The 54128-nt window shown below is 61.3% G+C and carries 61 protein-coding genes (1 of these 61 running past the window's edge); 41 read left to right on the top strand and 20 right to left on the bottom strand.

Annotated features, from left to right (window positions below; genetic code table 11):
* Positions 1 to 783, top strand: the 3' portion of a protein-coding gene (locus MUY21_RS13975) for an NAD(P)-dependent oxidoreductase (protein WP_248411050.1). It extends 168 nt beyond the left edge of the window; only the last 783 of its 951 coding nucleotides appear in the window; its start codon lies beyond the left edge, outside the window; it ends in the stop codon at positions 781 to 783.
* Here the strand turns inward: MUY21_RS13975 and MUY21_RS13970 are convergent.
* On the bottom strand, positions 780 to 1823 hold the full coding sequence (locus MUY21_RS13970; protein WP_248410960.1) for an MBL fold metallo-hydrolase: 1044 nt from the start codon (positions 1821 to 1823) through the stop codon (positions 780 to 782). The two genes, MUY21_RS13975 and MUY21_RS13970, sit on opposite strands and share 4 nt — an antisense overlap.
* Complete coding sequence (locus MUY21_RS13965) at positions 1820 to 3541, bottom strand: acyl-CoA dehydrogenase (protein WP_248410959.1); 1722 nt, start codon at positions 3539 to 3541, stop codon at positions 1820 to 1822. Before MUY21_RS13965 ends, MUY21_RS13970 begins: the two co-directional genes overlap by 4 nt.
* Before the next feature lie 107 nt (positions 3542 to 3648).
* On the opposite strand from MUY21_RS13965, the gene MUY21_RS13960 reads away from it, so the two are divergent.
* A complete protein-coding gene (locus tag MUY21_RS13960; protein WP_248410958.1) occupies positions 3649 to 4605 on the top strand; it encodes an L-threonylcarbamoyladenylate synthase in 957 nt (318 codons plus the stop codon).
* A gap of 120 nt (positions 4606 to 4725) precedes the next feature.
* Here the strand turns inward: MUY21_RS13960 and MUY21_RS13955 are convergent, their stop codons facing one another.
* A complete protein-coding gene (locus tag MUY21_RS13955) occupies positions 4726 to 5316 on the bottom strand; it encodes a YqgE/AlgH family protein (RefSeq protein ID WP_248410957.1) in 591 nt (196 codons plus the stop codon).
* A 116-nt stretch (positions 5317 to 5432) separates the two neighbouring features.
* Between MUY21_RS13955 and MUY21_RS13950 the strand changes: the two genes are divergently transcribed.
* The 10 genes from MUY21_RS13950 to MUY21_RS13905 all read left to right on the top strand — a co-directional run bounded on the left by MUY21_RS13950 (position 5433) and on the right by MUY21_RS13905 (position 15064).
* A complete protein-coding gene (locus MUY21_RS13950) occupies positions 5433 to 6260 on the top strand; it encodes a protein-disulfide reductase DsbD domain-containing protein (protein WP_248410956.1) in 828 nt (275 codons plus the stop codon).
* Between the two features lie 233 nt (positions 6261 to 6493).
* Positions 6494 to 6727 carry a DUF6732 family protein gene (locus MUY21_RS13945; RefSeq protein ID WP_248410955.1) on the top strand — a complete coding sequence of 78 codons (234 nt, stop codon included), beginning with the start codon at positions 6494 to 6496 and terminating at the stop codon, positions 6725 to 6727.
* Between the two features lie 3 nt (positions 6728 to 6730).
* Complete coding sequence (locus tag MUY21_RS13940) at positions 6731 to 7942, top strand: sirohydrochlorin chelatase (RefSeq protein WP_248410954.1); 1212 nt, start codon at positions 6731 to 6733, stop codon at positions 7940 to 7942.
* The gene (locus MUY21_RS13935) at positions 7939 to 8631 is read left to right on the top strand and encodes a precorrin-8X methylmutase (protein WP_248410953.1); all 693 of its coding nucleotides are present in this window, start codon (positions 7939 to 7941) and stop codon (positions 8629 to 8631) included. Before MUY21_RS13940 ends, MUY21_RS13935 begins: the two co-directional genes overlap by 4 nt.
* Positions 8628 to 9827, top strand: coding sequence for a precorrin-6y C5,15-methyltransferase (decarboxylating) subunit CbiE (gene cbiE / locus MUY21_RS13930; RefSeq protein WP_248410952.1), 1200 nt, complete (start codon positions 8628 to 8630; stop codon positions 9825 to 9827). Before MUY21_RS13935 ends, cbiE begins: the two co-directional genes overlap by 4 nt.
* Positions 9824 to 10525 (top strand): precorrin-2 C(20)-methyltransferase, encoded by a 702-nt coding sequence (gene cobI, locus MUY21_RS13925; RefSeq protein ID WP_248410951.1) that lies wholly within the window; start codon positions 9824 to 9826, stop codon positions 10523 to 10525. The genes cbiE and cobI overlap by 4 nt, the downstream gene beginning before the upstream one ends.
* Complete coding sequence (gene cobJ / locus MUY21_RS13920) at positions 10516 to 12315, top strand: precorrin-3B C(17)-methyltransferase (RefSeq protein ID WP_248410950.1); 1800 nt, start codon at positions 10516 to 10518, stop codon at positions 12313 to 12315. The genes cobI and cobJ overlap by 10 nt, the downstream gene beginning before the upstream one ends.
* Positions 12312 to 13103, top strand: coding sequence for a precorrin-4 C(11)-methyltransferase (gene cobM, locus MUY21_RS13915; protein ID WP_248410949.1), 792 nt, complete (start codon positions 12312 to 12314; stop codon positions 13101 to 13103). Before cobJ ends, cobM begins: the two co-directional genes overlap by 4 nt.
* Before the next feature lie 58 nt (positions 13104 to 13161).
* On the top strand, positions 13162 to 14616 hold the full coding sequence (locus MUY21_RS13910) for a deoxyribodipyrimidine photo-lyase (RefSeq protein ID WP_248410948.1): 1455 nt from the start codon (positions 13162 to 13164) through the stop codon (positions 14614 to 14616).
* Positions 14617 to 14701: 85 nt separating this feature from the next.
* A complete protein-coding gene (locus tag MUY21_RS13905) occupies positions 14702 to 15064 on the top strand; it encodes a hypothetical protein (RefSeq protein WP_248410947.1) in 363 nt (120 codons plus the stop codon).
* A gap of 9 nt (positions 15065 to 15073) precedes the next feature.
* Here the strand turns inward: MUY21_RS13905 and MUY21_RS13900 are convergent, their stop codons facing one another.
* Together MUY21_RS13900 and MUY21_RS13895 are read right to left on the bottom strand one after the other, a co-directional pair.
* Positions 15074 to 15616 (bottom strand): L,D-transpeptidase family protein, encoded by a 543-nt coding sequence (locus MUY21_RS13900; protein ID WP_248410946.1) that lies wholly within the window; start codon positions 15614 to 15616, stop codon positions 15074 to 15076.
* 87 nt (positions 15617 to 15703) lie between these two features.
* A complete protein-coding gene (locus tag MUY21_RS13895; protein ID WP_248410945.1) occupies positions 15704 to 16876 on the bottom strand; it encodes a PatB family C-S lyase in 1173 nt (390 codons plus the stop codon).
* A gap of 137 nt (positions 16877 to 17013) precedes the next feature.
* Here MUY21_RS13895 and def (MUY21_RS13890) point away from each other — a divergent pair, with 137 nt between their 5' ends.
* The 5 genes from def (MUY21_RS13890) to MUY21_RS13870 all read left to right on the top strand — a co-directional run bounded on the left by def (MUY21_RS13890) (position 17014) and on the right by MUY21_RS13870 (position 19955).
* Positions 17014 to 17535: a peptide deformylase gene (gene def, locus MUY21_RS13890; RefSeq protein ID WP_248410944.1), complete on the top strand. Its 522-nt coding sequence runs from the start codon at positions 17014 to 17016 to the stop codon at positions 17533 to 17535.
* A complete protein-coding gene (gene def / locus MUY21_RS13885; protein ID WP_248410943.1) occupies positions 17532 to 18029 on the top strand; it encodes a peptide deformylase in 498 nt (165 codons plus the stop codon). Before def (MUY21_RS13890) ends, def (MUY21_RS13885) begins: the two co-directional genes overlap by 4 nt.
* Positions 18026 to 18925 carry a methionyl-tRNA formyltransferase gene (gene fmt, locus MUY21_RS13880; protein WP_248410942.1) on the top strand — a complete coding sequence of 300 codons (900 nt, stop codon included), beginning with the start codon at positions 18026 to 18028 and terminating at the stop codon, positions 18923 to 18925. The genes def (MUY21_RS13885) and fmt overlap by 4 nt, the downstream gene beginning before the upstream one ends.
* Positions 18926 to 18963: 38 nt before the next feature.
* Complete coding sequence (locus MUY21_RS13875) at positions 18964 to 19206, top strand: GlsB/YeaQ/YmgE family stress response membrane protein (protein WP_248410941.1); 243 nt, start codon at positions 18964 to 18966, stop codon at positions 19204 to 19206.
* A gap of 86 nt (positions 19207 to 19292) precedes the next feature.
* Positions 19293 to 19955 (top strand): hypothetical protein, encoded by a 663-nt coding sequence (locus MUY21_RS13870; RefSeq protein WP_248410940.1) that lies wholly within the window; start codon positions 19293 to 19295, stop codon positions 19953 to 19955.
* A gap of 5 nt (positions 19956 to 19960) precedes the next feature.
* Here MUY21_RS13870 and rnhA read toward each other — a convergent pair whose 3' ends face one another.
* From rnhA to MUY21_RS13850, 4 genes are all read right to left on the bottom strand, one after another.
* Positions 19961 to 20413 (bottom strand): ribonuclease HI, encoded by a 453-nt coding sequence (rnhA, locus tag MUY21_RS13865; protein ID WP_248410939.1) that lies wholly within the window; start codon positions 20411 to 20413, stop codon positions 19961 to 19963.
* Positions 20406 to 20993 (bottom strand): class I SAM-dependent methyltransferase, encoded by a 588-nt coding sequence (locus MUY21_RS13860; RefSeq protein ID WP_248410938.1) that lies wholly within the window; start codon positions 20991 to 20993, stop codon positions 20406 to 20408. Before MUY21_RS13860 ends, rnhA begins: the two co-directional genes overlap by 8 nt.
* Positions 20990 to 21940 (bottom strand): 4-hydroxy-3-methylbut-2-enyl diphosphate reductase, encoded by a 951-nt coding sequence (gene ispH / locus MUY21_RS13855; RefSeq protein ID WP_248410937.1) that lies wholly within the window; start codon positions 21938 to 21940, stop codon positions 20990 to 20992. The genes MUY21_RS13860 and ispH overlap by 4 nt, the downstream gene beginning before the upstream one ends.
* A 128-nt stretch (positions 21941 to 22068) precedes the next feature.
* Positions 22069 to 22629, bottom strand: a complete 561-nt coding sequence (locus MUY21_RS13850; RefSeq protein WP_248410936.1) for an NYN domain-containing protein — start codon at positions 22627 to 22629, stop codon at positions 22069 to 22071.
* 101 nt (positions 22630 to 22730) lie between these two features.
* On the opposite strand from MUY21_RS13850, the gene folK reads away from it, so the two are divergent.
* From folK to recO, 11 genes are all read left to right on the top strand, one after another.
* Positions 22731 to 23327 (top strand): 2-amino-4-hydroxy-6-hydroxymethyldihydropteridine diphosphokinase, encoded by a 597-nt coding sequence (folK, locus tag MUY21_RS13845; RefSeq protein ID WP_348984598.1) that lies wholly within the window; start codon positions 22731 to 22733, stop codon positions 23325 to 23327.
* An 84-nt stretch (positions 23328 to 23411) separates the two neighbouring features.
* Positions 23412 to 23768, top strand: coding sequence for a DNA-directed RNA polymerase subunit omega (gene rpoZ / locus MUY21_RS13840; protein ID WP_091428052.1), 357 nt, complete (start codon positions 23412 to 23414; stop codon positions 23766 to 23768).
* Positions 23769 to 23800: 32 nt separating this feature from the next.
* The gene (locus MUY21_RS13835; protein WP_248410935.1) at positions 23801 to 25939 is read left to right on the top strand and encodes a bifunctional (p)ppGpp synthetase/guanosine-3',5'-bis(diphosphate) 3'-pyrophosphohydrolase; all 2139 of its coding nucleotides are present in this window, start codon (positions 23801 to 23803) and stop codon (positions 25937 to 25939) included.
* 30 nt (positions 25940 to 25969) lie between these two features.
* Positions 25970 to 26617, top strand: a complete 648-nt coding sequence (locus tag MUY21_RS13830; protein WP_248410934.1) for a DUF2062 domain-containing protein — start codon at positions 25970 to 25972, stop codon at positions 26615 to 26617.
* 42 nt (positions 26618 to 26659) lie between these two features.
* A complete protein-coding gene (locus MUY21_RS13825) occupies positions 26660 to 27412 on the top strand; it encodes a pyridoxine 5'-phosphate synthase (RefSeq protein ID WP_248410933.1) in 753 nt (250 codons plus the stop codon).
* A gap of 28 nt (positions 27413 to 27440) precedes the next feature.
* The gene (gene acpS, locus MUY21_RS13820) at positions 27441 to 27860 is read left to right on the top strand and encodes a holo-ACP synthase (RefSeq protein WP_191287101.1); all 420 of its coding nucleotides are present in this window, start codon (positions 27441 to 27443) and stop codon (positions 27858 to 27860) included.
* Between the two features lie 97 nt (positions 27861 to 27957).
* Positions 27958 to 28743, top strand: coding sequence for a signal peptidase I (gene lepB, locus MUY21_RS13815; protein ID WP_248410932.1), 786 nt, complete (start codon positions 27958 to 27960; stop codon positions 28741 to 28743).
* Entirely contained in the window at positions 28740 to 29426 is a 687-nt protein-coding gene (gene rnc, locus MUY21_RS13810; protein WP_248410931.1) for a ribonuclease III, read from the top strand. Before lepB ends, rnc begins: the two co-directional genes overlap by 4 nt.
* Complete coding sequence (gene era, locus MUY21_RS13805; protein WP_248410930.1) at positions 29423 to 30340, top strand: GTPase Era; 918 nt, start codon at positions 29423 to 29425, stop codon at positions 30338 to 30340. The genes rnc and era overlap by 4 nt, the downstream gene beginning before the upstream one ends.
* Entirely contained in the window at positions 30337 to 30669 is a 333-nt protein-coding gene (locus MUY21_RS13800) for a DUF1491 family protein (RefSeq protein ID WP_248410929.1), read from the top strand. The genes era and MUY21_RS13800 overlap by 4 nt, the downstream gene beginning before the upstream one ends.
* A 54-nt stretch (positions 30670 to 30723) precedes the next feature.
* A complete protein-coding gene (gene recO, locus MUY21_RS13795; RefSeq protein ID WP_248410928.1) occupies positions 30724 to 31455 on the top strand; it encodes a DNA repair protein RecO in 732 nt (243 codons plus the stop codon).
* A gap of 10 nt (positions 31456 to 31465) precedes the next feature.
* Here the strand turns inward: recO and MUY21_RS13790 are convergent, their stop codons facing one another.
* The 3 genes from MUY21_RS13790 to MUY21_RS13780 all read right to left on the bottom strand — a co-directional run bounded on the left by MUY21_RS13790 (position 31466) and on the right by MUY21_RS13780 (position 34256).
* On the bottom strand, positions 31466 to 31864 hold the full coding sequence (locus MUY21_RS13790; RefSeq protein WP_248410927.1) for an META domain-containing protein: 399 nt from the start codon (positions 31862 to 31864) through the stop codon (positions 31466 to 31468).
* A 40-nt stretch (positions 31865 to 31904) separates the two neighbouring features.
* Positions 31905 to 32465 (bottom strand): TetR/AcrR family transcriptional regulator, encoded by a 561-nt coding sequence (locus tag MUY21_RS13785; protein WP_248410926.1) that lies wholly within the window; start codon positions 32463 to 32465, stop codon positions 31905 to 31907.
* Positions 32466 to 32606: 141 nt separating this feature from the next.
* Positions 32607 to 34256: an acyl-CoA dehydrogenase family protein gene (locus MUY21_RS13780; RefSeq protein ID WP_248410925.1), complete on the bottom strand. Its 1650-nt coding sequence runs from the start codon at positions 34254 to 34256 to the stop codon at positions 32607 to 32609.
* Positions 34257 to 34449: 193 nt separating this feature from the next.
* On the opposite strand from MUY21_RS13780, the gene MUY21_RS13775 reads away from it, so the two are divergent.
* Entirely contained in the window at positions 34450 to 35217 is a 768-nt protein-coding gene (locus MUY21_RS13775; protein WP_248410924.1) for a sulfite exporter TauE/SafE family protein, read from the top strand.
* Positions 35218 to 35277: 60 nt separating this feature from the next.
* Here MUY21_RS13775 and MUY21_RS13770 read toward each other — a convergent pair whose 3' ends face one another.
* The gene (locus tag MUY21_RS13770; protein WP_248410923.1) at positions 35278 to 36876 is read right to left on the bottom strand and encodes a phosphoenolpyruvate carboxykinase; all 1599 of its coding nucleotides are present in this window, start codon (positions 36874 to 36876) and stop codon (positions 35278 to 35280) included.
* 360 nt (positions 36877 to 37236) lie between these two features.
* Here MUY21_RS13770 and MUY21_RS13765 point away from each other — a divergent pair, with 360 nt between their 5' ends.
* Genes MUY21_RS13765 through MUY21_RS13735 form a run of 7 tightly spaced genes read left to right on the top strand, consistent with a single transcriptional unit; the run spans position 37237 to position 42727 of the window.
* Positions 37237 to 37941 carry a response regulator transcription factor gene (locus MUY21_RS13765; protein ID WP_248410922.1) on the top strand — a complete coding sequence of 235 codons (705 nt, stop codon included), beginning with the start codon at positions 37237 to 37239 and terminating at the stop codon, positions 37939 to 37941.
* A 20-nt stretch (positions 37942 to 37961) separates the two neighbouring features.
* Entirely contained in the window at positions 37962 to 39767 is a 1806-nt protein-coding gene (locus MUY21_RS13760) for a sensor histidine kinase (protein ID WP_248410921.1), read from the top strand.
* Positions 39764 to 40213 (top strand): HPr kinase/phosphatase C-terminal domain-containing protein, encoded by a 450-nt coding sequence (locus MUY21_RS13755; RefSeq protein WP_248410920.1) that lies wholly within the window; start codon positions 39764 to 39766, stop codon positions 40211 to 40213. The genes MUY21_RS13760 and MUY21_RS13755 overlap by 4 nt, the downstream gene beginning before the upstream one ends.
* 9 nt (positions 40214 to 40222) lie before the next feature.
* The gene (gene rapZ / locus MUY21_RS13750; RefSeq protein WP_248410919.1) at positions 40223 to 41131 is read left to right on the top strand and encodes an RNase adapter RapZ; all 909 of its coding nucleotides are present in this window, start codon (positions 40223 to 40225) and stop codon (positions 41129 to 41131) included.
* Between the two features lie 4 nt (positions 41132 to 41135).
* Entirely contained in the window at positions 41136 to 41531 is a 396-nt protein-coding gene (locus tag MUY21_RS13745; RefSeq protein WP_248410918.1) for a PTS fructose transporter subunit IIA, read from the top strand.
* A 3-nt stretch (positions 41532 to 41534) separates the two neighbouring features.
* The gene (locus MUY21_RS13740) at positions 41535 to 41807 is read left to right on the top strand and encodes an HPr family phosphocarrier protein (RefSeq protein ID WP_248410917.1); all 273 of its coding nucleotides are present in this window, start codon (positions 41535 to 41537) and stop codon (positions 41805 to 41807) included.
* A gap of 56 nt (positions 41808 to 41863) precedes the next feature.
* Positions 41864 to 42727: a lysophospholipid acyltransferase family protein gene (locus MUY21_RS13735; protein WP_248411048.1), complete on the top strand. Its 864-nt coding sequence runs from the start codon at positions 41864 to 41866 to the stop codon at positions 42725 to 42727.
* 5 nt (positions 42728 to 42732) lie between these two features.
* On the opposite strand, the gene MUY21_RS13730 is transcribed toward MUY21_RS13735, so the two are convergent.
* Positions 42733 to 43608 (bottom strand): 3-hydroxybutyryl-CoA dehydrogenase, encoded by an 876-nt coding sequence (locus tag MUY21_RS13730; protein ID WP_248410916.1) that lies wholly within the window; start codon positions 43606 to 43608, stop codon positions 42733 to 42735.
* Between the two features lie 160 nt (positions 43609 to 43768).
* On the opposite strand from MUY21_RS13730, the gene MUY21_RS13725 reads away from it, so the two are divergent.
* Entirely contained in the window at positions 43769 to 44596 is an 828-nt protein-coding gene (locus MUY21_RS13725; RefSeq protein WP_248410915.1) for a DUF6473 family protein, read from the top strand.
* 60 nt (positions 44597 to 44656) lie between these two features.
* On the opposite strand, the gene MUY21_RS13720 is transcribed toward MUY21_RS13725, so the two are convergent.
* The 6 genes from MUY21_RS13720 to MUY21_RS13695 form a co-directional block, all read right to left on the bottom strand.
* Entirely contained in the window at positions 44657 to 45583 is a 927-nt protein-coding gene (locus MUY21_RS13720) for an FAD-binding protein (protein WP_191287082.1), read from the bottom strand.
* On the bottom strand, positions 45583 to 46341 hold the full coding sequence (locus MUY21_RS13715) for an electron transfer flavoprotein subunit beta/FixA family protein (protein ID WP_248410914.1): 759 nt from the start codon (positions 46339 to 46341) through the stop codon (positions 45583 to 45585). Before MUY21_RS13715 ends, MUY21_RS13720 begins: the two co-directional genes overlap by 1 nt.
* Positions 46342 to 46532: 191 nt before the next feature.
* Entirely contained in the window at positions 46533 to 47105 is a 573-nt protein-coding gene (locus MUY21_RS13710) for a cob(I)yrinic acid a,c-diamide adenosyltransferase (RefSeq protein WP_248410913.1), read from the bottom strand.
* Positions 47105 to 47311, bottom strand: coding sequence for a twin transmembrane helix small protein (locus tag MUY21_RS13705; RefSeq protein ID WP_191287079.1), 207 nt, complete (start codon positions 47309 to 47311; stop codon positions 47105 to 47107). Before MUY21_RS13705 ends, MUY21_RS13710 begins: the two co-directional genes overlap by 1 nt.
* Positions 47312 to 47384: 73 nt before the next feature.
* On the bottom strand, positions 47385 to 48221 hold the full coding sequence (locus tag MUY21_RS13700) for an SDR family NAD(P)-dependent oxidoreductase (protein ID WP_248410912.1): 837 nt from the start codon (positions 48219 to 48221) through the stop codon (positions 47385 to 47387).
* A gap of 124 nt (positions 48222 to 48345) precedes the next feature.
* Complete coding sequence (locus MUY21_RS13695) at positions 48346 to 48939, bottom strand: SH3 domain-containing protein (protein WP_248410911.1); 594 nt, start codon at positions 48937 to 48939, stop codon at positions 48346 to 48348.
* 239 nt (positions 48940 to 49178) lie between these two features.
* Between MUY21_RS13695 and MUY21_RS13690 the strand changes: the two genes are divergently transcribed.
* From MUY21_RS13690 to MUY21_RS13675, 4 genes are all read left to right on the top strand, one after another.
* A complete protein-coding gene (locus tag MUY21_RS13690) occupies positions 49179 to 51512 on the top strand; it encodes a DNA topoisomerase IV subunit A (RefSeq protein WP_248410910.1) in 2334 nt (777 codons plus the stop codon).
* 3 nt (positions 51513 to 51515) lie between these two features.
* On the top strand, positions 51516 to 52691 hold the full coding sequence (locus MUY21_RS13685) for a DUF898 family protein (RefSeq protein ID WP_248410909.1): 1176 nt from the start codon (positions 51516 to 51518) through the stop codon (positions 52689 to 52691).
* Positions 52688 to 53863, top strand: coding sequence for a M48 family metallopeptidase (locus MUY21_RS13680; RefSeq protein WP_248410908.1), 1176 nt, complete (start codon positions 52688 to 52690; stop codon positions 53861 to 53863). The genes MUY21_RS13685 and MUY21_RS13680 overlap by 4 nt, the downstream gene beginning before the upstream one ends.
* A 171-nt stretch (positions 53864 to 54034) precedes the next feature.
* Positions 54035 to 54128 (top strand): GTP-binding protein (locus MUY21_RS13675; RefSeq protein ID WP_002583150.1); only part of this gene is annotated, 94 nt, incomplete at its 3' end.

The following is a 54128-nucleotide window of genomic DNA, read 5'->3' as shown; positions in this document are numbered from 1 at the left end:
TGCGACATCGTTATCACCTGCCTGCCATCGCCAGCGGCGTCCACTGCTGTCGTCGGCCAGATGTTGGAGCACGTGCGGCCCGGCAAAATCTGGCTGGAAATGTCCACCACCGACGAGGCCGAGGTCAAACGCCTGGGCGCCAAGGTGGTCGCGCGCGGCGGCGCGGCGGTCGACTGCCCGGTGTCGGGCGGATGCCATCGGGCGGATACGGGCAACATTTCGATCTTTGCGGGCTGTGACCGGGCGACGTTTGAACGGGTGCTGCCGCTTCTGACCACCATGGGTCGCCGGGTTCTGCACACTGGCCCGCTTGGCTCGGCCTCGGTTCTGAAGGTGATGACGAATTATCTGGCCACCGCCAACCTGCTGACCTGTTGCGAGGCGTTGGTGACGATGAAAGCCGCCGGACTGGACCTTGCGACCACCTATGAGGCGATCAAAATCTCGTCTGGCACGTCATTCGTGCATGAAACAGAAAGTCAGGTGATCCTGAACGGATCGCGCGACATTTCCTTCACCATGGACCTTGTGAAAAAGGACATTGGCTTGTTTCAGGCGATTGCCGACCGGGCGGGCGTGCCGCTGGAAATCTCGCCCTTGATGGTCGAGATTTTCAATGACGGCATCGCGCGCTTTGGCGACCGCGCGCAATCAGATGACATCATTCGCAGGCTGGAAGAGGCGACAGGACTGGACATCACCGCCCCCGGCTTCCCCGCCGAGATGGTGGATGATGAGCCCGAAGAACCGGGGTATGAGGTGGTGCCGCGCGGGCGCAGCTAGGCTTTTTGCCAAAGCCACGCGCCATCTGCGCGGCGGGTGCGCGTGACGCGCCCTTCATGCAATAGGTGGTTCAGGTGGCCCACCGCCTCGACCAGCGCCAGCCCGTATTCGCCGCCCGAGATCTGCCGTTTGAACAGCGGGGGGAAGCAATCACCAGCCACATGGGGCGTTTCCAGAAACGTCTCCAGCCGGTCCAGCGCGCCGTGGTGGTTGGCGATAAGTTGGCGCATCCGCGTCGGCAACCCGGTGAAGGGCAGTTTGTGGCCCGGCAGGACAAGCTGGTCCGGGGTGGCATATTGCGACAGTCGTTCGCAGGCTTCCAGCCAGTCACCGACCGGGTCGGCCTCGGGTTCGGTGGCATAGACGCCAAGATTGGGGCTGATCGTGGCCAGAAGTTGATCGCCGCCAATCACCAGCGCGCCATCGGTGGACCACAGCGTCGCATGTTCCGGTGCGTGGCCGTTGCCGATGCGCACGTCCCAATCGCGCCCGCCAAAGTGAATGCGGCTGCCCTCTTTGATGCGTGTGAAGCCCAGCGGCATGTCGGCGACAATGTCGGCATAGTTGAAGGGGCGTTCCTTGAGCCGTTTCTCATACACCTCGCGCGCCATACCCGCCGCGCGCCAAAAGGCAAGCGTTTCATCCACTGGCACCATTTGTTCATCCAGCAGAAGCATCCGGGCAAACAGCCAAGCGGTGCGGGTCGTGACAAGCTCGGCCCCGTGGTTGCGCTGAAACCACCCCGCCAGCCCCACATGGTCGGGGTGATGGTGGGTCACGATCACCCGCGCGATGGGTTTGCCGCCGAGTGGACCGGCCAGAAGTTTGTCCCAGATGCGGCGTGTCTTGTTGGTGTCAAAGCCGGTGTCCACGATGGTCCATCCGTCGGGATCGTCAAAGGCGAAGACGTTGACGTGATCCAGGGCCATCGGCAGGGGCAGGCGCATCCACAGAACGCCTTGCGCCACCTCGATCGCCTCGCCGTCGCCGGGGGCGTCGGGGAAGGGAAAGCGCAGCGGGCTTGCGACCGGTTTGTTCACGAGGCCAGATCTTCCGGGCTGAGCGCATAAAGCCCCGCCGCACCCGCACGCGCCTGCGCAAACTGCGCGGTGTGTTCCGGCAACAGGCGGTTGATGTGGAACCGGGCCAGCGCAGACCGTGGCCCTTTGCCACCTTCGGCAATCGCAGCGCGCAGGTGGTAATGCGCCCCCAACACACGGGCAAAGCCCATCAGGAACGGCACGGCCCCGGCAAAACGATCCTGCATATCCGATTGGTCGACCATCCATTCGGTGGTTTCACGCAGGTCTTCTGCCGCCGACCAGACGGCTTCGGTCATGTTCGGAAACTCGGCACGGGCGGCTTCGGCCTGGCTTTCGATCTCGTCCAGCAGGCGGAAGGCGGCCTCGCCCCCGTCCATCAGCTTGCGCCCCACAAGGTCCATCGCCTGAATGCCGTTGGTGCCTTCGTAAATGGCGGTCACACGCACGTCGCGCGAATGCTGGGCGGCGCCGGTTTCCTCGATATACCCCATGCCGCCATGGACCTGAACGCCAAGCTGGCTGACAAGGATGCCGGTCTCGGTGCCATAGGCCTTGACGATGGGGGTCAGAAGGGCGGCGCGCGCTGTCCAGTCGTCGTCCCCCGTCGCGCGCGCCATATCAATGGCAAGTGCCAGCGACAGCGCCATCGACCGCGCCGCGAACAGCTCGGCTCGCATCTGGGTCAGCATCCGGCGCACATCGGCAAAGTCGATGATGGTGCCTGTGCCCGCGTCACCCAACGGGGTGCGGCCCTGCTTGCGCTCCAACGCATAGGCCAGCGCCTCTTGATAAGCACGTTCGCCCACGCCATAGCCTTGTACGCCCACACCCATGCGGGCGTTGTTCATCATGGTGAACATGGCAGCCATGCCCTTGTGTGGCTCGCCCACCAACCAGCCCTTCGCGCCCTCAAACGACATGACGGCGGTCGGGCTGCCGTGCAGACCCATCTTGTGTTCAAGGCTGACGACGCGCAGGGTGTTTGGCTCGCCCGGATTGCCGTCGGCGTCCGGGATCAGTTTCGGCACCAGAAACAGGCTGATCCCCTTTGTGCCGGGCGCCCCATCGGGCAGACGTGCCAAAACAAGGTGGCAGACATTGTCCGTGATGTCGCTGTCGCCCCACGAGATAAAGATCTTCTGCCCGGTGATCGCATAGGTGCCATCGCCATTGTCTTCGGCCTTTGTCGAGAGCGCACCCACATCCGACCCGGCCTGCGGTTCGGTCAGGTTCATCGTGCCCGCCCATTCACCGCTGATCAGCTTGGGCAGATACAGGTCTTTCAGCGTGTCCGAGGCGTGATGCTCCAGCGCTTCGATCTGGCCCTGCGTCATCAACGGGCACAGTTGCAGCGACAGGCAGCTTGCCGACATCATGTCATTCACCGCCGTTTGCAGGGTCAGGGGCAGGCCCATGCCGCCATATTCGGGGTCTGCTGCCATGCCGATCCAGCCGCCTTCGGCAATCGCCTTATAGCCATCCGCAAACCCCGGCGACGTCCGCACCACACCGTTTTCCAGTTGGGCAGGCGTCAGGTCGCCGTTGCGGTTCAGGGGCGCCAGAATATCCTCGCACATCTTGCCCGCTTCGGTCAGGACGGCCATGGCCACATCGGGGGTCGCATCCTCGAACAGCTCGGTTTCGGGCAGTTGGTCATAGCCGATGACATGGTCCAGCAGGAACTGGAAATCGTCGGTTGTCGCGCGATAGGTCATGGTCGGTCCTTGGCAAATCTCTTGGCATCTGGGCGTTTGGCCATTAACTGGGCCTCTATTCCCCCATTACCGAAGGTCAGGGGGGTGGCAAAGGAAAACGCAGCGTCATGACCAAGGATGATCTGAACACGGAAACCCTGCCGGGTGACGCGGGCGGTGTCGCGCGGGCAGCCGAACTGCTGCGTGCCGGTGCCCTTGTGTCCTTCCCGACCGAGACGGTTTATGGCCTTGGCGCGGATGCCACCAACGATCATGCGGTCGCCCGTATCTTCGCGGCCAAGGGGCGCCCCCGCTTCAACCCGCTGATCGTGCATGTGCCATCGCCGGACGCGGTGCGCGACATCGCCGTGCTGGAGGGTGCGGCGCAGGATCTGGCGCAGGCGTTCTGGCCCGGCCCGTTGACCTTGGTGCTGCCCCTGAAACCTGGCGGTCCCCTGTCGGCCTTGGTGTCTGCAGGCCTTCCCACGGTGGCGGTGCGGGTGCCGGCACATCCCCTGGGGCATGCGTTGCTTGAGGCTGCCGGCGTTCCTGTCGCCGCGCCCTCGGCCAACCCATCGGGCCGCATCAGCCCCTCGACCGCGCAACATGTGCTGGACGGCCTGTCCGGCCGGATCGAGGCCGTGCTGGACGGTGGCCCTTGCAAGGTCGGGTTGGAAAGCACAATCGTCGGGTTTGACCCCGCCCCGGTCCTGCTGCGCCCCGGTGGGCTGCCCGTCGAAGCGATTGAATCTGCGCTGGGCGGCCCCATCGCCGCGCGGCAGACCAGTGCAGGGATTACCGCGCCGGGGCAGCTATCGTCACATTATGCGCCGGAAGCAGAGTTGCGCCTGAACGCCGAAACCACCCGCCCCGGTGAGCGCCTGTTGGGATTTGGTCACGTGGACGCCGATCTGAACTTGTCACCATCGGGTGATCTGGTCGAGGCGGCGGCAAACCTGTTCAGATATCTGCACCAATTGGACGCAGAAGGGGACAGTCCGATTGCCGTGTCGCCGATTCCCGATCACGGGATTGGTCGCGCGATCAATGATCGCCTGCGCCGGGCTGCGGCGCCACGTGACTAAAGCGTTTCGCCTTAAACTTGAGACATCACTTAAGGCGAAACGCGCGCAACATATGAGCGGTACACTGCGTTTCGCGACAAGCTGTGATTCAGGTTTGTCGCGAAACGCTTTAGCAGGCGATCAGGCGTGACCGCCTTCGGCTGACAGAAGCAGTGGATCAACCCCCAGCTTCGCCAACGCCGCCTTCCATTTCCCGTCGCTGTCATCGGAAAAAACAATGGCTTTCTCGGCGTCGCAGGTCAGCCAGGCGTTTTGCTGAATCTCGGCCTCCAACTGCCCCGGAGACCAGCCCGCATAGCCAAGCGCGGCCAAGGCGTTTTCCGGGCCTTCACCGTTGGCCATGGCTTCCAGAATATCGCGCGTTGCGGTCATCGAAAACGCTTCGTCCACTTTCAGGGTCGAGGCATCGTTGTCATATTCCGCCGTATGCAGCACAAACCCGCGCCCACCTTCGACCGGGCCGCCGAAAAACACATGCGCGGCCTTAGTCGTTGCGCCTGCATTGATGTCCAACTGCGCCAGCACATCCCCCAGCGACACGTCCGGGGCTGGTTTGTTGATGATCAACCCCATCGCGCCTTCGGGCGAATGGGCGCACATGAAAACGACCGAGTGTTCAAACCGCGGATCGCCCATGCCCGGCATGGCGATCAGAAGTTTGCCGCTCAGATCCATCGGCTTCGGTTCAGAGATGCTGTCATCCGTGCTCATATGTTCAGAAAACCGCCGCCCGTGGGGAAAGGCAAGATGCAATGGGTGGAAAATGGTAACGTTCTCTCCCTGAAATGTGATTTCACATTGAAGGCTCTGCGCTTATGTATCGGGGCATGAAGCTGAAATCCGCCATATCTGCTGCTGTTGTCGCGCTTGCGTCCTTTGCCGCGCCCGCGTTTTCCGGCAGCGGAATGCCGCCTGCACCTGAAGACGTGGTCAAGATCGACGTTCTGCCCGGTTGGCGGGATGCAAGCGGGCACCACGTCGCCGCGCTGCGCATCCGGCTGGCGGAGGGTTGGAAAACCTATTGGCGTGCACCGGGCGAGGCGGGGATTCCCCCCAGCCTGAACTGGCAGGGGTCGGGAAACCTGTCTGCCGTGCAGTTTCACTGGCCGGTGCCGGATGTCTTCACCTCGGGCGGGGTACAAACCATCGGTTACGCGCACGAGCTTGTGTTGCCCATGACCCTTGTTCCCAAGATGGCGGATGAACCGATCACGCTGTCCGGCAATGTCAATCTGGGCGTCTGCCTTGATGTCTGTATGCCGATGGACGCGAAGATTGCCGTTGAACTGCCCGCACAAGGGGCGGGGTCGAAGGCACCGATCAAGCAAGCGCTGCGCCAACGACCCGATACCGCGGACGAGGCCGGGTTGCGCCGCGCGGTTTGCGATGTGGAGCCGACGAAAGACGGGCTGCGCGTCACCGTCAGGATGGATTTGCCCAAGCTTGGCCCGAACGAGGTGGTCGTGGTGGAAACCGCCGACCCCTCGGTCTGGGTGTCGCCGCGCATGACGAAGCGGCAGGGAAACGCCCTGATCACCGTGGCCGATCTTGTGCCCAGCAGCGGCAAATCGTTCCTGCTGAACCGCTCTGACCTGCGGATGACCGTTTTGGCGGCCGGGCGCGGCGTTGATATTCGCGGCTGCACCGGCGGCTGACTTTAGGCACTCAGCCCTGGCGATCTTGAGGTCATTGGTCACCCCTGCCCGCAATCCTGCCGCCTTTCCCGTTGCGATCCCCCGTACCCCGCCCTATACGGTTGGGCGACGAAGCCCTTGGGGCCAGAGAGGTTGGCTGTCGAAGATCGACCCGCAACGGGGATCGGACACAGCGTCGTCGATGACAAGGGACAGCCTCTTTGCGCCCAGATTCTGCGTGAAAGGATGTCTGCATGACCCGACTGATACTTCTTGCCCTTGGCCTTCTGGCTGGCCCCGCCATCGCACATCCCGGCCATATCGGAGAGATTGCCGGGCATGGTCACGTCGGCGGCATGATCCTGATCGGGTTGGCGGCCGCTATCGGGCTTTGGGCTGCGCTGAAGGGGGCGAAAGCGTCGCAAGCCGACGATGCAGGTGAAGCCGCCGATGATACTTCCGACGAAGACGAATTGCAGGAGGCATAGACCATGTCGAAGATTGGTGTGATGATCTGCGGCCACGGCTCGCGCAGCCAGGACGCGGTGGACCAGTTCGCCGTGCTGGCCGAAAAGCTGCCTGCTTTGCTGCCCAAGGACTGGATGACCGACTATGGCTATCTGGAGTTTGCCAACCCGGTGATCCGCGACGGGCTGGACCGTCTGCGCGAAGCGGGCTGTGACCGTATTCTGGCCGTGCCGGGAATGCTGTTCGCCGCGATGCATACGAAAAATGACATCCCGACCGTCCTGAACACCTATGCCAAGAAGCACGGGATCGAGGTCAGCTATGGCCGCGAGTTGGGGGTGGACCCCAAGATGATCGCCGCCGCCGGGGATCGCGTGCGCGAGGCTGTCGAACGAGCCAATGCCGAACATGGCGAAGTGCCGCTGGAAGACACCTGTCTTGTGGTGATTGGCCGCGGCGCGTCAGACCCCGATGCCAACGGCAATGTCGCCAAGGTGGCGCGCCTGCTGCAGGAGGGCATGGGGTTCGGCTGGCTTGAGGTCGGGTATTCCGGTGTGACCTTCCCTCTGGTGGAACCGTGCCTGAACCACGTGGTCAAGCTGGGCTACAAACGGGTCGTGGTGTTCCCGTACTTCCTGTTCTCGGGCATCCTGATCGACCGGATTTATGGCTTCACCGACAAGGTTGCCGCTGCTCATCCCGAGATTGAATTCGTGAAGGCCGGGTATCTGAACGATCACCCAAAGGTGTTGGAGACCTTCGCCGAACGGATCACCGAACAGCTTGGCACCGTACCGCCGCCCAACTGCGGCACCTGTGGCTACCGCACGCAGGTTTTGGCACTGGACGGTGATGAGGACCGCACGATTCCGGTCGAAGAACGCGCCAAGCATCCGGCCTATGCCGACGTGCCGCCCCCGACTTGCGTGATGTGCAAATACCGGGTCGAGGTGTTGGGGTTTGAAGCCGAAGTCGGTGCCATTCAGGAAAGCCACCACCACCATGTCGAAGGGCAGGGGGCGTCCGCACCGGGGTCGAACGTGGCCGATTGTTCGTTCTGCGACACCTTCTGCACCGGCGAATGCCGCCTGCATATGGGGCATCACCATCACCACGACCATGATCACGACCATCACGGCCACCATCACCATCACGATCATCACCATGATCACGTGCATGCCGAATACCCCCATGCAAATCACCCGCATGGGCCTGAATCGGCCCGTTCGAAATGAGCGAAGGTGGTCGCTCCTCGGGCCCCAACGGGGCCGCTCCCACGCGCCCCGCGCTCAGGTATGAGCGCGATCCGGCCGCGATCTATGCGCAGTCCTTCGCGACCCTGCGCAAAGAGGCGCGGTTGGACCGCTTTCCCGGCGGCATGGCGGCCCTTGCGACCCGTGTAATCCACGCCTGCGGCATGGTCGAAGTTGCGGATCGACTGGCCTTTTCTGCGAACGCCTATGAAACAGGTCACGCTGCTCTTAAGGCCGGTGCGCCTGTGTTTTGCGATTGCGAGATGGTCGGGGCGGGCATCATTCGCCGCTATCTGCCATCGGAAAACGATGTGATTGTCACGTTGAACGATCCGTCTGTGCCGGAACTGGCGAAGTCCATCGGCAACACACGCTCCGCCGCCGCGGTCGAGCTGTGGTTGGACCGTCTGGAAGGTGCGGTGGTCGCTGTGGGGAACGCGCCAACAGCCCTGTTCCACCTGCTTGAGCTGATCGACGCAGGTGCACCCAAACCTGCCGTGATCCTTGGCTTTCCGGTCGGGTTTGTGGGCGCTGCGGAAAGCAAGGCGGAACTGGCAAACAACCCGCGCGGCTGCGAATTTGTCGCCCTGCGTGGGCGGCGTGGTGGGTCTGCCATTGCCTCTGCTGCCGTCAACGCATTGGCCGCCGGACTGCCGGAGGAGCGCGCATGACAACCCCGTGGCTTCACATCGTCGGGATCGGCGAAGATGGCATTGCCGGGCTGACCCCCGCCACCCGCGCGGTTGTTGACGCCGCCGAGGTGATCGTGGGCGGCACGCGCCACCACGACCTGATCGATGGGAATGCCGAGCGGCTCGCTTGGCCCTCGCCGTTTGACAGCCTCATAGACGAGTTGACGAAGCGCAACGGCAAGCGTGTCGTTGTCTTGGCAACCGGCGACCCGCTTTGGTATTCGGTCGGTGCGAAAATTGGCCGTCATATCGACCCGGCGCAGATCGTTTACCACCCGCAAGTGGGCGCATTCCAATTGGCCGCCGCGCGCATGGGCTGGTCGATGGCGGACTTGGAGACGCTGACCGTGCATGGCCGCCCGGTTGAGCAGATGATCGCTTTCATCCAGCCCGACATCCGGCTTCTTGTTCTGACCACCGGCTCGGAAACGCCGGGCCAGATCGCCCGCTTCCTAACCGAACGTGGCTTCGGAAAATCGCGCATGACCGTGCTGGCCCATATGGGCGGCAAGGACGAAGCGCGCTTTGATGGCATTGCCGAAAGCTGGAACCACGCCGTGCCAGAGTTCAACACGCTGGCCGTTGAATGCGTCGCCGCGCCGGACGCCGCCCTTTTGCCACGCGTGCCGGGGCTGGCGGACGAGCTTTTCCAAAGCGACGGCACCATGACCAAGCAAGAGGTTCGCGCGGTCACGCTGGCCAAACTCATGCCGATGCGTGGGGCGCTTTTGTGGGACATCGGCACCGGCTGCGGCTCGATTGCCATCGAATGGATGCGCGGTGCGCGCTATGCCCGTGCCATCGGGATCGAACCGCGCGCGGACCGCCGGGCAATGGCCGCTGCGAATGCGCTGGCGCTGGGCGTGCCGAAGCTGGATCTGATCGAGGGCACGGTGCCCGATGCGCTGGACGGGTTGGAGGCGCCCGACGCGATCTTCATCGGCGGTGGCCTGTCGGAACCGGTGTTCGATGCGGCCTGGGCGGCGTTGAAACCGTTGGGCCGGTTGGTGGCCAACGCTGTCACAATCGAAAGCGAGATGTGCCTGACCGCCCTGCATCAAAAACATGGGGGTCAATTGGTGAAGCTGTCCGTTGAACGCGCCGAGCCACTCGGGCCCCATTCCGGCTGGAAACCGCTGCGCCCCGTCACACAGTGGAGCCTGATCAAAAGATGAGCGGAACGCTTTACGGTGTGGGCCTTGGGCCGGGCGACCCCGACCTGATGACGCTCAGGGCCGCGCGACTGATTGGATCTGCCAAAGTGGTCGCCTTTCCGACGCTGGAAGGCGGCGACAGTTTTGCCCGCTCGATTGCTGCGCATCTGATCGCCAAGGACGCGGACGAGATCGCAATGGACATCCCGATGACCGTCGAACGTGCGCCTGCACAAAAGGCATATGACGCGGGTGCCGCCAAGATCGCCGCACGGCTGGAAGCCGGGGATGACGTGGTGGTGCTGTGCGAAGGCGACCCGTTTTTCTATGGATCCTTCATGTATTTGTTCGCGCGGCTGGCCGATCGGTTCCGGACCGAGATCGTGCCGGGTGTCACATCCGTTACGGCCTGCGCCGCCCGCGCCCGCAGCCCCTTGGTGGCACGCAACGAACGTCTGACGATCCTGCCCGGCCCGCTGCCCGAAGATGAACTGCGCGCGCGCATCGAAGGGGCAGAAAGCGTGGCGATCATGAAAGTCGGACGCCATCTGCCCAAAATCCGCGGCGTGATCGAAGAATTGGGATTGGTTGACAAAGCCACCTATGTCGAACGCGCCTCGCTGCCGGAAGAGGTCGTGCTGCCCTTGGCCGATGCGCCCGAAAAAGCCCCCTATTTCTCGATGATCCTTCTTGCGAAAGGAAATGATCCATGGCTGTGACGCCTGTTGTAATTTGCCTGAACAAATCAGGTGAAAAACTGGCCCATCGGGTCGCAACCCTCTTGGGGGCTCAGGTGCATGGGCGCGAAGGTCGCGTTAAAAAGGCGGATACGTTCTTCCCCAATGCGCTGGATCACGTGCGGATGCTGTTTGCTGCGGGCACGCCCGTTGTCGGCGTCTGCGCAGCCGGTATCCTGATCCGTGCCGTTGCCCCGCTTCTGGCTGACAAGACGACCGAGCCACCCGTAGTCTCGGTGGCCGATGACGGATCGGTCGTGGTGCCGCTTCTGGGTGGGCATCGCGGCGCGAACCGTTTGGCCAACCGGATCGCGGCCGAGATTGGCGCGACCGCTGCCGTTACCACGGCAGGGGACGTGTCGCTGGGGGTCGCGCTGGACGAGCCGCCCTTGGGCTATCGCCTCGCCAATCCCCAAGACGCGAAAGAGGCGATGGCGGAACTCTTGTCAGGTGCCGGGGTCTCGGTCACGGGTGAGAATATTTTTGATATCGAGGATACGGGCGGCGCGGTCGAACTGGCTGTGACCGAAGCGCCGGTTGATACGGGGCCGACCCGGCTTGCCTATCACCCGCAGCGTTACGCACTGGGCGTGGGTTGTGCGCGCAATGCCGACCCGGAAGAGCTGTGGCAGAACGTGTCCAAGCAGCTCGCCGCCGCAAATATCGCGCCCGAAGCGATTGCCTGCGTGACCTCGCTGGACCTGAAGGCGGACGAGCTTGCAATGACCCATTTGGCCCGCCGCTTGGGCGTGCCCTTCCGCGTGTTCACCGCCGCCGAACTGGAAGCTCAGACCGCCCGGCTGGCCAACCCGTCCGACGTGGTGTTCGCCGAAGTTGGGTGCCACGGTGTGTCCGAAGGGGCCGCACTGGCGGCTGCGGGACCCGACGCCGAACTGGTCGTGCCGAAGGTGAAAACTGCCAACACCACCTGCGCCATTGCTCGCGCGCCCGACCCGATCACCAAGATGCCCGGTCGGTCGCGTGGCAAGCTCTCGATCGTTTCAATCGGGCCGGGCCAGCACACGTGGCGCACGCCGGAGGCGAGTCGTCTGCTGCAAGAGGCTGAAGAACTGGTGGGCTATGGTCTCTATATCGACCTGATCGGGCCGTTGGCGGCAGGCAAGACCCGTTCCGACTTCCCGCTGGGTGGCGAGGAAGACCGCTGCCGTTACGCGCTGGAACAGGCAAGCAAGGGCAAGAACGTGGCGCTGGTCTGCTCGGGGGATGCGGGCATCTATGCGATGGGCGCGCTGGTTTATGAGCTTCTGGATCGGACCGAAGAAGAAAAAGGCGTGACGGATGCCGCGCGTCGAGTCGAAGTTGTCTCGACCCCCGGTGTCTCGGCCCTGCAAGGGGCCGCCGCGCGGGCCGGGGCGCCCTTGGGCCATGATTTCTGCGCCATCTCCCTGTCGGATCTTCTGACCCATCGTGAGGATATCGTGAAGCGCCTTCATGCCGCCGCCGAAGGGGATTTCGTGATCGCCTTTTACAACCCCGTATCGAAGAAACGCCGCACCCTGCTGGCCGAGGCGCGGGACATTCTGCTGAAGCACCGTCCCTCCGATACGCCGGTGATGCTGGCATCCAATCTGGGTCGTCCCACGGAACATATCCGCTATCGCAAGCTATCCGAACTTGAAGTCGACGAGGTCGACATGCTGACCGTCGTGCTGGTCGGCTCGTCAAACTCCCGCCTTGCGCAGTTGGGCGAAGGCCCCCGCATGTTCACCCCACGCGGCTATGCCCGCCGCATTGATGGAGATCTGTCATGACCGTCTATTTCATCGGCGCAGGCCCCGGCGATCCCGAGCTCTTGACCCTGAAAGCGCAGCGTATCATCGGCGAATGTCCGGTGTGCCTTTACGCAGGATCTCTGGTGCCGCCGCAGGTTGTCGCTTGCGCGCCCGACGGGGCCAAGGTCATGGACACCGCAGCCATGACGCTGGATGACACCCACGCGGAAATCAAAGCCGCCCACGCGCGGGGCGAAGACGTTGCGCGGGTGCATTCCGGCGACCCGTCGCTTTATGGTGCAATTGCCGAGCAAATCCGCCGCTTGAAGGCCGACGGCATCGACTATCAGGTCATCCCCGGCGTGCCTGCCTATGCCGCCGCCGCCGCTGCGTTGGGGCAGGAACTGACCATTCCTGAAATTGCGCAATCCATCGTGCTGACGCGGATGTCGATGCAATCGACCTCGATGCCCGAGGGCGAAACTCTGGAAAACTTCGCCAAAACCGGCGCGACACTGGCGATCCACCTTGCGGTGCGCAACATGCGTGAAATCGAACGGGTGCTGACGCCTTACTATGGCGCGGATTGCCCGGCGGTCGTGGCCTATCGCGTCGGCTGGCCGGACGAGATGTTCATTCGCGGCACCATCGCTGACATCCGCAAGAAAGTGCGCGCCGAGAAAATCACCCGTACCGCGCTGATCCTCGTTGGTCCCGCGCTGGATCGTGGGCGCGATTTCAAGGACAGCGCGCTTTATGATCCTGCCAAGCCGCATGTGCTGCGTCCGGTGGTTGGCGTCGATCTGGTGGAAGACCACAATACCTGATCCATCCGGCGCTTTGGGTCGTATATTTTGGTGACGCCAACAAGCACAAGGTGACGGGATGAGCGACAACGACGCGGCACTATTGTTGTTCCGGGACGATCTGCGCCTGTCGGATCACCCCGCTCTGACGGCTGCGGTGCAGGCCGGGCATCGCCTGACCTGCGCGTTCATTCTGGACCCGGACGCGCCCTATCCGCCGGGCGGCGCGCGCAAGTGGTGGCTGCATCATGCCTTGGCGGCATTGTCAGAACAGGTGGCGGATCAAGGCGGGCAACTGGTGCTGCGCCACGGCACCACATTCGACGAGCTGACGAGGCTGCGCGATGAAACTGGCGCCAAACATATCTATTGGAGCCGTCGATACACCCCCGATGAAGTGGCCGCAGACACGACGTTGAAGGCCGACCTGACCGCTCAGGGCTGCACCGTGCACAGCCATCCCGGCCGCTATCTGCTTGAGCCATGGCGCGTGACCACCAAATCCGGCACGCCGTTCAAGGTGTTTTCGCCCTTCTGGCGCGCCTGCCGCGAAGACATCCGCGCGACCGGTTTGGGTGATCCTCTGCCAACTCCCAAGAAGATCAGCTTCGGTGCTCATCTTCCCTCGGTGCCGCTGGGAGAGTTCGACCTTCCGCCGACCGTGCCCAACTGGGCGAAGGGGTTTGAACCCTTGTGGCAGCCCGGCGAGGAAGGCGCATGGGCGCGGCTGGATGCCTTTCTGGAGGAGGGCGCGCAGGGCTATGCCAAGGGGCGCGATTTCCCGGCAGAACCGCATACCTCGCGCCTGTCGCCCTACCTGCAGTCCGGCAATATCAGCCCGCGCCAGATCTGGGCGGCGCTGGACCGGGCCGAGCATCTGGGCCAGATGTCCGGCCGCGATGCCGAGAAATTTCGCGCCGAACTGGGCTGGCGCGACTTTGCAGCCTATCTTCTGTTTCATAACCGCAATTTCGAGGATTGCGAGTTCCAACCCAAGTTCCGCGACTTCCCGTGGCGCTATGACAAGGACGACCTGACCGCGTGGCAGAAAGGGCAAACCGGTTATCCCATCGTTGACGCGGGGATGCGTGAGCTTTGGCAGACCGGCTACATGCACAACCGGGTGCGCATGGTGGTCGCGTCATTCCTGGTGAAACATCTGCGGATCGACTGGCGGGCCGGGCGCGACTGGTTCTGGGATACGCTGGTGGATGGCGATCTGGCCTCGAACGCGGCCAGTTGGCAATGGGTGGCAGGCTGTGGTGCCGATGCGGCCCCCTATTTCCGGGTGTTCAATCCGATGACACAGGCTGAAAAGTTTGACTCCAACGGGGATTATATCCGCAAATACGTGCCCGAGATCGCGGGCCTTCCCGACAAATACCTGGCCGCGCCGTGGACCGCGCCGGACGATGTGCTGGAGGATGCGGGCGTCGTATTGGGCGACACCTATCCCGCCCCGATGGTGGATCATGCCACCGCCCGCAAGGCGGCTTTGGACGCGTTCGAAGGGCTGAGCGTCGGCGCGGAGTGATCCAACCCGCCAGATCGTCGCAAAAAACCTTCACTTGACCGATACACATTCCGTGGCATCATGGGCCGGGTTTTGGAGGTGGAACATGCTGGAATACTTGCCGAAAGAGGTGCGCGAAGGGCTGGACGCAGCCCGCAAGAAGGACCTCAAGAAGAAAAGCAGGCTGCGCATACGCTTCAACGAAGAGGTCTTTCCGATCCTCGATTTCTGGGACGGCGGCTTTGCCCTTGATGCCGAACGCGCCCCCCACCTGCGCGGGCTGGTGGACCTGTATGACGGGTCGCGCCACCTGTACCAGTGTCTGATCATTGCGTCCGAAGAAGATAACGGCCAGATGAAGTACGAGTTTAAATGGCGGGCCGAAGCCCATGACAAAGCCCCGCTGGATTTCGCCCGCGAAGAAAACGCGCCGGTCGCCCTGATTGAAGAGCAGATCCAGACTTCGTGACCGCAGGGGTCAGGGCCTGATCTCGACCGGCGTTCCGATGGGGGTCACGGCCCACAATTCCTCGATTTCGGCGTTGGACACGGCGATGCAACCATTGGTCCAATCCATCAGGATCGGGTCGGGGGATTTGCGCCGGTTCGGTTGTCCGTGGATGAAAATGTCGCCGCCCGGATCAACCCCGTCGGCGCGGGCGCGCGCCTGGTCTTCGGGCAACGGATAGTCAAGCCCCAGCGACAGGTGAAACGCGCTCTGCTCGTTGCGCCGGTCGATCGTGAACCGGCCTTCCGGGGTCTTGCCATCCCCTTCCAGCACCTTGTCGCCCGCGGGCGCGAAGCCCAGTGCGATGTTATAGGTGCGTACAGGTGTGTCGCCCTGAAACACCACCATCCGCCGCTCTGATTTCTCGATCACGATGCGGTCGATCTGACCGATGATCGGCTCCAGCGTTGTGGGCGGTGCTGGCGGCGTATAGCGGTCCCACAGGATGAAGCCCAACAGCCCGACAAGGGCCAGAAGGGTGAGCCTGGAGAAGAAATGCGCCAATCGGGTCATGTCGCGCATCTGTGCCAAGCGCGTGATGGGATCAAGCCAGAACTTCGGCAGGGATTCGCGCTGGGCGGTTCTCTGCCGGTTGAAATACTATTGAAGGTCGCTGAACGCCCGTTTCATGCGGGCGACGGCCTCTTCGACGCGCGCGCCTTGCGTGGCCAGGTTGAACCGCTGGAAGCCGTCGCCGCCGATGCCGAAGGCCGGGCCGGGGCTGACCGCGATTTTCGCATCATCACGAATGCGCGCCGTGACCTCATCATGTGACATGCCGGTGCCCGAAAAATCCACCCAGGCCAGATAGGTGGCTTGCAGGGGCATCGAGGACAAGCCCGGAATGCTGTTGATCCCTTCATCAAACACCGCCTTGTTGCGCGCTAGATGGGCGATCTGCGCATCCACCCATTTCGCGCCGTCAGGTGAATAAGCGGCGGTGATCATCGCAACGGCAATCATGCCAGGCGCATAGTCAAGCTTGTTCAATTGGTTGTACATATCCGCCCGGAGCCTGTCGTCGGGAATGATCATGTTTCCTGTGCGCTGACCCGCGATGTTGAACGTCTTTGACGCCGCCGTCAGCGTCACCATCCGCGACACTGCATCGGGCGCGGCAACTGCCATCGGAACGAAGGTGTTTCCGGGATAGACCAGATCGTGGTGGATTTCATCGGCCACCAGCAACAACCCGTTGCGGTCGGCAAACGCGGCCACGGCCCGCAGCTCGTCTTCGGTCCAGACCCGGCCCGAGGGGTTCTGTGGCGAACACCAGAGCAGAACCTTTTCATTGCCCGTCAGGCGTGACTGCGCGTCGTCCAGATCCAGTTCGTACCGGTCGCCGTTCAGGGCAAGAGGGCATTCCACCACCTGCCGGTTGTTCTTGCGAACTTTTATCGCGAACTCGTGATAAACGGGCGTGAAGATCACGACCCCGTCCCCCGGTTCGCTCCAGACATTTAAGCACAGGGCAATCGCGTTACCCAACCCCTGACTGGTCAGAACCCAATCCGGATCTACCTCCCATCCGTGGCGGGTCAGCATCCACCATGCGACCGCGTTGCGGTATTCCGGGTGCTCCCAGGAATAGCCAAAGACACCATGGTCTGCGGCGCGCCTTACGGCGTCAATGACGCAGGGCGCAGTGGGATAATCGCTGTCGGCGGTCCACATGGCCAGCCCATCGTCTGGCGAGACGCCAAACAGTTTCTCCATCTTGTCCCATTTCGATGAATGGGTGCCGCGGCGGTCGATGATCTTGTCGAAGCTCATGGGGTCTCCTTTCTGGTGGCACGGTAGCGTTTTGGGCGGCAGGCGCAAGTCGCGTTGCCGTCAGCGCGGCGACAGGTTTGGTGGCATCGTGACACGCCCCCATTGCGCAAGGGCCACCCATGGCCTAAATCCACCGCATGAGCATTAAACCGATCCTGATCCATCCCGATCCGCGCCTCAAGAAGGTTGCCGACGCAGTCCCCGACCTGTCGGATGACTTGCGACAACTGGCTGACGACATGCTGGAAACCATGTATGACGCGCCGGGCATCGGTCTGGCCGCGCCACAGGTCGGCGTCTTGACCCGGCTGATCGTGATGGATTGTGTGCGGGACGAAGACGAGCCACCGCAACCCATGATCATGTTCAACCCCGAGGTCATCCTGTCCTCGGACGAGTTGAACACCTATGAGGAAGGCTGCCTGTCGATCCCCGAGCAGTTTGCCGAGGTGACACGCCCGAAAGAGGTCTCGGTCCGTTGGGTCGACCGTGACGGGAACGTGCAAGAGCGAGATTTTGACGGGCTGTGGGCGACCTGTGTGCAGCACGAGATTGATCACCTGAACGGCAAGCTGTTCATCGACTATCTGAAGCCGCTCAAGCGGCAGATGATCACCCGAAAGATGCAAAAGCTGAAACGTGAAATGGCGCGGATGTGACCCACCGCCCGTATCTGAGATATCCGCATAAATGCCTGCGCACGGCGGCTGATCCGGTGGCCGAGGTGACGGACGACACCCGCGCGATCTGGGACGAGATGATCGAGGCAATGGACGCCATGCCCGGCGTTGGTCTTGCCGCGCCGCAGCTTGGTATCATGCAACGCTTGGCGGTGGTGGATGCGTCCGACGAACGCGGCAAGGCGGTCAGGATGGCGAACCCGGAGATCCTGCACCGGTCCATCGAATTTCGCGACCATGAAGAAGCCAGCCCCAACCTGCCCGGTGTCTCGGCCGTGATCAGCCGCCCGCGTGCGGTGACGGTACGGTTTCTTAACGAAGACAGTGCAGAGCAGGAACAGGATTTCGTCGGCATCTGGGCGACCTCGGTTCAGCACCAGATCGACCATCTGAACGGGCGGATGTATTTTGACCACCTGTCCAAGGTGAAACGCGACATGCTGATCAAGAAGGCAAGGAAACTGGCGCGATGAGACTGGTGTTCATGGGCTCGCCCGATTTCTCGGTGCCGGTGCTTGAGGCGCTGGTGGAGGCCGGGCACGAGGTTGCCGCCGTCTATTGCCAGCCGCCCCGTCCCGCCGGTCGCGGCAAGAAAGACCGCCCCGGTCCGGTCCATGCTCGCGCCGAAGCCCTTGGGTTGAAGGTGCGCCACCCAGTATCGCTGAAGGGAGCCGATGAACAAGCGGCGTTCGCTGCGCTAAATGCTGATGTCGCCGTTGTCGTGGCCTATGGGCTGATCCTGCCACAGGCGGTGCTTGATGCGCCCAAGCACGGCTGCCTGAACATCCACGCCTCGCTGTTGCCACGCTGGCGCGGGGCCGCGCCGATCCATCGCGCGATCATGGCGGGCGACGCGGAAACCGGCGTCTGCATCATGCGGATGGAGGCCGGGTTGGACACTGGCCCTGTGCTGCTGCGTGAGGCGACACCCATCGGCGCCGAGGAAACCACTGCCGGGTTGCACGACCGGCTGTCCGCCATGGGTGCACGCCTGATTGTGCAGGCACTGGACCGCTTGCCCGACCTGACCCCCGTGCCGCAACCGGACGAGGGCGTGACCTATGCCCACAAGATCGACAAGGCCGAGGCGCAGATCGACTGGACCCGCCCGGCCATCGAGGTGGATCGCCTGATTCGCGGTCTGTCGCCTTTCCCGGGTGCGAAATGCGATATGGGAGGCGAGCAGGTGAAACTTCTGGCCTCGCGCAGCGCGGATGGCGCGGGCGCACCGGGTCAGGTTCTGGATGGTCTGACCATCGCCTGTGGGGATGGCGCGGTCGAGGTGCTGCGCGCCCAACGCCCCGGCAAACGCGCGATGGAAGCCCAGGACTTCCTGCGCGGTTTCGACATGCCCGCGATGGTGAAATAGCCCTTACAATCCGGCCCTTTCACGCCCATATTCCAACCATGCCGGTTATCATGCTGATCATATTCGGAGCGGCCGCCGGGTTTCTGGCGACGCGGATCATGGATTTGCGCACTGATGTGCCGACCACGATTGCAATCGGCGTCGCAGGGGCGCTGATTGGGGGTTTTGTCTTGCGATCCATTGCGATGCTCGGCGGCATGGCGTTTGGCTTTGTCGGCGCTGTCGTCGGGGCGATATTCCTGATCTGGGTCTGGCAGTGGTACAGTGGACGGCGCAAATAGAAGCAACGCGGTTTCGTGGCGAAACGTCCTTATTTTGCAGGGTTTTCTTAATCTTTGATTAACCAATCGTCGCCAAGCTGGTGATCATGTATCACTGGTTTGTCCTCCTTGCTCTGGCCCTTCTGGTCGTCCTTGGCGATCCGGCCCACGCAGGAGTCTGGCCGCGCGAAAAAGGTGAGGGATTCGTCTCGGGTCATGTGCGGCAAGTCGTTGATGCGCCCGATGATGCGCCCACTGTCAGCATCTATGGCGAATACGGGGTGTCGGATCGGTGGACCATTGGCGGCAAGCTGGATTATGCGGTGGCGGACCGGGACATCGCGCGGATGAGGGCGTTTGCGCGCTGGCATGTGCCCGATGATGGCGGGCCATGGCGGAAGGCCGTTGGTTTCGCTGTCGAAGGCGCCGAAGATGACCCCCAGGCCGTGCCATCGCTTCACCTTGGCCGCGGGTTCGATACCGCGATCGGTCCGGGGTGGCTGGATATGGAACTGGCGGCCAATGCCTCGATCCTTGGGGAACGGGTGGATTACAGCGCATTTGCCCAGATCGGTGTGAAGCCGAACCCGCGCCTGATGACGATGGTGGCGTTGGATGTGACCAGAATGGATGCTGGCGCTCAGGTCGACCTGACCCCCTCTGTGGCGTGGGAGTACGTGCAGGGCAAGCACCTGCAACTTGAGTGGCGCTCTGCGCTGGAAGGCGCGATGAAGCACGAAGTCGCGGCGGGGATCTGGTTGGAATTCTGATCCGGTCAGCGTTTGAACGGGGCCATGCCCGCGCGGGCCAGTTCATCGGCGCGTTCGTTTTCCGGATGCCCGGCGTGGCCCTTGACCCATTTCCATGTCACCTGATGACGGGCCTGAGCTTCGTCCAACCGTTGCCAAAGCTCGACGTTCTTCACGGGCTTCTTCGATGAGGTCCGCCAGCCGTTCCGCTTCCAGCCGTGAATCCAGCCTGTCACGCCGTTCTTCACATAGGCGCTGTCGGTCACGACCGTGATCGCACAGGGTTTGCCAAGGGTTTCCAGCGCCATGATGGCAGCCATCAGCTCCATCTGGTTGTTGGTGGTCTCGGCCGCGCCGCCCTTCAGCTCGCGTTCCTTGATCACGCGACCGTTTTCATGGGCCTGCAGCAAAGCCCCCCAACCGCCGGGGCCGGGATTGCCGGAACACGCGCCATCTGTGTATGCAAAAAACTCAGCCATGGGCCAACACCACCATCCAGTCTGAAATCAAACCTTCCAACCCACGCCCCGAACCATGGGTGCGAGACAGGGGGGTGAACCCGCTTTCTGTCAATGCAGCCTCAAGTTCGTCCGGCTGGTAGTAAGTATAGAAACGCTCCAGCCGGTCGCGGCCCTCGCCTTTACCCAGTTTCATACCAATGTGAAAGAGCCCACCGGCGCGAAGGGTTGTATGCAACCGGGCCAGTGTGGGTTTGAACTCTGAGCGGGGCAGGTGCAGCAAGCTGAAATTGGCCCATATCCCGTCATATTGATTGGTTGTGTCGATCTCGGAAAACAGTGCCTGTCGGGCGGGAACGCCGTTTGCACAGGCGCGTGCCACCATTGCGGCTGATCCATCGACAGCATCAACAATGTGACCGGCGGTCTGCATCGCGACAGCGGACAGGCCGGGCCCGCAGCCCAGATCAAGCACATGAGAATTTGCCGATAAGTGCTTCAGAAACGCGCGGAGGCCGGGGGACGATTTTTCGGCCACACGCTTTTCATAAGCGTCGGCCTCGGCGTCATATACAGAAAGCGTCTTTTTGTCTTCGGTCATGCGGGTTCGCGCAGGACGCGGGGCACCTTGAATTCAACATTCTCTTGTGCGGTTTCCACCCGTTCAACGGTGACGTCGTAACGATCGCGGAAGGCGTCGATCACTTCGTCCACCAGCACCTGCGGCGCGGACGCACCCGCGGTCAGGCCGACAGTCTGAATGCCGTCAATGGCGCGCCAGTCGATCTCGTTCGCCCGTTGGACAAGCATGGCGTAGTCGCAGCCATTTGCGCGAGCCACCTCGACCAACCGGCGGGAGTTCGAGCTGTTGGGCGCACCGATCACTAGAAGCGCGTCGACCTTGGGGGCGACGGCCTTCACGGCCTCTTGCCGGTTGGTGGTCGCGTAACAGATGTCTTCCTTATGCGGGCCGATGATCTGCGGGAAGCGGGCGCGGAGCGCGGCAACGATGCCCGCCGTGTCATCCACCGACAGGGTGGTCTGGGTGATGTAGGCCAGCCGTTCGGGGTCGCGCGGGGTCAGGGTGGCGACATCTTCTGCGGTTTCGACCAACAGAACTTCGCCTTCCGGCAATTGCCCCATCGTGCCGATGGTTTCGGGGTGGCCTGCATGGCCAATCATCACCATTTGCAGGCCGTTCTGATGATGGCGCTCGGCCTCGATATGGACCTTTGACACAAGGGGGCAGGTCGCATCGACATAGACCATCTGGCGGCGGTTGGCCTCAGCCGGCACCGCCTTGGCGACCCCGTGGGCCGAAAAGATCACCGGGCGGTCGTCCGGCACCTCGTCCAGCTCTTCGACAAAGACGGCACCTTTGGCGCGCAATCCATCGACGACGAATTTGTTATGCACGATCTCGTGGCGCACATAGATCGGCGGCCCCCATTTCTCGACCGCCATTTCGACGATCTTGATGGCGCGATCCACGCCCGCGCAAAACCCGTTCGGCGCGGCAAGGTAAAGAGTAAGAGCAGGCTTGGTCATGGCATCCTCCGATGTGGGGAGGGGTACGCATTTTAGGCGGCAAGGTCCAGTCGGAAGCGTGCCCGACACGGAAATGCAAAAGGCCGGGAGCGCGCCCCGGCCCTTCAATCACGAACTCGTTGACGCGATCATTCCTCAGACCGCTCGGGCCGGTCAAAGTCGCGTGGCGGACGCCCGATCACGTCTTTCAGCTCTTCAAGTTCGATGAAATTGTCAGCCTGACGACGCAGTTCGTCCGCGATCATCGGGGGTTGGCTGCGGATCGTGGACACGACCGATACCCGCACACCCTGACGCTGCAACGCTTCGATCAGCGGGCGGAAATCGCCATCGCCCGAAAAGAGAACGGCATGGTCAATATGCGGGGCAAGCTCCAGCGCATCGACGGTCAGTTCGATATCCATGTTGCCCTTGACCTTCCGCCGCCCCATCGAGTCGGTGTATTCCTTGGCCGGCTTCGTCACCATCGAGAAGCCGTTATAGTTCAGCCAATCCACCAGTGGGCGGATGGGCGAATATTCCTCGTTTTCCAGAAGGGCGGTGTAGTAAAATGCACGAAGCAGTTTGCCCCGACGCATGAATTCCTGGCGAAGAAGTTTGTAGTCGATGTCGAAGCCCAGCGATTTGGCGGCCGCGTAAAGGTTCGAACCATCAATGAACAGCGCAAGCCGTTCGTCCCGATAGAACATAATAATTCCTTTCCAATTCGCTTCGCCGAATAATTCCGTGAGTGGTAATGAAGAAATCAATCAACGAAGAAACACATCTTGCAATCTAGGGAAACAATGGCGTGCCGCAAGCAATTAATCTGCATTCAACCTGTCCAAAAGTGCTGGTTTCATTGGGAAGTAACGCAACGTCAAGCCTGCGTGAATCCGCAAAGATCATACACGACGCGGTTGAACAACTGGCGGCACTCGGTCTTAGAATCACCAGAAAGAGCCGCTATTATAGCACGCCTTGCTTTCCTGCGGGTGCCGGTCCCGATTTTGTGAATGCCGTGGTTGGAATCGACAGCGATTTGCCCCCCGCAGACATCCTGGCCGTCTTGCATGAGGTGGAAGAGGCGTTCGGGCGCGAACGCCCGTCCCGTTGGGCGCCGCGCACTCTGGATCTGGACCTGTTGGCCTGCGGCGATCAGATTCTGCCCGATATCTTCATTCTGAAACGCTGGATGACCCTTCCGCTGGCAGAGCAGATGAAACAGGCCCCCGACCAGTTGATCCTGCCGCATCCGCGCCTGCATGAGCGTGCCTTCGTGCTGATTCCCCTTGCCGATGTCGCCCCGCAATGGCGCCATCCGATCACGCAGATGACGGTGAAGCAGATGGTCGATGAACTGCCCGACGCCGATAAAAAGGGCGTTTTGCCCTATACCTATCCCTGATCGGCACCTGTTTTTGCTTGTAACCGGCGGGCAACGGCCCTAGATAGGCGTTTCACATCCCCTTGCAAGGAATGGAGATTGATCATGGCCCGCGTGACGGTTGAAGATTGCGTAGACAAAGTCCCGAACAGGTTCGAGCTTGTGATGCTCGCCTCGCATCGTGCCCGAGAAATCTCGGCCGGGGGCCAGATCACCGTGGATCGCGACAACGACAAGAACCCGGTCGTTGCCCTGCGCGAAATTGCTGACGAGACGCAAACCGCCGACGAATTGCGCGAACGCATGATCGAAAGCCATCAGACCCAGATCGAGGTTGATGAGCCGGAAGAAGACAGCATGGCCTTGTTGATGGGCGCGGAAGCCGCCGACAAACCGGCCGAAGACGACCTGTCCGAAGAAAAGCTGCTGCGCGCCTTGATGGAAGCACAAGGGCAGGGGTAAACGACCCCTGTTTCCGCGGGGTGGCGGATCGGATGAACGACATTCCAGATCTCGATCTTGATCTTGACGGGCTGATCGAACGGATCCGCCGCTACAATCCCAAATCCAATTCCGATCTGATCCGCACGGCGTATGAATACGGCGCGCGGATGCATGATGGGCAGACCCGTCATTCTGGCGAACCGTATTTCACCCATCCCTTTGCTGTTGCCGAAATTCTGGCGGATATGCAGCTGGATGATGCCACGATCATCACCGCGCTTTTGCATGATACGATCGAGGATACCCGGTCGACCTATTCGGACGTGACCAAGATCTTCGGGGTCGAGGTGGCCGAGCTTGTCGATGGTGTGACCAAACTGACCAACCTTCAGCTCAGCTCGTCCGAGACCAAGCAGGCCGAGAACTTCCGCAAGCTGTTCATGGCAATGTCCAAGGATCTGCGGGTGATCCTGGTCAAGCTGGCCGACCGCCTTCACAATATGCGCACGATCCGCGCCATGCGACCCGACAAGCAGGTTCAGAAATCGCGCGAGACCATGGACATCTATGCTCCCCTGGCGGGCCGCATGGGGATGCAGTGGATGCGCGAGGAACTGGAAGATCTGGCGTTTCGCGTGTTGAACCCCGAGGCGCGGAATTCGATCATGCGGCGGTTTCTGCGATTGCAGAAGGAAAGCGGCGATGTGATCGAAAAGATCACCGGGGATATCCGGCTGGAGCTGGACAAGGCGGGGATAATGGCGGACGTGTTCGGGCGCGCCAAGAAGCCGTTTTCGATCTGGCGCAAGATGCAGGAAAAGAACCAGAGCTTTTCGCGCCTGTCGGACACCTATGGCTTTCGGATCATCACGGACAGCGAAGCAGATTGCTATCGTGTTCTGGGTGTGATCCATCAACGCTGGCGGGCCATTCCGGGCCGGTTCAAGGATTACATCAGCCAGCCGAAATCCAATGGTTATCGGTCGATTCACACCACGGTGTCAGGCCGCGACGGCAAACGGGTCGAGGTTCAGATCCGCACGCATGCGATGCATGACGTGGCCGAAGCCGGGGTTGCGGCGCATTGGTCCTATAAAGACGGGGTGCGCGCCGAAAACCCCTTCGCGGTTGATCCGGCCAAGTGGATTTCGGCGCTGACCGAGCGGTTTGAATCCGCCGAAGACCATGACGAGTTCCTGGAACACGTGAAGATGGAGATGTACCAGGACCAGGTGTTCTGTTTCACGCCCAAGGGCGAAGTTGTGAAGCTGCCGCGTGGCGCGACGCCTCTGGACTTTGCCTATGCGATCCATACGCGGATCGGGGACAGTTGCGTGGGCGCCAAGGTCGACGGCATCCGGGTGCCGCTGTGGACCCGGATCAAGAACGGCCAGTCTGTCGAGATCATGACCGCCGAAGGTCAAAGCCCGCAAGCAACCTGGATCGACATCGTTGTGACAGGCCGTGCCAAGGCCGCCATTCGCAAAAGCCTGCGCAGCGTGGATCGCGAACGGTTCATGCGGCTGGGGCGTGAACTGGCACGCGTGGCGTTCGAGCATGTCGGGCGCAAGGCCACCGACAAGGCACTGTCCACCGCCGCCAAGCAACTGCGCCTGAAAAACGCCGAAGAACTGCTGGCCCGTCTAGGTTCGGCTGAATTGCAGGCGCGCGACGTGGTCGCGGCGCTGTATCCCGAAAGTGTCGAAGCCGAAGCCGAGGTGGATGGCGATTCGGTGGTTGTGGGGCTGGAAACGGGGCAGGATTTCGCCCGCGCCCAGTGTTGCCAGCCGGTGCCGGGGGAACGTATCGTCGGGATCACCTATCGTGGCAAGGGCGTGATGGTGCACACGATCGACTGTGACGCGCTGGCCGACGTGGCCGAAGACAGTTCACGCTGGGTCGATCTGCACTGGCATTCCGGCCAGCATCCGGCCATTCATACCGTCAGCATCGACATGACCATTTCGAACGATGCGGGTGTTCTGGGCCGCATATGCTCGTTGATCGGCGAGCAGAAAGCCAATATCTCGGACCTGAAGTTTCTGGACCGGAAACCCGATTTTTACCGCCTCCTTGTTGATGTAGATTTGCGCGATATTGAACATTTGCATGCCATCATGCTGACACTCGAGGCAGATAGTGATGTCGCCGATGTTCACCGGCACAGGGACATTGCCCGCAAACCGTAACCCGCCAATTTCGGCCGAAAGGGACGATCCGTGTTCAAGAGAAATCCGCGCTCATACTTGCGTATCATTGCGGAATTCTTCTATCCACGGGGCGGTTGGTATCGGGCATCGCAATATGTGATACACCGCATTCGACGTCTGCCCGATCCGGCGCACCGGATTTCGCGCGGGATTGCAGCGGGGATCTTCGCCTCGTTCACGCCGTTTTTCGGTCTGCATTTTCTGACCGCCGCGATCCTGTCCTGGATCATCCGGGGCAATGTTCTGGCATCATTGCTGGCAACCTTTGTCGGCAACCCGCTGACATTCCCGCTGATCGCTGAATTGTCGGTGAACCTTGGCAATGCGATTCTGGGGCAGTCCTCGAACATCCATCTTCCCGAAATCGTGTCGCAGTTCGCCGCCGCCACCACGGAGTTCTGGAGCAACATAAAATCGCCCTTCACCGGGCATGTGGTGGATTGGTCCAGCCTGTCCGAGTTTTTTCACCGCGTTTTCCTGCCCTATCTGGTGGGTTGCATCATTCCTGGCATCGCGGCGGGCACCGTCGGCTATGCACTGTCCAACCCGGTCATCCATGCCTATCAGCGGCGGCGGATCAAGAAGTTGAAAGAACGGTACGAAAAACGCCTGAAAGCCGGACGAGACAAGGGTGGCGAAGCGGCGGAAAAACCGTAAGACTTGGCAAGCCGACAGATTGCATCGACGGAGGGACGCGACATGGCCAACCAGACGGGAAAACTGCGCCTGGGTGTGAATATCGACCACGTGGCGACGGTCAGAAACGCGCGGGGGTCCGCTTATCCCGACCCGGTGCGCGCCGCCCTTGTGGCCGAAAAGGCGGGTGCAGACGGGATCACGGCGCATCTGCGCGAAGACCGGCGGCATATTCTGGACGATGATATTGATCGTTTGATGGCCGAACTGTCCGCGCCCCTGAACTTCGAATGCGCAGCAACGCGAGAGATGCTGGACATTGCCCTGCGCCACAAACCTCATGCGGTGTGTCTGGTGCCCGAAAAGCGTGAAGAACTGACCACCGAAGGCGGGTTGGAGGTCACTGCGCAGGCAGAAAAACTTTCCGAATACATCGCCCCGTTGCGGGACGCCGGGTGTCGTGTGTCGCTGTTCATCGCGGCCGATCCCGTGCAGATCGAAGCCTCGGCGCGGGTGGGGGCTGCGGTGGTTGAGCTGCACACCGGTGCTTACTGCGATCTGCACGCCGAAGGCCGGTATGAGGATCGTGATGCCGAGCTTGCGCGTCTGCGCGAAGGGGCGGCATTGGCGCATTCGCTGGGGCTGGAAGTGCACGCGGGTCATGGGCTGACCTATGACACCGTAAAACCCATTGCTGCGATGCCCGAAGTTGTCGAACTGAACATCGGTCATTTCCTGATCGGCGAGGCGATCTTTCGCGGCTTGCCCGATGCCATGGCCGAAATGCGTCGCCTGATGGACGAGGCGCGCGGGTGACATCTGCGCATCCATATCAGTGGCCCCTATGATCCTCGGCATCGGCACGGACCTTGCAAATATCGATCGTATCGCCGGAACGCTGGAACGCTTCGGCGACCGGTTCCGCAACCGTGTGTTCACCGAGACCGAATTGCGCAAAGCCGCCCGTCGCCGGGATGAGGCGGGCACGCTGGCCAAGCGTTGGGCCGCGAAGGAAGCGTGTTCCAAGGCGCTGGGCACGGGGCTTGCCATGGGGATCAGCTGGCGCGACATGGCGGTCAGCAACCTGCGCACCGGGCAGCCCGTCATGGCCGTCACCGGCTGGGCTGCCGACCGGTTGGCCGAGATGACCCCGGCGGGGCACGAGGCGATCATCCACGTCACCCTGACAGACGATCACCCTTGGGCGCAGGCTTTCGTCGTGATCGAAGCGCGGCCCATCGAAAAGACGCCTGCATCTGCGTGACGGGCCCTGCGAAACTTGACACTTCCCGCGCATCCGCTCATATCGCCACTCATCCCTAATGGACCGGCACAGATCGGCCCGATGAAAAGAGGCAGACATGGACATGGCTGAAAAGAAACAAGACGGCATCTGGGAAACGGTCAAGACGATCTTCTGGGCGCTGATCATCGCAGGTGTCTTCCGCACCCTGTTCTTCCAGCCGTTCTGGATTCCCACGGGCTCCATGAAAGACACGCTGCTGATCGGCGATTTTCTGTTCGTGAACAAGATGGCCTATGGCTATTCCCGCCATTCCTGCCCGTTCTCGTCCTGCCCGATTTCGGGCCGCTTGTTCGGGTCCGAGCCGGAGCGAGGCGATGTCGTGGTCTTCCGCCACCCGTCGCTTGGCACCGACTACGTGAAACGTCTGATCGGCCTGCCGGGTGACAAGATCCAGATCAAGAACGGCATCCTGTTCATCAACGGCGAAGAGGCCAAGCAGGTGCCCGACGGCACGTATGAGGAGATCAAACAAGCGCAGGGCCGCTTTGCCACCTTCCCGCAATGTGCCAACAGCCCCGTCGGGCAGGGCGGCACGTGCATCAAGGAAAAGGCGATTGAAACGCTGCCCAATGGTGTCAGCCATTCGGTCCTGAATGTGCGCAACACGCGTCTGGACAACACCAATGTGTTCACCGTGCCGGAAGGCGAGTATTTCTTCATGGGCGACAACCGCGACAACTCGACCGACAGCCGGGTCAGCCCCAATGCGGGAGGCGTCGGTTTCGTGCCTGCGGAATACCTGCTGGGCCGTGCCGACCGCATCATGTTCTCGGCGGCGGGCAAGCGGCTGTTCTATTTCTGGACGTGGCGGACGGATCGGTTCTTTAAGGAGATCGAGTGAAGCTGTCTGGTGATCTTCAGGCCTTCGAAGGTCGTATCGGGCACAGGTTCAAAGACCCCGAGCTGCTGGTCCGTGCGCTGACCCACGGGTCGATTTCCTCTGCCACCCGCCCCGACAACCAACGGCTTGAGTTTCTGGGCGACCGGGTGCTTGGCCTTGTGATGTCCGAAACGCTGCTGCGGGCCGACCCCGGCGCGCCCGAAGGCACACTGGCACCGCGCTACAACGCGCTGGTGCGCAAGGAAACCTGCGCCGATGTGGCCCGGCAGGTTGATGTCGGTGCGGTGCTGAAACTGGGCCGGTCCGAGATGAAGACCGGCGGGCGGCGCAAGCAGGCGCTTCTGGGGGACGCGATGGAGGCGGTGATCGCCGCCGTATATCTTGATGCAGGGTTGAACGCGGCACGCAAAATGATCCTGACGCTATGGGGCGACCGCATCGATACCGTGGAAGAGGACGCGCGCGACCCCAAGACGGCATTGCAGGAATGGGCGCAGGCGCGCAAGATGCCCCCGCCGACCTATGCCGAAACGGGACGCGAAGGGCCGGACCACGCGCCGGTGTTCACCATTCGGGCAGAGCTGTCGAACGGGCATTCCGCCACCGCTACTGCACCGTCCAAACGTGTGGCCGAACAATCGGCTGCCCGCGCCCTGCTGAAGCAGTTGGAGAGCAAGACATGACAGACCAACCGCAACGCGCCGGATTCGTCGCCCTGATTGGAGAACCCAATGCCGGGAAATCGACGCTGACGAACCAGATGGTCGGGGCCAAGGTCTCGATCGTGACGCATAAGGTTCAAACGACCCGCGCGCGCATCCGTGGTGTGGCGATCGAGGGCAACACGCAGATCGTGTTCGTGGACACGCCGGGCCTGTTCCAACCGCGCCGCCGCCTTGATCGTGCGATGGTCGCCGCCGCATGGGGTGGGGCGGCGGATGCCGATATCACCGTGCTGCTGGTCGAAGCGCATCGCGGTGTGACCGAAGGTGTCAAACGTATCCTTGAGGGGCTGGAAGAAATCGGTCAGGGTCGCACCGTTGCCCTTGCCATCAACAAGATCGACAAGGTGAAGGCCGAGGTGCTGCTGGCTTTGGCGAAAGACCTGAATGACCGATATGATTTTGCCGAGACCTTCATGATCTCGGCCGAGAAAGGTCACGGGGTGCAGGCCTTGCGCGCATGGCTGGCCGAACAATTGCCTGAAGGGCCGTGGCTTTACCCCGAAGACCAAATCGCCGATCTGCCCATGCGCATGATCGCGGCTGAAATGACTCGCGAAAAGCTGACCCTGCGCCTGCATCAGGAACTGCCTTACCAGTTGACGGTCGAAACCGAGAACTGGGAGGAACGCAAGGATGGCTCGGCCCGCGTGGATCAGGTGATCTATGTCGCCCGCGACGGCCACAAAGGCATCATTCTGGGCAAGAAGGGCGAGACGATCAAAGCCGTCAGCCAATCCGCCCGCGCCGAGTTGGAAGAGTTCATGGGGCGCAAGATTCATCTGTTCTTGCAGGTGAAAGTGCGCCCGAACTGGCTGGATGAAAAAGAGCGGTATTCGGAAATGGGTCTTGATTTCAAGGACGGGAACGCTTGACCCGACTGACGGCTGAACTTTGGGTTGCAGCCTATTTGACGCGGTTGCGCCTGTCTGACATTCCGGCGTTCATCACGCAGAAGGGCGACGCCACGGCGGGGGCTGTTCTGGTGAAGCTGAACACACTGGACGGGCAGGCGGTGGCCTATCAACGCAGTTTCGACCTGATGACCGGCGCGCGTCGCTGGGTCGCGCTTGCCGAGGGGGTCGAGGCGGATGTGGACGCGGCGCTGGAACGGCAGAAAGGCTTCGACCCGGACCTCTGGGTGATTGAGGTGGAGGATCGACAGGGCCGCCATCTGCTGGACGAGCCGGGATTGTCCGATTGACGCCATTGCCATTCGCATTATCAGGGCTAGTTTGACCCAAGGAGGGTGACGGGCATGGATTGGCGGGATCAGGGCGCGCTTTTGTCCGTGCGCAAGCATGGCGAAACCTCGGTGATCATTGACGTGTTCACCGAAGCCCACGGGCGCCATGCAGGTGTTGTGCGGGGCGGGACGAGCCGCAAGATCGCCCCCATCCTGCAACCCGGTGCGCAACTGGATGTTGCCTGGAGGGCGCGACTGGAAGAACATATCGGCAGCTATACCGTCGAACCCCTGCGTAGCCGCGCAACGGTTTTGTCAGATCGCACCGCGCTGGCCGGGCTGAACGCGGTCACGTCGCTTCTGACCTTCTCACTGCCTGAGCGTGAACCGCATCCCCAGCTTTATCGACGCACGCAGGCGATGCTGGACCTTCTGGGCGTGAACGAGGCGTGGCCGACGGCCTATCTGAAATGGGAATTGGCCTTGCTGGATGACCTCGGTTTCGGGCTGGACCTGTCTGCCTGTGCGGTCACCGGGTCGATGGATGATCTTGCCTATGTGTCGCCCAAAACCGGGCGTGCCGTGTCCGCCGACGCGGCCGGAGCGTGGGCCGACCGCCTGCTGCCCCTGCCGCCCGAGCTTTTGGGGGTTGGCACCGGTGCGCCGATGCAGGTTCTGGCGGGGTTGCAGACGACCGGATATTTCCTGACCAACTGGCTGGCGCATTCTCTGGGCGACAAACCCCTGCCGGAACAACGCGCACGGCTGATCGACCGGCTTAAGCGCGAAGCCCGGGGCGAGTGACGCGCCGCGATCAGCGTTGGGCCAGGAACACCATCTGACGCCCAGCCTCGTTCGACATGATGAGCATGTCGCCCTGGGCCTCGATCTCGCGCATCTGGGTGAGAGCGGTGAAGAACCGGCTTTCCTCGTCCATCGCATCGCAGGCTTTGCGGGTTGCGGCGATCGGGCCGATTTCGAACCAGGGATAGGGGGCTTTCTGCTCGCTGGTATAGCTGTTGCAGGGTGCCTGGCCCACGATCTGACCATGCTTCGGGAAGGCGATCGTCGCATCCGCATCGAAGGGTTTTCGATCAATCTCAAGCAGTTTCCAGACAACCTTGCGGTCAGCATAGCCTGAAATCGTTTCGTCCTTGCACCCGGCCAAGGCGAGTGCGGCGATCGCGGCGGTGATGAGAAGTGTCTGTTTCATGCGCGTAACTTACGCCTGAAGTTGCGTCATGCCAACGCGATTAAGCATCCCGAAGGGCAAGAATTGCCGCCATCAGCGTGGACATCGCGTTCTTGTTGCCGGTCATGTCGGTGGCAGAAAGCGCAGACATCCCGACGATGGCGCTGTGGATGATCCGGGCGAAATCGGGGTTGGTCAGGTCCAGCGCATTCAGGGTTTCCCCAAGCAACTCGATCCGTCTTTGATCGACGCGAAGCACGGCGTCGGATGCCAGATCATATCCATATGCCCAGGCGCGGATTGCCGTCTCAGCCCGATCTTGACCTACACCCTGCTGTGACGCGGCGGCCATGTGGCCAAGGTGATACAGGCGTTTCACGGGATCATCGGCGTCCGACAGGGCGTGCGAGATCGCCGCAATGGCAAGCTCTTCCCAACGCGCAAGCAATCGTTGGTGAAAATCGGGGACATCCTTGAAGTGCCAGTAGAACGACCCTTTCGTGGTGTTCAACCGTCTGGCCAGAACTTCCGCTTTCAGTGCCTGCGGCCCGTCCGAGACCAAGGCGGCAAGCCCTGCCCGGATCCAGTCGTCAGCTTTCAGGCGGGGTTTCTTTTCTGGCATGGGATGCTCCGACAGATTGCATACGGTGACGTATGGGTGCGTGAGTAACACCCGCTACATACGCCGCCGTATGGACGTGTTCAAGCGGTCGGCGCTGCGGCATTCTGCCCCGTCCGGGGCGACGCTGCGACCAGTTCCGTGTCACCCCAGCAGGCGGCGTGCGATCACCTGGGCCTGAATTTCCGCCGCGCCTTCAAAGATGTTCAGGATGCGGGCATCACACAACACGCGGCTGATCTGATATTCCAGCGCAAACCCGTTGCCACCGTGAATTTGCAACGCATTGTCCGCGCAAGCCCATGCGACACGCGCGCCCAAAAGCTTTGCCATGCCCGCTTCCAGATCGCAACGTTGATCGTGGTCTTTTTCCCACGCCGAGAAATAGGTGAGCTGCCGCGCCACCATGATTTCCACCGCCATCATCGCCAGCTTGTTGGCCACGCGCGGGAAGTTGACCAGGGATTTGCCGAACTGTTTGCGGTCTTCGGCATATTGCATGCCGATTTCAAGCGCGTTCTGGGCCACGCCAATGGCACGGGCAGCGGTTTGAATGCGCGCGGCTTCGAAGGTTTTCATCAACTGCTTGAAGCCCTGACCTTCCTCGCCACCCAGCAGGTTTTCACCCTTTACTTTGAACCCGTCAAAGCCCAGTTCGAACTCTTTCATGCCGCGATAACCCAGCACCTCGATCTCGCCGCCGGTCATGCCTTCGGTGGGGAAGGGGTTGTCGTCATCACCGGGCTGCTTTTCGGCAAGAAACATCGACAGGCCCCGATGGTCGGTCGAGTTGGGGTCGGTGCGTGCCAGCAGAGTCATCACATGGGTCCGCGCGGCGTGGGTGATCCAGGTCTTGTTGCCCGTGATTTCATAGTCCCCATCGGCGGTCTTCACGGCGCGGGTGCGCAACGACCCAAGGTCGGACCCCGTGTTGGGCTCGGTAAACACGGCGGTGGGCAGGATCTCGGCCGACGAGATTTTCGGCAGCCAGTGTTCTTTCTGTGCGTCGGTGCCACCCGCCAGGATCAGCTCGGCCGCGATCTCGGACCGCGTGCCCAGCGAGCCGACCCCGATATAGCCGCGGCTGAGTTCTTCGGACACCACCACCATCGACGCTTTCGACAAACCCAGCCCGCCATATTCCTCGGGGATGGTCAGGCCGAACACGCCCATCTCGGCCAGTTCTTCAAGGATCTCCATCGGGATGTACTCATCCTTCAGGTGCCAGTCATGGGCATTCGGCGCCACGCGCTCGTCGGCATATCGACGGAACTGTTCGCGGATCATCTCAAGCTCTTCGTCCAGCCCGGTGGCCCCGAAGGTGGCGTGACCGGCATTGTCGCGCATCAGTGCAACCAGACGGGTGCGGGCGGCTTGGCTGTTGCCCGCCGCGATCAAGGTGTCAATCGCATCGGTGTCAAGCGCGGCGCCGTCAATGCCCATGTCCGACAGGCGCGCCATTTCATTCTGGCTCATCATGATCCCGCCCTTGATCTGGGCAAGATATTCCCCGAAGGCGATTTGCAGGATCAGTTGCTCCATCTCGCCCAGCTTCCCATCGTCGTTCAGTCTGCTGGCCCAGGCATTCATCTGGCGCAGGCTCTCGGTATAGGTGGCAAGCCATGACAGGGCGTGGGCTGCGGCCTGGTGCTCTTCCAGTTTGGTGCCCGAGATGCGATCACCTTCCGCCACCATATTGCGTACAGATGCCTTGGCAGCATCGAACACGGTTTCCACAGGTGCCAGCGCGTCGGCGGTGAGGGTCAAAAGATTGTCGATCAGAGCGCCTGTCATCGCTGTCTCCTGTCTTGGTCGAAGCCGGGATTCGGCCGGGTCTTTCGCATGTGCAGAGAAGTAATCCTTTTGCAGATGCAGCGCAATAAAAATACGTCAGAAACATCGAAAACGAACAAAAGTGACGCACAAAATTGCCTGATGCGCGGTCCCTCCGGCTTGGGTAGAACAGGGAAAACAGGATCGAACCGGCATGGGAATAGTTTCTGAACTGACGCAATTGACAGTGCTTCTGGCGGCACTTGTCGCGGTCTTTGCCGGGTTCGTAAAGGGCGCGGTCGGCTTCGGCATGCCGCTGATCATGATTTCCGGCTTGGCCACGATGTTGCCAGCCGACCAAGCCCTGGCCGCGCTGATCGTGCCGACCGTGGTCACCAACGGATACCAGGCGTTCCGACAGGGGTTGAGGGCGGCGTGGCAGGCTGTGGACAAGTTTCGCGTCTTTCTGATCGCGCTTCTGATCTGCCTGACCCTCAGCGCGCAGCTCGTGACCGTGTTGTCACAGGCGGCATTGTTCATCCTGATCGGCGTGCCGGTCGTGGCGTTCTGCCTGATGCAGCTGAGCGGTTGGAAACCCACCCTGCACGCCAGGCACCGCAGGCGAGATGAGAGCCTGATCGGCGCCTTTGCGGGTCTGTCGGGTGGTTTGTCCGGTGTCTGGGGCCCGCCCACCATCGCCTATCTGACGGCGATCGACACGCCGAAGGCCGAGCAGATGCGGGTGCAGGGGGTGATCTATGGGGTTGGGGCCGTGGCGCTGTTTGCAGCGCATGTGAAATCCGGCGTGCTGAACGCGCAGACGCTGCCGATGTCGGTCCTGATGCTGATCCCGGCGCTGATCGGGATGGCACTGGGCGGTGTTCTGCATGACCGGATGCCGCAAGCGACGTTCAAGCGGGTGACGCTGATCGTGTTGACGATTGCAGGTCTGAACCTGATCCGCCGGGGGCTGTGGGGCTAAGCCGAACGCAAAACGCGCCTCGGATACCGAGGCGCGCTTGCATGTCGTTGTGGCCTTGGATCAGCCGATGGCCACGGCCTTCACGTCATCGTCAATATCGCTTTCATACTGAACGAAGTTCTTGGCAAACATATCGACCAGTTTCTGCGCCTGAGCGTCATAAGCTGCGGCGTCCTGCCAGGTGCGGCGCGGGTTCAGAAGCAGGTCCGGCACCCCTTCGACGGTCACGGGCACTTCGAACCCGAAATTATCGTCCTTGCGGAACTGCGAATTGGCCAGCGATCCGTCAAGCGCAGCGGTCAAGAGCGCACGGGTGGCACGGATCGGCATCCGCGATCCGGTGCCATAAGCACCACCAGTCCAGCCGGTGTTGACCAGCCAGCAGGTCGCGCCATGCTTGGCGATCTTGTCCCGCAGCAGCGCGCCATATTCGGCAGGGCGGCGCGGCATGAAGGGGGCGCCGAAACAGGTCGAGAACGTAGGCTCGGGCTCGGTCACGCCCTTTTCGGTGCCAGCGACCTTCGAGGTGAAGCCAGACAGGAAGTGATACATCGCCTGCGCCGGGGTCAGCCGCGCGATCGGGGGCAGGACGCCGAACGCATCACAGGTCAGCATGATGATGTTCTTCGGATGGCCGCCGATGGCCGATTTCGACGCGTTGGCGATATAGTGCAGCGGATAGGCGCAGCGCATGTTCGCGGTCAGGCTGTCATCCTCGAAATCCAGTTCCTTGGTCTCTTCGTCATAGACCATGTTTTCGATGACGGTCGCGAACTTGGTCGTGGTCGCATAGATTTCCGGCTCGGCCTCGGCTGACAGGTTGATGGTCTTGGCATAGCAGCCACCTTCGAAATTGAAGGTGCCGGTGTCCGACCAGCCGTGTTCGTCGTCGCCGATCAAAGTGCGCTCGGGGTCGGCGGACAGGGTGGTCTTGCCGGTGCCCGACAGGCCGAAGAAAATCGCCGTGTCGACCGGGTTGGCTTTTGCGTGGTTGGCCGAGCAGTGCATCGGCATCACGCCTTTTTCCGGCAGGATATAGTTCAGCAGGGTGAACACCGATTTCTTATTCTCGCCCGCGTATTCGGTGCCGCCGATCAGAATGATCTTGCGGTCGAAGTTCAGCGCGATGACTGTTTCCGACCGGCAGCCGTGGCGTTCGGCGTCGGCTTTGAAAGTCGGGCAGTTGATGACGGTAAATTCAGGGTCGAAATCGTCCAGTTCTTCACGGTCGGGGCGGCGCAGCATGTGGCGGATGAACAGGCTGTGCCAGGCCATTTCGGTCACAAGGCGCACGTCCAGCCGATAGGCGGGGTCGGCGCCACCGAACAGATCCTGAACATAATAGTCGCCGCCCTTCATATGCTCCAGCATGTCTTCATACAGGACATCGAACTTGGCCGGGTCCATCGGCGGGTTGTTGTCCCACCAGATATGCGGCTCGACATTCGGGGTTTTGACGACAAACTTGTCTTTGGGAGAGCGGCCCGTGTGCTTGCCGGTCGTGACCAGGAAGGCGCCACCCTGACCCAAATGTCCTTCGCCGCGCGCCAGTGCGGCTTCGATCAGGTCCGGCTCCATCAAGTTGTAATAGACATTGCCCAGCCCCTTGATGCCTTGATCTTCCAAGCGGCGTTCTGGGTTCACCCGTCCAGTGGTCATATCTCGCTCCTGTCGCCGGCCTGTCTGGCCCGGCGTATATAGGTTTCACATGCAAGCGCGTGGCATCCGCCACGCGCGCCAACCCTCATGTGAACGAGGGCCGATGTTCGCGCTATAGCATGGTGACTTTCAGATGGAACAGGTCGCTTTGGCGCAGTTAGCGCAACCAAGCGTCTGTTTGCGCAATCATGTTGCGCAGGGGATTGCGGGAATGTGCGGTAAATTCGCCAGCATTTTGATCATTTCACGCGGCGGGCGCGTACCTGCTGCTGCGATTCGCAGTTCGTTATTGATTCGCAACACCGAAAACAGGACAATGGCGAAAAACAAAATAACAACGAGCAGTGTAAGGAGACCCCTATGTCGAGAATCGCGTTGGTGGACGATGACAGGAATATCCTGACCTCCGTCGCCATTACTCTCGAGGCCGAGGGCTTCGAAGTTGAAACCTATAACGATGGACAAAGCGCGCTGGACGCGTTCATGCAGCGCCTGCCCGACATGGCCGTGCTGGACATCAAGATGCCCCGGATGGACGGGATGGACCTGTTGCAGCGCCTGCGGCAAAAAACCAAGACCATGCCGGTGATTTTCCTGACCTCGAAAGATGATGAGATCGACGAGGTTCTGGGCCTGCGCATGGGCGCCGATGATTACGTGACGAAGCCCTTTAGCCAGCGGCTTCTGGTTGAACGTATTCGCGCGCTGCTGCGACGGCAGGAGGTCATCGCCAAGGACGACGCGGGCGAGGTTGAGGAAAGCAAATCGCTGGTGCGCGGTGATCTGACGATGGACCCGCTGCGCCATGCTGTCACCTGGAAGGGCAAGGACGTGTCCCTGACCGTGACCGAGTTCTTGTTGCTTCAGGCCCTTGCCCAACGGCCCGGTTTTGTCAAAAGTCGCGACCAGTTGATGGATGTGGCCTATGACGATCAGGTTTATGTGGATGACCGCACCATCGACAGCCACATCAAGCGGTTGCGCAAGAAGATGCGGACCGCGGATGATGATTTCTCGGCCATCGAAACGCTCTATGGCATCGGTTACCGGTATAACGAGGAATAACGCCGCGTGCGTTCGACAAGATGGTGAAAAAGGTGAAGGACACCAAGGCCACAACCCGAAGCGATCTTGTTCTGGGTGAAGATTGGGTCTCGCCGACCGGCGAGATGGATTTCGAGTTGCGCGACAAGCGGGCGCAGCGCGGGCTGATTTCGATCAATCGTTCGCCACTGGCGCGAAAGATCATCACATTCAACCTGCTTGGTCTGGTGGTTCTGGTGGCTGGGGTTCTGTATCTGAACCCGTTTCGCGACAGTCTTCTGATCCAACGCGAACGTGGATTGGTGGTCGAGGCCGAATTGATCGCGGATGTGTTCGAAGCCCAGCTGGAACAGGCCAGCGAAATTCAGGCGGCGACCGCGCCGGAGCCGTCCGAGGGGGGCGATACGGCCCCCGATGTGACCCCAGCCACCTCTCAACCTGCCCAACCCGCCCAGCCTGCCCAACCCGCCCAGCCCGACTTTGCCGAGACACTGTCTGACTTGCAGCTTCCGGCGGGGCTGGAGGTGTTCGTGTTCGATGCGAACGAGGCGCTGCTGGCGCGCTCGGTCGGGGTGCCAAGCGCCGAACCGACTCCGGTCGACGGAATGGGGCACGAGGTCGGGTCGACCATCATCACCGATCTTCTGAACGCAGTGTGGGAAGGCGTGTCGGGCATCGTGGCGAAGGGCGACGGGCAATCCATCCCGTTGGACACCGAAGTGATGGCCCGAACCTTGTATCCCGGCGCGATGAACGGCGCGACGCGCGTGTCGAACGGCGTCGATGAAAACGGCGGCACGGTGTTTTCCGTCGCAACCCCAATCCTGCAAAATGGCGTCCCTGCCGGCGTCGTGGCGATCACCAGCGCCGCGGGTGAGCTTGACCTGCTGGTGCGCGCCGAGCGCGAGCAATTGCTGCAGATGTTCGTCATCGCGATCCTTGTGTCGATCGGGCTGAGCCTCGTTCTGGCCTCGACCATTGCCAACCCGCTGTCCGATCTAGCCGCCGCCGCCGAACTGGGGCGGGACAAGGATCACAACAGCGTTCGCACCGGGCGCGTTCGCATCCCGGATCTGACCGCGCGACCGGATGAGATCGGCCGCCTGTCAGGTGCCCTGCGCGGGATGGTTGCGGCGCTGTATGACCGGATCGATTCCAACGAACAGTTTGCCGCCGACGTGGCGCACGAGATCAAGAACCCGCTGGCCAGCCTGAGATCCGCCATCGGCACCCTGCGCCTGGCCAAGAAAGACGAGCACCGGAACAAGTTGCTGGACGTGATCGACCATGACGTGCGGCGGCTGGACCGGTTGGTCAGCGACATCTCGAACGCCTCGCGGCTGGACAGCGAGTTGGTGAAGGAAGAGGAAGAAGAGTTCAACCTTCTGAAGATGTTGCGCAACCTGACCGACTATCTGGGCAACGAAGGCAGCGACAAGGGGGTTGAGTTCATCACCGACCTGCCGCCTGACCCGATTTACATTCGCGGGTTGGAAGCCCGGTTGGCACAGGTGTTCGTGAACCTGATCACCAATGCGCTGAGCTTCTGCGACGAAGGGGATGCGATCCGGGTGTGGGCGCGCCGTCGTGAAAACCGGGTGCTGGTGGTGGTCGAAGATACCGGCCCCGGCATCCCGGAACAGGCGCTGAACAAGATCTTCAAGCGGTTCTATTCCGAGCGGCCGGAGAACCAGTTCGGCAACAACTCGGGTCTGGGGCTTGCGATCTCTAAGCAGATTGTCGAAGCCCATGGCGGCGTGATCTGGGCCGAGAACATCCGGCCTACCGATGCGGATGTGACCTCGGACCCGCTGGGCGCGCGCTTCGTGGTTGGCCTTCCGGTGTGACCCAAAGCGACCAGTCCGATCCGCTTGGCTTTCATGCTACGACGATTGCCGTTGACGATGCCGCGGCGATGATCGTCGGTCCCTCGGGGTCTGGAAAATCGTCACTGGCGCTGGAATTGATCGGATTGGGCGCCAGCCTGATTGCGGATGATTACAGTCGGTTGAGGGTTGGCGAAGATGGTCCTGTGGTCATGGCGCCCGACCGCCTGCAAGGGGTGATCGAGGCGCGGGGCATCGGGCTGATCAATGTGCCGTGGAAGGTATCGGCGCACCTTCAACTGGTCGTTGATCTGTCAAAGGACGAGGTGGATCGCCTTCCCCCTTCACGACGCCTCACAAACGTTGGCGGATACGAAATCGACCTTGTTTTACGGGTTGATGCACCTTACTTCGCATGTGCGCTATACCACCTGTTGAAATCCGGCAGGCATGACGGGACAAGCTAGGCGAAGATGATGACAGACGACAACACCAACACGGGACAAAAGGTTGTTCTGGTGACCGGTCCTTCGGGCGCCGGGCGCACGACGGCCATTCGTGTGCTGGAGGATATCGGCTACGAGGTCATCGACAACCTGCCGCTGTCGCTGATCAACCGGGTTCTGGGCGGGCCTGTTCTGGATCACCCGCTGGCGCTGGGCGTGGATGTGCGCAACCGCGATTTCTCGACCGAGATGATGTTGCAGGTGATCGAGGATCTGCGGGAAGATGATCGCCATGATGTCGAGCTTCTGTATCTGGATTGTTCGCGCGATGTGTTGATCCGCCGCTATTCGGAAACGCGGCGTCGCCACCCGCTGGCGCCCGCAGAGACCCCGGATCACGGCATCACCCGCGAGATCGAGCTGCTGGTGCCCATTCGGGGACGGGCGGATGTGCTGATCGACACCTCGGATCTGTCGCCGCATGAGCTGAAAGAAGAGCTGATGCAATGGCTGTCGCAGTCAGGTGCTGAAAACCTGGCGGTATCGGTCCATTCTTTTTCCTACAAACGTGGCGTGCCGCGCGGGCTTGATATGGTGTTGGATGCACGGTTCTTGCGCAACCCGCACTGGGAACCGACGCTCAGGTCACTGGACGGGCGTGATGATGCGGTGGCGGACTATGTCGCCAAGGATCCGCGGTTTGACGAGTTCTTCACCCGAGTCTCTGAACTGGTGGATTTCCTGATCCCCGCCTATGGGGATGAGGGGAAATCGCATCTGGCCATCGGGTTTGGATGTACCGGAGGGCAACACCGCTCTGTTGCCCTTACGGAAAGACTGGCGAAGTCCCTTGCAAATAAGGGGTGGCAGGTGTCAATTAGACACCGGGAAATGGAACGCCGTGCCGAAACGGGGCCGGTGTTGAAAGAATTGGGGTAAGAGCGTGATCGGCATCGTGATCGTCGCGCATGGCGGGCTTGCGAATGAATATCTTGCCGCTGTCGAACATGTCGTCGGCAGGCAACCGGGCGTGCGCGCCATCTCGACCGCGGCGGATTGCGACCGGGCCAGCAAGCAATCGGAAATCTCAGCCGCGGCTGATGCCGTCGACAAAGGTGACGGTGTCGTGGTCGTGGTCGATATGTTCGGCGGATCGCCCGCCAACCTGTCGCTGCCAGCCTGTAGCAAGGCTGACCGCAAGATCCTGTACGGCGCCAACTTGCCCATGTTGGTGAAGCTGGCCAAGACCCGACATTTGCCGATTGATATGTCCACAAGCAAGGCACTTGCGGCGGGCCGGAAATACATCGACTGTATTGATGGTATACAGGGGGTGTAGTGTATGAGCACAAGCCGCGAATTGGAGATCATCAACGTCAAGGGCCTGCACGCGCGCGCCTCGGCCAAGTTCGTTGACACTGTGGAAAACCATGATGCGACCGCGCGCGTGTCCAAGGATGGCATCGACGCCGAAGGGGATTCGATCATGGGGCTTTTGATGCTGGCGGCATCTCAGGGCACCAAGATCCATGTCGAAACCTCGGGCCCGCAGGCGACCGAGCTGATGGCCGCCCTGACCGAGTTGGTCGAAGACAAGTTCGGCGAAGGCATGTAAGGCACGTGCTGCAGGCTGATATGGGACAAGATGTTGTGAACAACACTGACAGCGATATGGCCGGACAAAGCCAGGGCGACCTGTCGCATGATCAATATGACCGTCGCAACCTGACCTATGCCAATTCCCTGAACAACCCGATCCAGTCCTATGTCATCCGCGTGGTGGAATGGCTGACGGGCAAGATTTCGATCCTGCGGATGGTGCGCAAACTGGAACGGCGCGGTGCCCCTAAGGGTCAGGCGTTCTGGGGGGCTTGTCTGGACGTGATGGGCATTCGAGTTGAAACGCCCGACGAACAGCTAAAACAAATCCCGGCGGACGGCCCCGTGATCGCAGTCGCCAATCACCCGCACGGTCTGGTGGACGGGATGGTTCTGGCCGAGCTGATCGGCCGTCGCCGTCAGGACTATCGGATCCTGAGCCGTTCGGTTCTGGATGGGTTGGACGAGGTTGCGTCATCCTACATGATCCCGGTGCCATTTCCCCATGACCCCGACGCGCAGCAAAAGATGGTCGAAATGCGAGCGCAGACCATGGCGCATCTAAAGGCCGGGGGGCTTGTGACCCTGTTCCCGTCGGGTGTTGTCGCCTCGTCCGATACGCTGTTCGGACCCGCGATTGAACGCGAATGGAATGTATTTACGGCGCAGTTGATCCGGCGATCCGGCGCCAAGGTGGTGCCGATCTATTTCCCCGGCGCAAATTCGCGCTGGTATCAGATGGCCAACCGGCTGTCGGCCAGCATGCGCCAGGCACTGCTGCTGCACGAGATCGTGCGCAGTTGTAACCGCCCACAGAAGCCGGTGATCGGGCCGGTGCTGTCGGACGCGGAAATGGAGCGGCTGCACACCGACCCGCGTGGTTTCATGGGGTGGTTGCGCGATCATACGCTGGCATTGGGCAAACCTCGCGACTAGTGGCGTCACCGTGTCGGAACAGGCACCTCGCCACGATAGTCATAAAATCCGCGCTTCGATTTACGCCCCAGCCAGCCAGCTTCGACATACTTGGTAAGAAGCGGGCAGGGGCGGTATTTCGTATCCGCCAACCCATCATGCAGCACGTTCATGATCGCCAGACAGGTGTCCAGCCCGATGAAGTCGGCCAGTTCCAGCGGCCCCATCGGATGATTGGCGCCTAGCTTCAGCGACGTGTCGATGCTTTGCACTGACCCCACACCTTCATAGAGCGTGTATACGGCTTCGTTGATCATCGGCATCAGGATGCGGTTGACGATGAAGGCGGGGAAATCCTCGGCGCTGGCGGCGGTTTTGCCCAGGCGTTCGACGACGCCGTGACAGGCCTTGAAGGTGGCTTCGTCCGTGGCAATGCCGCGGATCAGCTCGACCAGTTGCATCACCGGCACCGGGTTCATGAAGTGAAACCCCATGAACCGTTCGGGCCGGTCAGTGCCGCTGGCCAGCCGCGTGATCGAGATGGATGAGGTGTTCGAGGTCAGGATCGTATCCGGTTTCAGATGCGGCAGAAGCCCATCGAAAATCTTCTTCTTGAGGGCTTCGTTTTCCGTCGCCGCTTCGATGATCAGGTCGGTTGCACCGATCTCTGGCAACTTCAGCGTGGTCGAAATCCGGCCCAGAGCGGTGTCGCGGTCTTCTGGCGTGATCGCCTCGCGCGCGACCTGCCGTTCCATGTTCTTTGCGATGCGCGCCATGGCAGCATCCAGACTGTCCTGACTGATGTCGTTCAGGCGCACGTCATACCCGGCCAGCGCCATCACATGCGCGATGCCGTTGCCCATCTGCCCGGCGCCCACGATGCCGATTGTCTCGATGCTCATCTGATCCCTTTCCTTGTCTTGCGCCAGACTATGCGGCGGTGCGGCAGGGGTGCAAGGGTTAAGCAGCCGCTAAGAAAATTACCTGCATTTGAAGATTAGCCAAATCCAAACCTCTTCATGCGAATCATCGGGTCGGGTGAACAAGAACGGAGTGGGTGGAATGGCTTACGACACCTTGGGCAAAAGCCCGTTGGAGTATCATTTGTGCAGATATGGCACGTCCAAAATCCTGTTTCGCGGGCCGAAGCGGAAACTGGCGGCGCCCTATGTCGCCGTGCTCGGCGGGACCGAGACATTCGGAAAGTACCACGAACACCCCTATCCCGATCTGCTGGGGCTTGAGATGGGGATGCAGGTCATCAATTTCGGCTGCCAGAATGCCGGAGTGGACGCGTTTTTGCATGATCACGGGCTGCTGACCCTTGCCAATCGCGCCAGGGTCACGGTGTTGCAGGTGCCCGGAGCACACAACATGTCCAACCGGTTCTATTCGGTGCATCCAAGGCGGAATGACAGGTTCCTGCGCGGCTCAAACCTGCTGAAAGAATTGTATGGCGACGTCGATCTGACCGAGTTCAATTTTACCCGCCACCTGCTGACCGCGCTGCATGGTATCTCGGCCGATCGTTTCAGGCATGTGGTGGAAGAACTGCGAACAGCCTGGGTGGCGCGGATGAAGCTGCTGATCGCCCGGCTGGATTGCGACATCGTGCTGTTGTGGCTGGCCGACCACCCGATCCGGTCGGGCGGTGTCGATGGCATCAACGGATCCGATCCCCTGTTTGTCGATCAAGAGATGATGCAGGCCGTCGCGCCCTTTGTCGCGGAAACAGTCGAGGTTGCCGTAACCCCCCAGCAGAAGCAGGACGGGCAAAGTGGGCTGGTCTATGCCGATATGGATGAACCGGCCACGCGCGACATGTTGGGCTGTGTCGCGCACCAAAATGCCAGCCGCGCGTTGCATTGTGCAATCGACCGGTTGCTTTGATGCGCGCATAAAAAAGGCCCGCTGCGGTGGCGGGCCTTGATCTGTAGTATTTTGAGGGCGTCAGAGCTTTTCTGTCAGCGCCGGAACGGCCTCGAACAGGTCGGCGACCAGACCGAAATCGGCCACCTGGAAGATCGGGGCTTCCTCGTCCTTGTTGATCGCGACGATGATCTTCGAATCCTTCATGCCAGCCAAGTGCTGGATGGCGCCCGAAATGCCGACGGCGATATACAGGTCCGGAGCGACGACCTTGCCGGTCTGACCCACCTGCCAGTCGTTCGGGGCATAGCCCGAATCGACCGCCGCGCGCGACGCACCAACGGCAGCGCCCAGCTTGTCGGCCAGTTTCTCGATCAGGGCGAAATCCTCTTCCGAGCCAACGCCGCGCCCGCCGGACACGACCACACCGGCCGAGGTCAGCTCGGGCCGGTCGCTTTCGGCAACCTTGTCTTCGACCCATTCGGACAGGCCGGGATTGTCGGCGGCAGACACCGTTTCGACCGAAGCCGACCCGCCTTCGCCAGCCGCATCGAAGGTCGATGTGCGGAAGGTCACGACCTTCTTGGCATCCGACGACTTCACGGTCTGCACGGCGTTACCGGCATAGATCGGACGTTCGAAGGTGTTGGCATCCACCACACCGGACGCGTCCGAGATCACCATAACGTCCAGAAGGGCGGCCACGCGGGGCATCACGTTCTTGGCGTCGGTGGTGGCCGGGGCCACGATGTGTTCGTAATCGTCAGCCAGCGATACAATCAGGGCAGCGGTTGATTCCGCCAATCGGTGGCCCAGCGAGGGGTCTTCGGCGACCAGCACCTTGGACACACCGTCGATCTTGGCGGCAGCTTCACCAGCCGCGGCAGCCGAAGCGCCCGCGGCCAGAACCGTCACGTCACCCAGCGCCTTGGCCGCGGTGACAGCCTTGGCGGTGGCGTCCATCGCCAGTTCGCCATTGTTAACTTCTGCGAGAAGAAGAACAGCCATTATACAGCCCCCGCTTCTTTAAGTTTCTCTACCAGTTCGTCGACCGAGCCGACGATGATCCCGGCGGCACGGGCGGCCGGTTCTTCGGTCTTGACGATCTCAAGGCGCGGGGCGGTATCGACGCCGTAATCGGCGGCCGTTTTTTCGTCCAGCGGCTTTTTCTTCGCTTTCATGATGTTCGGAAGGGACGCATAGCGCGGTTCATTCAAACGCAGATCGACGGTGACGATGGTCGGCATCGAGACCTTGATCGTCTGCAGACCGCCATCAACTTCGCGGGTCACAACGGCTTTGTCGCCGTCGATATCCAGCTCTGACGCAAAGGTGCCTTGCGACCAGCCCAGCAGGGCCGACAGCATCTGACCGGTGGCGTTCATGTCGTTGTCGATGGCTTGCTTGCCCGCCAGAACGATGTCTGGTTTTTCTTCTTCCACGACCTTCGCCAGAATCTTGGCCACCGCCAGCGGTTCGATGTCGGTGTGCACGTCTTCGGCGGCCACCACCAGAATCGCGCGGTCCGCCCCCATCGCCAGCGCGGTGCGCAGGGTTTCCTGAGATTGCTTCACGCCGATCGACACGACGACAATTTCGTCCGCCTTGCCAGCTTCCTTCAGGCGGATCGCCTCTTCGACGGCGATTTCGTCGAAGGGGTTCATCGACATTTTCACGTTTGCAAGATCGACACCTGATCCGTCCGCTTTCACACGAACTTTCACGTTGTAGTCGATCACGCGCTTCACAGGCACAAGCACCTTCATTGGCGTGTCTCTCCCAATTAGGCCCCGGATGGGGCGGTCTCAGTTCCACACCCGTTTACCGGGTCAAGGGCGCTGAAAACAGCGCAAAATCGTCACGTTCTGTCCAAAGGACGCCGCGTTTTTTGCTTTTGACGGGGATTCGTTACGAGAATGTTTCCGATATGTGGCATGTCACCGGTGTCGCGGCGGGTCTATCGGTTGGCACCCGGCACCCAAAGCACGTCGGCCTTGCCGTCGTCATTGGCCACGCGCGCGGCGACAAAGCACCAGTCGGACAGGCGGTTCAGGTATTTCACCGCCACCGGGTTCACGTCCTCCTGCGCGGCCAGTTCGGTGGCCAGGCGTTCCGCGCGGCGGCTGACCGTGCGCGACAGGTGCAGATGTGCAGCCAGGGCGGACCCGCCGGGCAGGATGAAACTGCGCAGCGGTTCCAGCGCCTTGTTCATCGCGTCGATCTCGGCCTCCAGCCGGTCGACCTGCTCCTGCGCCATGCGCAGGGGTGGGTATTCAGCCTCGGCATCCTTGGCCATTTCTGGGCGGCATAGATCCGCGCCAAGGTCAAACAGATCGTTCTGGATGCGGGCAAGGGCAGCGTCTGTGTCCCCCTCGGCGTGCAGTCGCGCCAAACCGATCGTGGCATTGGTTTCATCCACGGTGCCATAGGCATCCACGCGGGCTGAATGCTTGGCCACGCGCGATCCGTCGCCCAAAGCGGTTTCGCCCTTGTCCCCGGTACGGGTGTAAATCTTGTTCAGAACAACCATCAGCCATTACCTCCGCGCAGCCAGACAAACAGAAGGATCAGTGCAATGGCGATGGCCTGCGCCGCGACCCGCCACCGCATCATCTTGTTGGAGTATTTCCGCGACGTCTCGCCGCCGATTCCAAACGATCCGATGCCCAGCATCAGGATGATGACCACGGCGCCGCAGGCAACGGCAACAATCAGAAATAACGGGTCGTCGAACATGAAATATCCTCGGGTTCAGTTCCTGATGAGATAGCGCCGTGACGCCAAAAAGGCGAGGGGCAATCGGCTGCGCTTAGCCGTTGGGTGTCAGGCGATCCCCCACCCGGGTCGATAGAACCCGCCGGGCAATCCCTGCGATGCGGGTCGCCGTGGTGACGTAATAACGCGGCTTTGGATTCGGGCTTTCCAGCGCATGGATCAGCTTATCAGTGACCGCTGACGGCGGCAGTTCGAATCGGTCGGGCGTGCCGCTGTCGTCATATAGCCGCTCACGCAGTTTGGCATAGAGGTTGCGGCGCGAGCTGTTTTCCCAGTCTATCCAGCGTTCGAAATGCGGTTGTGCGTTCTGGCGGATTTTCGTGGTGATCGGGCCGGGCTCGATCAGGATCACCTTGATGTTGGTGCTTCGCATCTCAAGCCGCAGCGTGTCGGTCAGGCCCTCCAACGCGAATTTTGACGCCACATACGCCCCGCGCCACGGCATGGCCGCAAACCCCAGAACGGACGAGTTGTTGACCACCCGCCCATATCCCTGCGCCCGCATCACCGGCAGGGCAAGGCGGGTCAGGTGGTGATAGCCAAACAGGTTCGTTTCAAAAATCGACCGCAGAGCATCGGTGGGCAGGTCTTCGACAGCACCGGGAATCGCAAACGCCCCGTTGTTGAACAGCGCGTCCAGTGTGCCGCCGGTGCGGTTCAGAACCTCGGCCATGGCGGCGTCCATGCTGGCAGCATCCGCGTGATCCAGGACGACGCTTTCCAGCCCTTCGGCACGCAGTCGTTCGCAGTCTGCGTCTTTCCGGCAAGTGGCAAAGACCCGCCAGCCGCGTTTGGCCAACGCGTGCGCCGCGTCATAGCCGATACCCGACGAGCACCCGGTGATCAGGATGGATTTTGTTGGTGTGGTCATGTGGTGATCCCTGTTTCGCGCAGGCAGCACTAAGGCGGTCTGGCGCGATGGGGTCAACGGAAAATGACGCGCACCTGTGGTCGGCCGCGTCATTCGGGGCTGATTTCAGGCATTTGCCGGACGGTTAAAGCTGCGACACCAGAAAACGCGTTGCCATGAAACCCCGCGCACCGGTGTCCACCACTTTGATCTGGCTCCACCCGCTGGCGGTTGTGCCCATGTCGTAAACCTCGGTCCCGTAGGTCAATTTTGCCACGACACCATGTTTGGTCGACGGCCCGGCGCGCATGTTCACGGTTGTGCCGCTGACAAAGACCGTAGGAAAGGCGTCGGTGGTCAGGCTGGCCGCAGCCGGGGTTGCGGTTGTGATGTTTGACGCCATCTTTCGCGCCTGAGCTTCGGCAAGTTCCGCAGGCGTTTGTGGCGTCGACGCGCTTGCCAGAGTGACTGGCACTGCCACAAGGCGCGCAGGTGCCGCCGCTTTCGGCGCTTGAACCGCCGGGGTTGCATTTGCGGTTGCGATAATTTCACCTTCGGCAGTTTCAGGCGAGCCTGCGATCCCCGGGTCGAGTGCGGCTGACACCGGCACGATCGTGTCTTGTGCAATGGTTGGTTCGCGCCCGATCCGGTCAACGGGCAGACCGTCATCGCGGCCGAAATGCAGCATCGCCACGCCGAGCGCCCCGAGTGTCAGGCAGCTTAGTTTGATAATCCCCATCTTAAATCCCCTTTAAACCATTTACCCTTGGTGAGATCTTTTTGATCTTCTGTTCAATCGCTTAACGCACGACCCCTGTCTTGGTTCCGTATGTCAGCCCTTGCAGACAACGTATAAGCAGGAGTTCGTCAGCTTGGTGTTAAAATGAACACCGTGTCTTGTAATAATATCAGGGGAAAGTTCGTCGACCTTTCCCGCAGCAGCTTTACCCTTCCGACAGCACTCGATACACAACAATTATGAACGAATTGACCGATGACAGCAACGAAAACTCCCCAACCTTGTCCGAGCCGTTGCGCCGGGCGATCGGGGATCGCTACCTGACCTATGCCCTGTCAACCATCATGCACCGGGCTTTGCCCGACGCGCGCGATGGTCTGAAACCGGTGCACCGCCGCATCCTTTACGCGATGTCGCGGCTGAAGCTGGCATCTGGTGGCAAGTTTGTGAAATCCGCCAAGATTTCTGGTGACACGATGGGGGATTTCCACCCCCACGGGGACGCGGCAATCTATGACGCGATGGCGCGTTTGGCGCAGGATTTCGCGGTGCGCTATCCGCTGGTCGACGGGCAGGGGAACTTCGGCAATATCGACGGTGATAATCCGGCCGCCAGCCGGTACACCGAAGCGCGCATGACCTTCGTTGCCGAGGCCATGTTGCAGGGGCTGGACGAAAACGCGGTCGATTTTCGCGACAACTATGACGGGCGCCTGACGGAACCGGTGGTTCTGCCCGCCGAGTTTCCGAATCTGTTGGCCAATGGCTCGTCCGGGATTGCCGTCGGCATGGCCACAAACATCCCGCCGCACAATATTGCCGAGCTGATCGACGCCTGCCTGCATCTGATCAAGGTGCCCGATGCACGGGACGATACGCTGTTGAATTATGTGCCCGGCCCGGATTTCCCGACCGGCGGCGTGATCGTCGAGCCGCGTGAAAACATTGCGCAGGCCTATCGCACCGGGCGCGGGTCATTCCGGCTGCGCTGCACGTGGGAGGTCGAGGATTTGGGCCGTGGCCAGTGGCAGGTCGTTGTAACCGAGATTCCGTATCAGGTTCAAAAGTCGAAGCTGATCGAAAAGATCGCCGAGTTGATCCAGACCAAGAAGGTCCCGATTCTTGGCGATATTCGCGACGAAAGCGCCGACGATATCCGCATCGTGCTGGAGCCGAAATCCAAGAACGTCGATGCCGAGCTTTTGATGAACCTGATGTTCCGCAATTCGGACCTTGAGACGCGGTTCAGCCTGAACATGAACGTGCTGATCGACGGTGTGACGCCGAAAGTCTGTTCGATGAAAGAGGTGCTGCGCGCCTTTCTTGACCATCGCCGGGACGTGCTGCTGCGGCGCTCGACCCACCGGATGGAAAAGATCGACCATCGGCTTGAAGTATTGGAAGGCTTCATTGTCGCGTTCCTGAACCTTGATCGCGTGATCGACATCATCCGCTATGACGACGACCCCAAACCCGCCCTGATGCGCGAGGATTGGGGCCGTGACCACGTCCGCGCCATGAGCGAAGTGGATTATGTCAGCCCGCCCCCCGGCGAAGGCGAGTTGTCCGAAGTTCAGGTCGACGCCATCCTGAACATGCGTCTGCGCAGCTTGCGTCGTTTGGAAGAAATCGAACTTGTGCGCGAACGCGACGAGCTGATGGAAGAGCGCGCAGGGCTTGAGGATCTGCTGGACAGCGAAAGCCTGCAATGGGCGCGCATTTCCGAGCAGTTGAAAGAAACCAAGAAGCTGTTTGGCAAGGATTACGAAGGCGGCGCCCGGCGCACCCAGTTCGCCGAGGCGGGCGAGGTCGAGGATGTGCCGTTGGAAGCGATGATCGAGAAGGAGCCGATCACCGTGGTCTGCTCGCAAATGGGGTGGATACGCGCCATGTCAGGCCATATCGACCTGACGCGTGAACTGAAGTTCCGCGATGGCGACGGCCCCCGCTTCATCTTCCATGCTGAAACCACCGACAAGTTGCTTGTCTTTGATTCGAACGGCAAGTTCTTCACCCTGTCGGCGGCCAACCTGCCCGGCGGGCGCGGCATGGGCGAACCCCTGCGCCTGATGGTTGATCTGCCGAACGAGGCTGAAATCGTGGACCTGTTCATCCACCAACCGGGGCGGCGCTTGCTGGTGGCCTCGACCGCGGGCAACGGGTTTATCGTCGGTGAAGATGATGTGCTGGCGCAGACCAAGAATGGCAAACAGGTGCTGAATGTGGGCGATGCGCGTGCCAAGATCTGCAAGCCGGTCGAAGGCGATCACGTCGCGATTGTATCCGAGAACCGCAAGCTCCTGGTCTTCCCGGTGGCCGAGATCAACGAGATGACACGCGGCAAAGGTGTGCGGCTTCAGAAATACCACAGCGCGCGCGGCAAACAGGGTGTGCTTGAGCTGGACGGCGGATTGTCTGACCTCAAGACCTTTGACTGGGAGGTTGGCCTGTCCTGGCCCGCCACGGGCGACCGCACCCGGACCGAGGCAGACATGTCGCCTTGGCTGGGCAAGCGGGCAGGGGTCGGCAAAGCGCCGCCGCATGGCTTCCCGCGTGACAACAAGTTTGACTGACCGATGCCGCCCACCAATCTGAACATCATGTATTCCGGGCGCAAAGGTCCGATGTTGGGATTGGCGCTGCGAACCGGGTTGCTGACCATCCTGACGCTTGGTTTCTATCGCTTCTGGGCCAAGACACGCTTGCGGCGGTATTACTGGAGCGCCATTCGCCCCGGAGGCATCCCGCTGGAATATGTGGGCGACCCGTTGGAAAAGCTGCTCGGTTTTCTGGTCGCCGTGGTGTTCATGGCGTTTTATATCGGGGTGGTGAACCTGATCCTGATGTATATCAGCTTTGCCTGGTTGCAGGGAAATGTCGCGGCCTATCTGCTCAGCCTTGCGGGTCTCGCCCCCATCATCTTTTTCGCGCAGTACCGCGCGCGCAGGTACATTCTGGCCCGCACCCGTTGGCGCGGCATCCGGTTCGGGTTGGAACCGGGGGCTTGGGGCTATGCGTGGCGGGCGATGGTGCATTGGGGTCTTGCCATTGCAACGCTCGGGCTGGCTTGGCCACTGACCACGCTTTGGCTTGAGAAATACAAGACCAACCACACCTATTTCGGCGACCAGCAGTTTGTGCAGGGCGGGCGGCGCGGGATGTTGTTTGGATCCATGAAGCACGTCTATTACCCGCTGGTCCTGTCAGCCGTGGTTGGCGGCATGGCCGCCGCCTTCGACAACCCGGCCTGGCTCGCGGCGTTTCTGCTGACCGTGCCGTGGGGCATCTATGGCCTGGCCTATTGGCGGGCCGACAGCTTCAAGCGACTGACAGAGGCCAAAGAACTGGGCGACATGCGGTTTCGCACAACACCCCGACCCTGGACCATCATCGGCATATATGCGCTGGGCTGGTTCCTGATTTATCTGGTGTTCACCGGATTGGTGCTTGTCGCCACGGGTCTGGTTCTGGTTGCAGTCGGCGGCGGGAGCTTTGACCTTGAAAACCCGGATCAGATTGAAGCGATGATGGCCGCCGGTGCCCCGATCATGATCCTGATCTATTTCGCGATCTTCCTGGGCTATCGCGCCATGACCCATGCCTGGATCACCCTGCCCATCACCGCACATTTCGCCGAGGTGACGCGGATCGTGAATGCCGGTGACCTGCACCAGATCACCCAACGCGACCGTGATGAATTTGCCGAAGCAGAGGGCTTCGCCGAAGCCTTGGATGTGGGGGCCGCGATATGATCGGCACCCCCACGGCCTCCGTCGTATTCGCGGATTTCGTTGCAGGCGACCGCGCGGTCCTGACCCGTGTTTCGGTGCGCTTGCAGACCGAAGGGGTCGAACTTACCCTGCCCGATGGCCAAATGCAGATCTGGCCTTGGGCTGACGTGCGGGCCGAACCCGATCAGGCCAACACGGAAACACTGGTGATCAGCCGTACTGGCGACAGGCTTTCGCGGCTTTATCTGCGCGACAAGACCCTGCAATCGCAACTGCGCGCCCGCGCGCCACGCCTTGGGAAACGTGACCGGGTGATCACGTTTCCCAAATTGATGGCCTGGGCCGGTGGGGCGGTCGTATCCGTCGCGGCGATCATCTTCGTGCTGGTCCCGATGATGGCGGCCCAACTGGCTGTCATGCTGCCGCCCGAGGGCGAGAAGGCGCTGGGGGACACCACATTTGAACAGATCCGCATGGCGCTGGACGAAACGGGGCTGGTCGGCACGCCGATCTGCGACGCCCCGGCGGGCAATGCGGCGATGCAGGCGATGTATGACAAGCTGAACCCTGCCTCGGACCTGCCATATGACGTGCAGATCCACATTCTGGATCATGATATGGTCAACGCCTTTGCCCTGCCTGGCGGGCGCGTCGTCTTTTTCCGGGGCTTGATCGAGCAGGCCGAAAACCCTGAAGAGATTGCCGCCGTGCTGGCGCATGAAATCGGCCATGTGGTCAACCGCGACCCGACCCGTGACGCGCTTCGCTCGGCGGGGTCGCTGGGTGTACTGGGCCTTCTGTTCGGTGATTTCGCCGGGGGAACGATAGCGTTGTTTCTGGCCAACCAACTGATCAACGCCTCCTACAGTCAGTCTGCCGAAGCAGCGGCAGATATTTATGCCCATGAGTTGCTGGACAAGGCGGGTGTATCGCCTGCTGCGCTGGGCACAATGTTTGAACGCCTGCTGGCGGAACATGGCGACGCGGAAGGGATCGTCGCGCATTTCATGTCGCATCCGCAGATGGGCAAACGGATCGCGGCGGCGCAGGACGCTGTTGTCGAAGGGCGAAGCTATGGCGCGGTGTTGAAGCCGGAAGCCTGGCGGTCGTTGCAAACGGTGTGCCAGAATGGATCGGCCGTGCAACCCGACACGAATCTGCCGGACAAGAAGGCTTGGCCTGACGGTGACTAGAGGAAGGTCGCGGCGCGTTTCCCGGGGCGGACATTCCCAAATGAAACAATCTTGGCTTTCCGCGCGATCCGGGTCACGCAAGTCTTGATTTTCCCCGCGCGACCGAGTAGTGAGCGCGCGATAATGAATCCGGGTTCGGCGCAACCCCATCAGATACAAGGCTTATGGCACATGGCTAAGGAAAAGTTTGAACGCTCCAAACCGCACGTCAACATCGGCACGATTGGCCACGTTGACCACGGCAAGACGACGCTGACCGCTGCGA

Source organism: Aliiroseovarius sp. S2029 (assembly GCF_023195575.1).
In the GTDB taxonomy this organism is placed as follows: domain Bacteria; phylum Pseudomonadota; class Alphaproteobacteria; order Rhodobacterales; family Rhodobacteraceae; genus Aliiroseovarius; species Aliiroseovarius zhejiangensis.
This window is presented reverse-complemented; position numbering and strand designations above follow the sequence as displayed.

Coding starts and splice junctions, on each gene's coding strand:
- MUY21_RS13860 (WP_248410938.1), bottom strand. CDS start 20,993: ATGACCGAAGACAAAAAGACGCTTTCTGTATATGACGCCGAGGCCGAC.
- MUY21_RS13900 (WP_248410946.1), bottom strand. CDS start 15,616: ATGACCCGATTGGCGCATTTCTTCTCCAGGCTCACCCTTCTGGCCCTT.
- cobI (WP_248410951.1), top strand. CDS start 9,824: ATGAGCGGAACGCTTTACGGTGTGGGCCTTGGGCCGGGCGACCCCGAC.
- MUY21_RS13825 (WP_248410933.1), top strand. CDS start 26,660: ATGGCCAACCAGACGGGAAAACTGCGCCTGGGTGTGAATATCGACCAC.
- rpoZ (WP_091428052.1), top strand. CDS start 23,412: ATGGCCCGCGTGACGGTTGAAGATTGCGTAGACAAAGTCCCGAACAGG.
- MUY21_RS13875 (WP_248410941.1), top strand. CDS start 18,964: ATGCCGGTTATCATGCTGATCATATTCGGAGCGGCCGCCGGGTTTCTG.
- MUY21_RS13955 (WP_248410957.1), bottom strand. CDS start 5,316: ATGAGCACGGATGACAGCATCTCTGAACCGAAGCCGATGGATCTGAGC.
- MUY21_RS13690 (WP_248410910.1), top strand. CDS start 49,179: ATGAACGAATTGACCGATGACAGCAACGAAAACTCCCCAACCTTGTCC.
- MUY21_RS13685 (WP_248410909.1), top strand. CDS start 51,516: ATGCCGCCCACCAATCTGAACATCATGTATTCCGGGCGCAAAGGTCCG.
- acpS (WP_191287101.1), top strand. CDS start 27,441: ATGATCCTCGGCATCGGCACGGACCTTGCAAATATCGATCGTATCGCC.
- MUY21_RS13705 (WP_191287079.1), bottom strand. CDS start 47,311: ATGTTCGACGACCCGTTATTTCTGATTGTTGCCGTTGCCTGCGGCGCC.
- lepB (WP_248410932.1), top strand. CDS start 27,958: ATGGACATGGCTGAAAAGAAACAAGACGGCATCTGGGAAACGGTCAAG.
- MUY21_RS13765 (WP_248410922.1), top strand. CDS start 37,237: ATGTCGAGAATCGCGTTGGTGGACGATGACAGGAATATCCTGACCTCC.
- MUY21_RS13910 (WP_248410948.1), top strand. CDS start 13,162: ATGAGCGACAACGACGCGGCACTATTGTTGTTCCGGGACGATCTGCGC.
- recO (WP_248410928.1), top strand. CDS start 30,724: ATGGATTGGCGGGATCAGGGCGCGCTTTTGTCCGTGCGCAAGCATGGC.
- MUY21_RS13960 (WP_248410958.1), top strand. CDS start 3,649: ATGACCAAGGATGATCTGAACACGGAAACCCTGCCGGGTGACGCGGGC.
- MUY21_RS13720 (WP_191287082.1), bottom strand. CDS start 45,583: ATGGCTGTTCTTCTTCTCGCAGAAGTTAACAATGGCGAACTGGCGATG.
- cobJ (WP_248410950.1), top strand. CDS start 10,516: ATGGCTGTGACGCCTGTTGTAATTTGCCTGAACAAATCAGGTGAAAAA.
- MUY21_RS13770 (WP_248410923.1), bottom strand. CDS start 36,876: ATGACCACTGGACGGGTGAACCCAGAACGCCGCTTGGAAGATCAAGGC.
- ispH (WP_248410937.1), bottom strand. CDS start 21,940: ATGACCAAGCCTGCTCTTACTCTTTACCTTGCCGCGCCGAACGGGTTT.
- MUY21_RS13785 (WP_248410926.1), bottom strand. CDS start 32,465: ATGCCAGAAAAGAAACCCCGCCTGAAAGCTGACGACTGGATCCGGGCA.
- MUY21_RS13835 (WP_248410935.1), top strand. CDS start 23,801: ATGAACGACATTCCAGATCTCGATCTTGATCTTGACGGGCTGATCGAA.
- MUY21_RS13760 (WP_248410921.1), top strand. CDS start 37,962: ATGGTGAAAAAGGTGAAGGACACCAAGGCCACAACCCGAAGCGATCTT.
- MUY21_RS13790 (WP_248410927.1), bottom strand. CDS start 31,864: ATGAAACAGACACTTCTCATCACCGCCGCGATCGCCGCACTCGCCTTG.
- rapZ (WP_248410919.1), top strand. CDS start 40,223: ATGACAGACGACAACACCAACACGGGACAAAAGGTTGTTCTGGTGACC.
- MUY21_RS13730 (WP_248410916.1), bottom strand. CDS start 43,608: ATGAGCATCGAGACAATCGGCATCGTGGGCGCCGGGCAGATGGGCAAC.
- MUY21_RS13695 (WP_248410911.1), bottom strand. CDS start 48,939: ATGGGGATTATCAAACTAAGCTGCCTGACACTCGGGGCGCTCGGCGTG.
- MUY21_RS13735 (WP_248411048.1), top strand. CDS start 41,864: ATGGCCGGACAAAGCCAGGGCGACCTGTCGCATGATCAATATGACCGT.
- MUY21_RS13725 (WP_248410915.1), top strand. CDS start 43,769: ATGGCTTACGACACCTTGGGCAAAAGCCCGTTGGAGTATCATTTGTGC.
- rnhA (WP_248410939.1), bottom strand. CDS start 20,413: ATGGCTGAGTTTTTTGCATACACAGATGGCGCGTGTTCCGGCAATCCC.
- MUY21_RS13905 (WP_248410947.1), top strand. CDS start 14,702: ATGCTGGAATACTTGCCGAAAGAGGTGCGCGAAGGGCTGGACGCAGCC.
- MUY21_RS13945 (WP_248410955.1), top strand. CDS start 6,494: ATGACCCGACTGATACTTCTTGCCCTTGGCCTTCTGGCTGGCCCCGCC.
- MUY21_RS13700 (WP_248410912.1), bottom strand. CDS start 48,221: ATGACCACACCAACAAAATCCATCCTGATCACCGGGTGCTCGTCGGGT.
- MUY21_RS13940 (WP_248410954.1), top strand. CDS start 6,731: ATGTCGAAGATTGGTGTGATGATCTGCGGCCACGGCTCGCGCAGCCAG.
- MUY21_RS13870 (WP_248410940.1), top strand. CDS start 19,293: ATGTATCACTGGTTTGTCCTCCTTGCTCTGGCCCTTCTGGTCGTCCTT.
- MUY21_RS13710 (WP_248410913.1), bottom strand. CDS start 47,105: ATGGTTGTTCTGAACAAGATTTACACCCGTACCGGGGACAAGGGCGAA.
- MUY21_RS13935 (WP_248410953.1), top strand. CDS start 7,939: ATGAGCGAAGGTGGTCGCTCCTCGGGCCCCAACGGGGCCGCTCCCACG.
- MUY21_RS13775 (WP_248410924.1), top strand. CDS start 34,450: ATGGGAATAGTTTCTGAACTGACGCAATTGACAGTGCTTCTGGCGGCA.
- MUY21_RS13850 (WP_248410936.1), bottom strand. CDS start 22,629: ATGTTCTATCGGGACGAACGGCTTGCGCTGTTCATTGATGGTTCGAAC.
- MUY21_RS13950 (WP_248410956.1), top strand. CDS start 5,433: ATGAAGCTGAAATCCGCCATATCTGCTGCTGTTGTCGCGCTTGCGTCC.
- MUY21_RS13715 (WP_248410914.1), bottom strand. CDS start 46,341: ATGAAGGTGCTTGTGCCTGTGAAGCGCGTGATCGACTACAACGTGAAA.
- MUY21_RS13895 (WP_248410945.1), bottom strand. CDS start 16,876: ATGAGCTTCGACAAGATCATCGACCGCCGCGGCACCCATTCATCGAAA.
- cobM (WP_248410949.1), top strand. CDS start 12,312: ATGACCGTCTATTTCATCGGCGCAGGCCCCGGCGATCCCGAGCTCTTG.
- era (WP_248410930.1), top strand. CDS start 29,423: ATGACAGACCAACCGCAACGCGCCGGATTCGTCGCCCTGATTGGAGAA.
- def (WP_248410944.1), top strand. CDS start 17,014: ATGAGCATTAAACCGATCCTGATCCATCCCGATCCGCGCCTCAAGAAG.
- MUY21_RS13965 (WP_248410959.1), bottom strand. CDS start 3,541: ATGACCTATCGCGCGACAACCGACGATTTCCAGTTCCTGCTGGACCAT.
- MUY21_RS13780 (WP_248410925.1), bottom strand. CDS start 34,256: ATGACAGGCGCTCTGATCGACAATCTTTTGACCCTCACCGCCGACGCG.
- fmt (WP_248410942.1), top strand. CDS start 18,026: ATGAGACTGGTGTTCATGGGCTCGCCCGATTTCTCGGTGCCGGTGCTT.
- MUY21_RS13740 (WP_248410917.1), top strand. CDS start 41,535: ATGAGCACAAGCCGCGAATTGGAGATCATCAACGTCAAGGGCCTGCAC.
- MUY21_RS13680 (WP_248410908.1), top strand. CDS start 52,688: ATGATCGGCACCCCCACGGCCTCCGTCGTATTCGCGGATTTCGTTGCA.
- cbiE (WP_248410952.1), top strand. CDS start 8,628: ATGACAACCCCGTGGCTTCACATCGTCGGGATCGGCGAAGATGGCATT.